The following is a 57671-nucleotide window of genomic DNA, read 5'->3' as shown; positions in this document are numbered from 1 at the left end:
ATGCTTTATAAAACAAAAGAGACGACTTTTCATTCCATGAACGAGAAAGTCGTCTCTTTTCCGTGGTTGACCTTTAATTGGAATGGCGAAGGATGAAACGGATTAACCAAGAAAGGAGATGATGTCACCTGAGCAAGGGTTATATTTTCACCTTACAATTCGCTTGAAAATAAACACGAACAAGATAACTACTAAAGAACAACCAAATATTCCTGCAGCTAACATTCCTATCCCAATTCCGTACCATGCATTAATCGTCATAGCTACTAAAATACTTGCAAACTAGGCCAATAATAATAAAAAGAGCTTGTTCCGTTTCAAAAATGTTATGCTCCCTTCGTATTTAGAGGGCAATCCCATGCTAAGATTATGGAACTGTGAAAATATTCTATGTTCACCAATAGCTAGTTTATATATGCTTCCACTAATTCATAACATCTTTCTTTTGTTTCGTTTGCAAGAACTGTTACATACTCTAATTGTTCCATTGTACCACCTTCATATTCTAGTGATGCTTCTTTCGCCGTTTCATCTCTATGTGTGATCCAATTCCGTTGTTCTTCTCTCAATTTGCTCATCTCTTCAGCAGATAATTGCGCTTCTAAAACACCATAGATCTCGTTTAATAAATCATCCCATGCCTCATATTGTTTATGTGCTACATCTTTTAAAGCATATGTAGAACTGTCTACAGCTTCCATACTTTCCGTTTTTTCATTTGTCTCGTTTAATTTGTTCAAGTACGTTTCTTTTTGGTTGGTAGTTGTATCATTAGCAGTTGTTTCTTCCTTTTCTTCTGGTAGTTGATCTGAAGTCTTTTCTGTTTCCTCTTTAGTATCCATCTCCTTATTCGACACAGTTTCTGTTACATTTTCCTCACTAGAGTCATGGATTTCCTCATCTGAAGTATGATCGGGTGATTGGTTGTTCCCATCATGATCCGATTTGGCAGATGAATTTTCGCATGCTGCTAGCAGTATGATTAATACGAAAATAAATATAGTTAATAGTGCTTTATTATTGTCTTTTCTCATAAAAATGATTTCCCCCTACATAAAGTTTATATTTATCTTATGTTAACATAATTTCCCTGTTAGGTTGCATAAATAATATCGTTTGTTATAGCTGCTCAGTCCTAACATCCTTCCAACCAAGTAAGATGAGTTTATCCCTTTATTTATAAATAAATTCAATTTATATATTAAAAAAATTAATATTTAGATTGAATATGTTAATTTAATAATTGATTTTTTATAAGTGTAATCGTATACTTAATGTAAAGGAGGTGAAAAAGTGGGATTACCAGTCATTACAGCTTGCCCAGTTTGTGGGGAGGGGTTAAATGTAACGAAACTAACGTGTGGACATTGTCATACAACAATTGAAAACACCTTTGAGTTCCCAAAGTTACTTTCATTAAAGAAAGAACAACTAGAATTTATCGAGACATTTATTTTGTGCCGTGGAAGCATTAAAGAAGTTGAGAAAGTTCTCGATATTTCTTATCCGACTGTACGAAATAAGTTGGAAGAAATTATTTCTGAATTGGGTGATCCGTATAAGGTGAAGCAGGCCAAAGAAGATGAGAAGAAGGATGTTATTGATAGGTTAAGCAATGGTGAACTAAGTGCAGAAGAAGCCATTAAGCTGTTAAAGAAAAAATAAAAAAACCTTCACTCCAAAAAGTGAAGGCAAGAAAAATTATTCGTATTTGTATTTTAACAAAAAGAAAAATGATTTGTCGAGAGATAAAAAAGCATAATTGATTAGTAATGATGACGACGAAAGACGAGATCCTTCTTTTAGATGATGTTTTTGAATGGGCAAACCAAAACAAAAAATTAAATAAGGAGTGGACAAAATTGGAAAACGAAATTATGAAAGTGTTGGAACTTGTTCAAGAAGGTAAGCTGAGTAATAGTGAGGCCGCAGAAATTATATCAACGTTAAAAGAAGAAGCAGCCCCACCTGCAGTAGAGAACGACAGTTACATGTCTAAAAGCTTAAAAGTCATCATCGATTCTGATGGTGATAAAGTTAATGTTAATTTACCATTAAAATTAGTGAAATCGTTACATGGTGCGATTGAAAATATTCCCGCTGTCCAAGAGTATTTAGGTGGAGCCGATATCAACTTAATTCTGGATGCCATTTCAAATAATGTCGAGGGACCTATTGTGGATGTGGATAGTGCAAAGGGTGAAATAGTAAAAATAGTGATTGAGTAGAGCCATGAAAATAAAGGTTGTAACAAATGAGTTGAAGTTTCCAATCCGTATCCTGTTCCCTAATAGTTTTTTGAGGTTATTCGTCTCAAAGCGAGTTTTAAAAAAGTTACTAAAACGTGTAGATAATGTAGAAGAGATTATTGATCAGATAGACTACAAAGCGCTAAAACAAGTGTTTAAAACGTGTAAAGAATTGAAAGGAACAGAACTTGTCAATGTCAAAGCGAAAGATGGAACAGAAGTGAAAATTACGCTATAGATATTTGCACAATGAACACTCCTATCCACATGTAAGTCCTTATCACCCAAAAAGGTGATAAGGACTAATTAAACCCTAAAATGGCTGTTTGACTAGTTATGTCCCTGCCTCCGCATATAATATCGTTACATTATAGGTGTCAAAATGTGCTCTTCCAAATAGCTTGCCAAACCACTTTTGTATTGCCCTTTTATCTTCTTCGGTTATGCTGAAACTTTCTGGTTTCATCAGATGTTCCCACAAAAACCAGCACTTATACCTCTCCAATATTAATCCCTGTTTATTGAATTCTCAGACCGCTGCACCTTCCCTTCTTGTATATTTTCCTAAAAAAGGTATTGAAGGTGTTCTGTGTTCCCTCCTTTTTGTATTCCTAAGCTGTAGCGAGTGTTGAGTATTTCCTATATCCCTTTTCCATTAATCGTTAGCACAGTTCGTGCCAATCTTTCAGTGGTTGCATCAATAGGCCTTTTTCTATTGGACATTCTGTACCATAGTAGAGACAAATATATTAAGACATCTACCTTTTTTTTAGTAGATTAAGGAACAAGTCCAATCTGTTAGCGTGGTTATCGATATATTAATAGTGAAAGGTACTGAAAGGAGGGAGTAGAAGTTGGAAGAAATGAACCAAGAATTAAAAAAGTTATCGAAGAGCTTAGCAGGAGTGACTGTTACAAGTGTGCTAAAAAAACACAAAATAACCAATGAGGAAACTATCACAAACCAATTATCACAGGATCAAAAACAAGAATTAAAAAATATTGCTGAAAATCTAGAATCACTAGTTGGCGATTTTACTGCTAAAAACAAACCAGAGAATTTTAAAAAAGAATTAGACTCCGTGGAAAGTCCAATACGGGAGTTAATGAAAAAAGTGAATAAAAAGGAGAGTGGTAAGTAATGGGTAAAAAAAGAAGACGAAAAGTGATCGATGAGTTTTATGGCTGTCGTTCCAATTGTAATAGCAATAGTACCCGTAATGTCAGCAATAACAGTAATGCGGCTATTCAAAATAATGCTACTCAGGATGCTGACATTTTTCAAGGATCCTTTGAAGTAATCGAAGTAAGAGATTCTTGTGGTGTTGATGTTACAACTACTGATACGCAAGTAGCTGTTTCTCTTCAAGCAGCCCTACAGGTTGCAATTGCGCTCGTTGTTAACATCACGATAGCAGATAGTAATCGAGCAGAGCTAGTTACACAGGAGTTGCTCCAACGTGCAGAAATTGACCAAGTGAATAGACAAAAAATCTTAATAGAAGGTTCAGATAATGTTAGTGTAACCACTACTGACACGGATGTTGCTATTTCTTTACAAGTACTAGTGCAAATTCTGTTAGCATTACTGATACAGCTTGATATTTTTTAAGCCCCTATAGCTAAACTGACACTCCTCTTATCGCCAACTCTATGAAGAGTTGGCTCTTTCCATAGTTCATTTTCACAACATCTCGTAAGTATTTAATTGCATGTACCTTTGAGGGACACTCTCGATAATAGGAGAAGGTATTAATAATAGATTTCTTCAAATCAACCTCTTCTAACGCTGGTCATATTTCCCCTCCTCAATCAATATATTTTAAATAGGTGTTGTACCTACTTTAAGTATTGTTAAAAATGGGGAGGAATAAGTATGAAATATGAAGCACCAAACCAACCAGGTTCTGTAGTGAACTTCAAAGAAAAATACGACAACTATATTGGCGGTGAGTGGACTCCGCCTGTAAAAGGACAATATTTTGAAAACGTGACACCCGTAACAGGAGAAGTTTTTTGTGAAATAGCTCGTTCTACTGCGGAGGATGTAGAGCTGGCACTAGATGCTGCCCACGAGGCTGCACCAACGTGGGGGAAAACATCTCCAGCAGAGCGTGCGAATATGTTAAATAAAATAGCAGATCGCATAGAAGAAAACTTGGAAATGCTAGCTGTCGCAGAATCTTGGGATAATGGAAAAGCGGTACGAGAAACGTTAGCTGCAGATTTGCCATTAGCTGTTGACCATTTCCGATATTTCGCAGCAACGATTCGAGCACAAGAAGGATCGATTAGTCAACTCGATGAAGATACAGTCGCTTATCACTTCCATGAACCGCTTGGTGTCGTTGGACAAATCATTCCTTGGAACTTCCCAATATTAATGGCAACATGGAAACTTGCCCCAGCCCTAGCTGCAGGTAATGCGGTTGTTATCAAGCCTGCAGAGCAAACGCCAGCATCGATTCATGTCTTGCTAGAACTAATTCATGATTTACTTCCACCTGGGGTACTCAACGTTGTAAATGGATTTGGTTTAGAAGCGGGTAAACCGTTAGCTTCAAGCAGTCGTATTGCTAAAATTGCCTTTACTGGTGAAACAACAACAGGGCGTCTCATTATGCAATATGCCTCTGAAAATATTATTCCAGTCACATTAGAGCTCGGAGGAAAATCGCCAAATATTTTCTTTAAAGATGTCATGGCTGAGGATGATGCCTTTTTAGATAAAGCAATTGAAGGTATGGTAATGTTTGCTTTAAACCAAGGAGAAGTTTGTACCTGTCCGTCTCGTGCGTTAATACATGAAGATATTTATGATGCGTTTATCGAGCGAGCTGTAGAACGTGTGAAAGCAATCAAAATTGGTCATCCATTAGACACGGAAACGATGATGGGTGCTCAAGCGTCAACAGAACAAATGGAAAAGATTTCGTCTTACTTAGATATCGGCAAGCAAGAGGGAGCAGAGGTACTAGTTGGTGGTGAACGAAATCAATTAGCAGGAGAGCTTTCCAAAGGCTTCTACGTTAAGCCAACTATTTTCAAGGGTCATAATAAGATGAGAATTTTCCAAGAAGAAATATTTGGTCCGGTACTTGCTGTTTCCACTTTTAAAGATGATGAAGAAGTGCTAGATATTGCGAATGACACGTTATATGGATTAGGTGCAGGTGTTTGGACACGGGATTTCCATAAGGCATACAGTTTCGGTCGAGGTATTCAAGCAGGACGTGTATGGACCAACACGTATCATGATTACCCTGCTCACGCTGCTTTTGGTGGTTATAAAAAATCAGGAATTGGAAGAGAAAATCATCTGATGATGTTATCTCATTATCAACAAACGAAGAACTTGCTCGTAAGTTATAGTAAGACGCCAAAAGGATTTTTCTAATTCTTAAAAAAGGAGGCGGGTGCATGGCACAACAAGAAAAAGTCTTAGCAACGGATGAGGCAGTGGCGTTAATGGATCTGTTACAAGAGAAGCATGGTCCTTTAATGTTCCATCAGTCTGGTGGTTGCTGTGACGGAAGCTCGCCGATGTGCTATCCAAGAGGGGAATTTCGAGTTGGAGACTCCGATATTTTATTAGGTTATGTACATGATAACCCTTTCTATATGTCGAAAGATCAATACGAATACTGGAAGCACACCCAATTGATTATTGATGTAGTGGAAGGTAGAGGGGGTATGTTCTCTCTGGAAAATCCAGAAGGGAAGCGGTTTTTGATTCGGTCTAGGGTATTTGAGTAATTTAATGAGATGACAAAGGCGAAGTTCGAGTAGGACTTCGCTTTTGATGTTAATAAAGATTTCAGGGTTGACTAATAGGGAATATTACTTTGCGTTAGTCATTATGTTAATCAATAATCAAACAATCAACACTCGAATGTGCTCTCCCAATTCAGTTTTTCCACTTTATGGAGCAAACTAAGCCTCAAGTCTTATTCTTTTTCATTCCCAAAGGGTTATAATATGAAATATACCCCATGGCAGAATAAGTATAGACATAATTTTAAAGCATCCTAGTTCTTATAAGGGGGATGAGTTTATACGAGGAGTGTTCGATATGGGAAAAAGATTGAGTATGGTGTTTTTAACAATGATACTAGCTATCATTTCATTATTATTAGCTGCAAAAAATCCTACAGGACCTAATACTGTTTCATTTGATGAGCCGATGGGTTTGTTGATGTCTGTTGGTATGTTAGTGGTCTTATTTTTGCCGCCGCTTTTTTTAGCATTTTTTAATCAGTTACCTCTAAAAATCATTTCAGCTATTTATCAAGGCTTTATCGTTTTAAGTTTTTTAGTTATGATTCCAATAGGCTTTTTTATTCCTAGTGTTTCGGTGATATTAGTCGCTGTTTTAGGTACCATCATTAGTATTTGTAGCGTGATTGTTACCATTTCAGCAGGAAGAGATAAAGTAGAAGCAGTAACTAACTAAAAAATTACTAGGTAGCAAGAAGGGATCAAAGGGAACAATTCTTGGGAGCTGATTATCGTTATTGCTATTTTCTAACACAATCATAAGTGACTGGTGTGAGTCCGGGATTCAATGCCATCTTCACACCAGTTTAAGAGAGAAGTCTCATTACATTTTTAAGATGGGTTTTATCGTAAGCCCATTTCCAGAATCAGCAAATGCTTGGTTAATTTCTTCTAAGTCATAGAATTTTACTAATTTATCAAAAGGAAACAGCCCTTTTTTATAATATTCGATAAGTTGTGGAATGAATAATTGAGGGATAGAATCTCCTTCAACTACTGCTATGATAGATCTTCCGTCATTTAATAAGTCTTCTTGAACGTTTAATGTCACTTCTCCGGTTGCTCCAACTACTGCAACAGTACCTAAACTTCGTAGTGATTGTATGGATTGAACAACTACTGATGAAACACCTGTAGTTTCAACTGCGTAATTTGTTCCTCCGTTGGTTATCTTTCTGATCTCTTCTACTGTATCCACTTCAGATCCATTGATAACATGTGTTGCGCCTAATTCTTTGGCTAATTCTAATCTACTGTCGTGTAAATCGATTGCAATGATTTTGGCACATCCTATTATTTTAGCGGCCATAATTGCGCTTAGTCCTACAGCACCACACCCAAATATTGCAAGTGTTGATCCAAATGCAGGTTGTAATTTATTAATGACGGTTCCAGCTCCAGTTTGGATCCCGCATCCTAACGGGCCAAGTAGATGAAGGTCGACATCTTTATCCACTTTCACTACGTTTCTTTCGTTCGAAACAGCATATGTGCCAAATGAAGACTGACCAAAGAAGGTTGACATTTCTTGATCGCCCTGGTGAATGCGGTGTGTACCATCTGGCATTCTGCCTCCGAAATTGAATTCATTTAAAAAAATACAAGAAGCTGGGTGACCTGTTAGACAGTTCTCACATTGTCCACAAGATGAAAAAGATAAAACAACATGATCACCTGGTTCCACTGTTTCAACACCCGAGCCGACCTTTTCTATAATACCTGCCCCTTCATGGCCGAGTACAGCAGGGAGTGGCACTGGAATCATCTGGTCGCGTGCAACTGCATCAGTGTGACAGACCCCCGCTGCAACTACTTTCACTAGCACTTCATTTTCTTTTGGTTCCGAAAGCTCTAAATTTTCAATTTTAAATTCCTGTCCTTTTTCATGGATAACTGCGCCTTTCATTTGCATCGTTCACTTACCTCCTATGATATGTAATCTATACATCATTATCTCCAATTTATAACAGGGCATACAGAAATGAACGATAACAAAATCCATACAATACGATGTGTGAACTAGAACGTCGAACAGTTAATGGTCAAGTCTATGTACAGACAATGGAAATTATATTTTAGATTGTAAATTTGAAAAAATATTAGATCCAGAGAAATTAAATAGGGATTTACAGTCTTTAGTAGGCGTAGTTGAAAACGGATTATTTATTAACATGACGCAGAAAGTTTTAATAAGTAATGTAGAGCAGGTCAAGCTAATGGAGAAGGGAGACAAAGAGCAAGGCAACCTCGATTCTTTTAGAATAACGTTCACTTCCTTCCGATCAAGGAAAGAAATGGTCCGTTTACTAGAGCATGTTGATCTCGTTCATCTCCCCCGAAAATGCCATATCAATGTCCATCTTCCAATTCGAAGATTTTATTGGTGATTAGATCTTGTTCTTTTTCCGCAACCTCATTGGAAATAATTTCTTCCCTTAACAAATGGCTAATTGCCTCGTATTGTGCATATAGTGAATGTTTCAATAGGGCCGTTTTCTGCTTTTCCTTCAGTTCAGGGTAGTTACGGAAGAGCTCTTCAATTTCGTTATGCAATGCCGTACGCTCTTTCTCATATTCATCAATAATTTCTTTGGAAACTAATTCTGATACAAATAAATTCTTTCTAACCTTGATGACTTTGTGAATACCTGTTTCTAATCGATGGGAGCGTGTAATAAGTGCTTCATACTCTTGATAGCTTTTTTCCTTCTTGTTCACACCTAGCCATGAAATAAGCGGTTTGATCGAAAGGCCTTGGGCAACAAGGGAAAACAATACGATACTAAAAGCCATGAGTAAAATTTCCTCCCGGCCTTCAAAGTCCCTTGGAAGACTAAGCACAAGCGCGATCGATAATGATCCCTTTAGACCACCCCAGTTTAGAATGTGTTTCCATGAGAGTGGGATGTTTTTGATAAGGAAAAGGCTACTATATACCGCAATACTTCTGGCAATTAGAACGATCAGAATGGCGATAAAAATGTATCCCCAGTTTTCTGCGACATTGATTCTTGTAATTTCTAGTCCGACCATTAAAAAGACGAGAGAATTGGCAAGTAATGTTACGACATCCCAAAAATTACTTATATTTAATTTAGTTGCAGGGCTCATGCCAATTCTTGAACCATAGTTTCCAAATGTAAGAGCAGCAACAACAACGGCTATTACCCCAGAAGCATGAATACTTTCAGCTATTAAGAACGCGCTGTAAAAGAGAATAATACTAAAGATGATCTCCAATGGGTAATCATCGAAGTATCTGGTTAGACGTGAGAATACATAGCCTAGTAAAGCCCCAGTTATCAAACCTAATGATACTACTTTTATAAATTCCCATAATCCATAACCTGCACCTAATAATCCTAAGTCAAGATAAGAGATTAAAGAAAAAGCTGATATATTAAATAAGACAACCGCTAACCCATCGTTAAATAAACTTTCTCCTTCAATAACAGTCGCAAGCCTTTTTTTAACACCTACACTTTTAAAAATAGACAAAACACTAACAGGGTCAGTGGCACTCATTAATGCTGCAAATACAAATGCTGCAGGAATAGAAAAGTGTAAAAGCCACATAGAAGAAAAACCGATAATAATAAAAGATACGAAGGTGCCACCAAATGCTAAAGCAAGAATTGGCTTTTTATTATCATTTAAATGTGAGAAGGGCAGTTTTAATGCTGCTTCCCCTAATAAAGCTGGTAAGAACAATGTAATAATGACAAAATTAAACACTTCCCCCTCCGTAATAAAGTCTTTCAATGGTTCCAATACGGGAATGTTGATAAGGCCGATAATTGCCCCAACAATGACTAATGCAATGGGGTAAGGCTGTTTAAATTTCTTGGCAATTGCGGTAATACCAGCTGCGATCATTACTAAAATAAGGCCGAGTTGAAAGATATGGTGTAAATCTAAGTCATGCATGATTCGTTCCTCCTTACTTGCCTTACGCTACTATTCATCTTACCCAATTGGAAAAAAATCATTACCTAGCCTAGTTCGCAAATGAAAATAGAAAGCATTTTTCATAGAATCTTCATTAAGAAGACAATTTTGATCATAATCAATACTTTCCATACATTTTTAATGGCAAGATCAATTTCCTTCATAACATTGTTTTTAATCATTAAATTATTGATCATTTCATCTCCTTAATAAATCCAATCTCTATAATTGAAAAGTCCCGCTTCCCCCCTTGACATCTTTTCAAAAGTAGTTATAATTAATTATATAAACGCTTACAAAAATAATATCTGTTTTTAGGATTGTTACTGATCAAGCAGGCAAAACCTAAGTTATTGAATAGTACATCGCCCGTAATTAGACGTGGGTAGTATGTTTTATTCAATAGCTTGGGTTTTTTTAATTACAAATGATTAAAAGCATTTTTCCTTTTGTCATAGTGCGGTAAAATAAGTTTAAACGTCCAAAAATATTGAATAAAAGGATGTCTGATATGAAGATAAATAAAGTGCTAAATAATAATGTCGTCGTCACTACTAACCAACATGGTCAAGAAATGGTTGTTATGGGGAAAGGTTTAGCATTTCAGAAAAAAGTGGGACAAAACATTGATGAGGAAAAAATCGAGAAGCATTTTGTCTTACAGGATACCGGTACAAGTGAAAAACTAAATCAGCTATTACAAAATACGTCGGATAAATATTTGGATATTGCTTCTGAAATTTATGAATATGCGCGGTCTATTTTACCTTATAAGTTAAATGATTATTTATATGTCGCATTAACAGATCATATTAGTTTTGCGATTACGAGAATGAAGGAAGGCATTCAGCTAAAAAACACATTGTTATTCGAGATCCGCAAATATTATAAAAAAGAATTCGAAATTGGTTTACACTCATTGGATATTATTGAAGATTATACTGGTATTAGAATGAATGAGGATGAAGCAGCCTCTATTGCTCTTCATTTGGTAAATAGTCAGTTATCTGGGGAAAACATGGAAATGGCTGTTCAAGTAACAGATGTTGTTAACAAGGTTTTAAATATCGTGAAATATCATTATAAAACAGAATTAGATGAAAACTCGATTAATTACGAACGATTTTTAACTCATTTACGTTTCTTTACAGTGCGATTTTTACGGAAAGAGAATATGGAAGAAACAATTGATGATTTCTTTTATGAGCAAGTACAAAATAAATATCATCAAGCATACAAATGCACGGAAAAAATAGCAACATTTTTAGAAAAGAATTATAGTTGGTTCCTAACCAAGGATGAAATGGTCTATTTAACGGTTCATATTCACCGTGTTACCTATCGACAAAAAGAGGACTAATTAAAAAAGGGAAAACGCTTTAGAATTTTTATTGACATCTGCATAAGAAGATGATAGATTAAATATAACAAAACCTATAGGAAAAGTAAGGAATGTTACCTTAATAGGGCATAACCTGAATGAGTTGGAAGCGCACAGCTATCACTATGCGTGTAGGGTCCAATTCGTTCAGGTTTTTTATTTGCCTTAAGTAAAACCCTTACATGCAAAAAATGAAAGCTTTCATAAAACATCAAACAGAGAGGTGAAAGAGCTATGAAATATCAACAGTTAGCAAAAGATATTATTCAACATGTCGGTGGCAAAGAAAACGTCAACAGTGTCGTTCATTGTATTACTCGACTACGTTTTAAATTAAAAGATGAAAGTAAAGCGAATACAGAAGCATTAAATAAAATGGATGGTGTGGTAACCGTTCGTAAAAGTGGCGGTCAATATCAAGTCGTTATTGGCAATCATGTAGCAGATGTTTATAAAGCGGTCGTTGCTGAAGGTGGATTTGAAGCAAAAGGTGAAGTAGATCAAGACGAGGAAAAAGGCAATTTGTTGAATCGTTTTATCGATATGATCTCTGGTATTTTCACACCTATTCTTGCGGTATTAGTAGCATCTGGTGTGTTAAAAGGTTTTAATGCACTGTTTGTAGCAGTTGGCTTATTAGATGAACAAGATGGAACCTATCAAATTTTAAATGCAATTGGCGATGGACTATTCTACTTCTTACCAATCATTTTAGGTTATACCGCAATGAAAAAATTTGGTGGAACCCCGTTCTTAGGTATGGTTATCGCGATGGCATTAGTCTATCCGGATTTAGAAGGGATACCAGAATCAGGTGATCCGTTGTATACGTTATTTGCAGGAACGATGTTTGAATCACCAGTATATATTGAATTCCTTGGTATTCCGGTGATTTTAATGACGTACTCGATGTCGGTCATTCCGATTATTGTTGCAACATTCTTTGCAGCTAAATTAGAAACATTTTTTGCGAAAGTAGTTCCAAATGTCTTAAAGATGTTCCTAGTACCGTTGTTAACGATGCTCATTATTATACCATTAACTTTTATTATTATTGGTCCGATTGCAACTTGGGCGAGTCAATTATTAGGGGCAGCAAGTGTTGGTATCTATGAATTAAGCCCAATAGTTGCCGGTATATTTATTGGTGGTTTCTGGTTAGTGTTTGTGATGTTTGGTCTACATTGGGGGCTTGTACCAATCGCAATTAATAACTTTGCAACAATTGGCCAAGATCCGATTTTAGCATTGATTTTTGCACACTCATTTGCATTAGTAGGTGCCTTAACTGCTGTAATCATTAGAACGAGAAACCAAAAAACAAAAGCATTAACGCCACCAGCGATTGTTTCAGCGATATTTGGTGTAACAGAGCCAGGTATGTATGGGGTTGCTTTACCACTTAAATGGCCATTTGTTTTTACCGTAGTAGCTTCAGCTGTTGGTGGTGCCATATTGGGTGCGTTTGGCACACTTGGTTACAATATGGCAGGACTAGGTGTCTTCCAGATGCCAAGTTTCATTCATCCTGAAGAAGGATTGAATTTATCCTTTGTAGCTTCCATTATTGCGATGATTGTCGCAGCGATATTGGCTTTTGTTCTAACGTACTTCTTTGGAGGTATTGGAAAACAAGAAACAGAACCTGAAGTAACAGAAGAACCAACAGATTCTACTGAAAACGAAACAGAAGTGAAAAGTGAGGTCATTACCAGTCCTTTAACAGGAGAAATGAGAAAGTTAGAAGAAATTGATGATACTGCATTCGCATCTGGAGCTCTTGGAAAAGGGGTTGCCATTGAACCAACAGAAGGTAAATTAGTGTCGCCTGTTTCAGGTGCGATTTCTGCTTTATTCCCGACAAAACACGCGATTGGAATTACTTCTGATAATGGTGCAGAGATCTTAATCCATGTTGGTTTAGATACAGTTCAACTGGAAGGAAAATATTTCGAAACATCCTTACAACAAGGAGAACGAATAGAAAAAGGTCAAGAACTGCTAACTTTTGATATAGATAAAATTCAAAAGGCTGGTTTTCAGATTACAACACCAGTAGTTGTAACGAACCATGACCAATATCAACTAAAAATAATCGAACAAGCAAATGTAACTTCAGAAAGTACTGTGCTTGAATTAACAACTAAATAAAGGGAAAGGGGCTGTCAAAGGCTCCTTTTTCACATAGTAATGGGGGGACTGAATGATGATAAATAAATTTCCAAAAGATTTTCTTTGGGGTGGAGCTGTAGCAGCTAATCAAGTAGAAGGTGCTTATTTAGAAGGCGGAAAAGGATTAACAACGGTTGATCTTTTACCAACAGGAGAAAATCGTTTTCCGATGATGTTAGGGAAAGTGGAAAGCTATAGACCAAAAGAAAATGAATTCTATCCGTCTCATGAGGCGATTGATTTCTATCATCGCTATAAAGAAGACATTGCCCTTTTTGCAGAAATGGGCTTTAAATCCTTTCGTCTATCTATTTCATGGGCACGTATTTTTCCAAATGGAAATGACGCAGAACCTAATGAAGCTGGATTACAATTTTACGATGATGTGTTTGATGAATTAAACAAATATGGTATTGAACCAGTGGTGACATTGGCCCATTTTGATGTGCCTGTTCACTTGGTAAAAGAATATGGCAGTTGGAAAAATAGAAAAGTAGTAGACTTTTTTGAGAAGTATGCCAGAACCGTTTTTACTAGGTACAAAGATAAAGTGAAGTATTGGTTAACCTTTAATGAAATTAATATGTTGTTGCACTTACCATATGTTGGGGCAGGTCTTATCTTTAAAGAAGGCGAGGACAAACAGCAAGTCATGTATCAAGCAGCTCATCATCAATTAGTTGCAAGTGCTTTAGCTGTTAAAGCAGGTCATGAGATCATTCCTGAAGCACAAATAGGTTGTATGTTGGCAGCTGGTATGACGTATCCGTATTCTTGTAACCCTGATGATATCCAAAAAGCGATGGATCAAGATCGAGAATCGTTCTTCTTTATTGATGTACAGTCTCGTGGTAAGTATCCAGGTTATGCGAAGCGCTTCTTTGCAGAAAATAATATTGAGCTTAAGATGGAAGCGGATGATGAGGAATTGTTAAGCAAATATACCGTCGATTATATTGGCTTTAGCTATTACAGTTCTCGTGCTACGAGTACAGATCCAGAAGTATTAAAAGATAAGACAGGTGGAAACGTATTTGATTCGATTACCAATCCATACTTGGAAGCTTCTGAATGGGGCTGGACAATTGACCCGAAAGGTTTCCGTATTACCGCTAACCAACTATATGATCGTTATCAAAAGCCGTTATTTGTTGTAGAAAATGGTTTAGGTGCGATTGATCAATTGGATGAAGATAATCAAATAAAAGATGATTACCGGATTGCTTATTTACGTGAGCATATCAAACAAATGGGGGAAGCATTGAAGGATGGTGTCGAAATCATTGGCTATACAAGTTGGGGACCGATTGATATTGTTAGTGCTTCAACAGGTGAAATGAAAAAACGTTATGGCTATATTTATGTAGACCGTGATAATGAAGGAAAAGGAACGTTGAACAGAACTAAGAAGCAAAGTTTTGATTGGTATAAGCAAGTGATTGAATCTAATGGAGAAAATCTAGATTAAGGAGGCAACATAATGACTAATAAAACCTATCCATTCCCTGAAAATTTCTTGTGGGGTGGAGCAACCGCCGCTAATCAAATCGAAGGTGGCTTTTATGAAGGTAATAAAGGATTAAATATTGCAGATGTCCTACCAGGTGGGAAAGGACGTTTAAATATTTTGAAAGAACCAGGCTTTAATTTTGAAATCGATAAGGAAAAATATACGTATCCTAACCATGAAGCAATCGACTTTTACCATCGCTACAAAGAAGATATTGCGTTATTTGCTGAAATGGGTTTTAAAGTATTCCGTATGTCGATTGCTTGGACTCGTATTTTTCCAAAAGGCGATGAAAAAGAACCAAATGAAGAAGGTCTTGCTTTCTATGATCGCGTATTTGATGAGTTGCACAAGCATGGGATTGAACCGGTTGTAACGATTTCGCACTATGAGATGCCAGTAAATTTAGTGAAGAATTATGGTGGTTGGAGAAGTCGTGAGGTGGTAACTTTCTTCGAGCGTTATGTACAAGCAATTTTTAATCGATATAAAGATAAAGTGAAATATTGGATGACCTTTAATGAGATCAATAGTGGGTTAGTGATGCCAATTATGGGCTTAGGTTTTTCTATTGAAAAGGAAGAAGATAAATATACACCAACATTCCAAGCCTTTCACCATCAATTTGTCGCAAGTAGTTTAGCGGTGAAAGCTTGTCATGAGATCATTCCAGATGCACAAATTGGCTGTATGATTATTTATGCACCGGTTTACTCTTATGACTCCAACCCTGAAAATGTGATGTACGCCTTAGAAGAAGAACGCTTGTTTAATTATTATTGTGCAGATGTTCAAGTTCGCGGTGAATACCCAGCATTTATCAATCGCTACTTTAAAGAAAATAATATTAAATTAGATATGAAAGAAGGCGATTTAGAATTAATCAAAGAACATACCGTCGATTATATTGGCTTTAGTTATTACATGTCTCGTACCGAAAAATTAGATAAATCGGATCAAGCGGGTGCGGACGGTAATATAATGTCAGGTGTTCGTAATCCTTTCTTGAAAGCTAGTGACTGGGGCTGGGAAATCGATCCGATCGGTTTACGAATTTCCTTAAACCAGTTATATGATCGTTATCGCGTACCACTGTTTGTTGTCGAAAATGGCTTAGGCGCCTATGACAAAGTAGAAGAAGATGGTTCGATTCAAGATGATTATCGCATTGAATACTTGCGTGACCATATCGCTGCGATGGCTGAAGCTATCGAAGACGGTGTCGATCTAATGGGCTACACTGCTTGGGGTTGTATTGATTTAGTAAGTGCCTCAACCGGTGAAATGTCTAAGCGTTATGGGTTTATCTATGTCGATAAAGATGATGAAGGGAATGGAACATTAGATAGAAGTCGGAAAAAATCGTTCTATTGGTATCAAGACGTGATTAAGAATAATGGGGCAAAATTATAAAGAGCGAAAGGCACCCTTGAAGAATAAGGGTGTCTTTTTCTTAAGGATAGAATGTATATAACCCTTGGTATTACAACTTTTTATAAATAAGTAACTAGGAAAAGATTGATTTGAAAAAACAGAGATAGCTACTGCAAGTCAACGGCTATAACTGACCATTTCGCTTTCTGAAACTTTAGGGGATGAATATAGTTTTAATTTAAGTACCAAAAATTAAACGTACAAAGTCAAAATGGTACTAAATAGTCAAATAAGTACCAAAAATAGAAATCATTTAACTAAAATGGTACTTAAAACAGGTTTTAGTACCAAAATGAAGCTTCCTGAACACTAAATTGGTACTAAATCATAAAACTCTCATCAAATTCCTATTTGATACTTCGAGTGCATGTGTATCTGTAAGAAGTTTCAGTTTGTGTTCGCTATTCATTAATGGAGCTGTGACATAAGTATTGATTTCTCTGGGGAAAATGGTTATATCCAAGGAATAGAAACAAGAATCCCAGGAAGCGAAGCACTTATTAAAGCAAGAGTTCAACATGCTTGTTCATCTTGTTGGGCTTCGATTAAATCATAGCCGTCTTGCATCATTTCATTTAGATCGCTAACCAAAATGTGATCAGGAGCAATTCATTTGGCTAATACTGCAATAGCAGGATAAATAAAATCTATATCGGAATTTGATTCATCTACATTACTCTTGCTCCCCATTTGCTAGATAATTCATCCCCTGATTTTTGAGCTTTAAACTAGTCAAGTTATCTTCTTAGGTTATCGGTGGGACAAGTTATTATGCCATGTCCTTTTTGGTGAAAAAACGATAAGTAGAGATTATCTCATAATATCCTCAAGTATATTCGGATTAGGTAAAAAGATTATAAACCCCTTTTGATAAATGCATAGGGTAATTAATCTGATAATATTATCCTAATTCATTAATAAATTTATTTTTTTAATAGATATTTATTGAGTAAGTAATATATTTATAGTAATCTTATTGGTGAATGGTTTTGTAAGCGATTTATAAATGTGTGACAAATAAAGGAGGGATGGCTGATTTAACATAGGTTAACCAAAAAGTGAAGAATAGCTACTAACAGAAATCATAAATTATCTTCATGCATTTAACTGAATGTTAGTAGTTCGCCAAAATTGCCCAGACTTTAATTAAATTCGAAAAAATGACTACGCTTACAAACGAGTTGACGAAAGGGGAAAACAATAATGATAAGTTTTGTGAAAAAAATATCAATGGTTGGTCTCTTATTGATGATCATCATACCGACAACCGTTCTTGGTGATGAGCAAGATGATTCTGAATCAATAAATTTTGACCGTGCTTCTGTACATGATCCATCTATTATTAAAGCGGACGATGGTACTTATTATGTGTTTGGTTCACATATTGCGGTTGCTAAATCAAATGATTTAAGTAACTGGAATTCTATAGTGGACCGAGAATATCAAACCCCGGAGAATAACCCTATCTATGGTGACTTATCTTCTAATCTAGCAGAGTCATTTGAATGGGCTGGGGAAGATGATGCTGATAGTTCTGGAGGCTATGCTGTATGGGCACCAGATATTTTCTGGAACAAAGACTATGTTTGGGAAGATGGTTCAACAGGTGCTTATATGCTATATTATAGTGTTTCTTCTACTTATATCCGCTCAGCTATTGGTATAGCGGTATCAAAAGATATTGAAGGTCCATATGAATATACGGACACTATTATGTATTCTGGTTTTACGAATTACGAGAGCTATGACAACAATAGTGATGTGAATAAACATTGGGAAAATACTAATCTCTCGGAGCTTATTGACGAGGGAATTATTGATGGAGTCAATCCAGATTATTTCACTGAAGAAGGTGACTTCAACAATGCGCTCTATACCAATGCGATCGATGCGAATATTCTCTATGATGAGAATGGTGACTTGTATATGACCTATGGTTCATGGTCTGGTGGAACGTTTATTTTAGAATTGGATAAAGAAACAGGTACGCCGATTTATCCTGGTGAAGATGGAGTAACTGAAGATGGTAGAATGATTGATAGATACTATGGTACAAAGATTGCTGGTGGTTATGGAAGATCAGGTGAGGGAACATATGCGGTTTATGATGAGGAAACTGGCTATTATTACCTCTATATTACTTATGGTGGACTAGCTTCTGATGGTGGCTATCAAATGCGACAGTTCAGATCAGAAAGTATTGACGGTCCTTATGTAGATGCAGCTGCTAACGAAGCCGTTTTTCCTGAAAGCTTTGATATCGGGGTAGGTAATTTCCCTGGTAATGATGACCATAAAGAAATTGGTAATAAAATGATGGGGAACTTCCTATTTAAGCGAGATTTTGGTGAAGAAGGTTCGGGAATCGGTACAGGATATATGGCGCCGGGTCACAATTCTTATTTAATTGATGATGAACTTGGAAAAGAGTTTATTGTGACACATACACGTTTTCCTCAAGAAGGAGAAACGCACCAAGTTCGAGTACACCAAACGTTTAAAAATAGTAATGACTGGCCAGTACCAACACCATATCACTATGCTGGCGAAGAAATCGAAGCGGTTTCAGAATCAGATGTGGTTGGTGACTATAAATATTTGAACCATGGTAAGGAAATTACGGGTGAGTTAACTGAATCAACTTGGGTCAAGTTAAATGAAGACCATACTGTCACTGGTGCTGTTACAGGTACATGGGAGCTCTATGATGATTACAGAGTGGAATTGACAGTTGATGACGAAACATACGATGGCGTGTTCATTCGTCAATATGATCCAACATCTGAGGAATGGGTTATGACGTTTAGTGCGATGTCAGGTGAGGGTGTTGTGATCTGGGGAAGTCATGTAGAAAGTAAAGACGATCAAGAAGTTGTAGATGGCGTAAAGCAAGAATTAAGTGATAGCCTCCCAGAACGCGCAGTATCAGATATTACTTTACCAACATTGGCAACACAAGGAACAGAAATCACATGGGAATCTTCTAATCCTGAAGTTATATCAACGGAAGGAGCGGTGAATAGACCAGCATTTGGTTCTGGTGATGCCGAGGTAGATTTGACCGCGACGATCACTTTAGGAGAGGTCGCGGAAACACTAACTGTAACGGTAACTGTTCCGGAAAAAGAGGAAGGCGGCTTATCAGCCTTTTATGATTTCAATGATGGATTATCAGATAGCTCTGGTAAAAAAGAAGATGCTACGGTTACTGGTGATCGTATTCATAATACAGGTGGAGAGATTACCTTTACGGACGGTATCGTTGGTCAGGCAGCACAATTCGATGGTGAATCAGGGTTGAAGTTGGCTGATGGTTTAATTGCTAGTGATCAATATTCTATTTCTCTATGGATGAAGCCAGAGGAAATAACAGAATTCACCACAACTTTTTTTGGCGCTAGAACAGAAAATAATTGGATCAGCCTTGTACCAAATGCACAGGGCGTTACCAAAGTATGGTCCCATAATGGCGATGATTGGTATGATGCAGTATCCGATTCGATTATCCCTGCAGGTGAGTGGACACACTTTGCTTTTACTGTAAATGAAGGAGAAGCAAAAGTATATATTAATGGGGAAGAGAAGTTCTCGGATGGCAATTTCCCTGATGTCTTTACTACTGTAGATGCACAATTTAGTTTAGGCGTGAACTTTTGGGATACACCGTTTAAAGGGTTAATGGATGAAGTTCGTGTTTATGATGGAATCGCACTCTCAGTAGGAGAAGTGCAGGATCTTTATGAAAACCCTGAAGGTGATGGATCATCTGACAATGAAGATGAGAATGGAGAAGATGGCTCATCGGACGAGGACACGGAAGACAATGTTATTAGTCAAGTAGACGATTTAGAGAAAGAAAATAACGTCTATCAAACGAATGTAGACACGAAGAAAACGATTATCAAAAAAGAAGTGGTGGATCAGCTAGAAGAAACAGCTTATATTGTATTACAAATGGATAATGTCCAAGTGAAAATTCCGGTATCGATTCTGAAGGATAAAGAGGATATAGAATTTGAATTGGAAGAAGTATCAGAAACGATTAAGTCGAAAAGTCTAAATGCGGTAAGTGACTTGTATGATTTCTCCTTAACATCTAATGGTGAAGCTATTAGCTTTGATTCACCAGTAACTTTAATATTTAGCGTCGACGCAGAAAAAGTTACAAATTGGGATAACTTAAGAGTTGTCTATATTGATGAGAATGGTGAACCACAAGAGGAAATCATTCCAGAAAGTGTTGACAGTTCTACTGCAGAAGTAATAGCAGAAGTATCTCATTTCAGTATCTATGGAGTTTTTGAAGTAGCAGATGATGGAACAAGCGGCGATGGTTCTTCTGGAGACGAAGATGGAACAAGTAGTGAGGATCCATCAGGTAATGAAACAGGTGATGATAGCAATGGTGACCAAGCAGAAGATGACGGAGAAACGCTACCAGAGACTGCGACGAATCAATATAATTGGTTGGCATTAGGTTTGTTATTAATTGCTGTAGGTTTAGGTGTATTTTTAACGGTAAGAGGAAGAAAAAATACTGCTAATTAATGAATGATGTGAACCCCTTGACTCGGTAGTCAAGGGGTTCTTTTAAATGGCAGAGGAGTGAGTAAGAAATTGGAGAAGAGGTCGACTTAACATGGTATAATTGATAAAAAATCCTTGAAGTGAGGATGATTTAAGTGACATTACTAAGAAAAGATCGAACATATACTTATGCTGATTACTTGTCCTGGTCTGAAGAAGAAAGAATGGAAATTATAGACGGAGTTCCTTATTTGCAAATAACACCATCAAGACTTCATCAGGAAATCTTATCGGAATTACATCGCCAAATTGCGAATTATTTAGTTGGCAAAAAGTGCAAAGTATATCCAGCCCCTTTTCATGTGGTACTAAATCTAGAACAAGAGAATCAGAAGGAAGAGGATAGTCAAAACGTGTTTGAGCCTGATATTACGATTGTTTGTGATTCAACAAAATTGGATGACCGTGGCTGTATAGGAAGCCCAGATTTAGTAATGGAAATTATTTCCACTTCAACAGCTAGAAAAGATAAAATTGAAAAATTTAATAAATACGAACAAGGAGGTGTGAAAGAATTTTGGTTAGTTGAACCACAAGAGAAAATAGTCAGCGTATTTATGCTCCAAGATAATCATAGGTTTGGTAGACCTGAATTATTTACAGATGAAGATCAAGTAACCATTTCCATCTTCAAAGGATTAACGATTGACTTAAAAATGGTTTTTTCTGAGTGATATTCCTGTTTTACGGTGACTATAAAGTTAATGAAATGGAAGATTTACTACTGTGTGAAGAGGTTATAAGGGGTTAGTGATAATTTAGGTGTTACTTACCGACACTGCCGAGTTGTTACAGAATTAAAGTACAGCTATAAAGTACAGGCGCAAATCCAAAATAGGATATGCGCTCATTTTCATAGGTAGTAAACATCAACAAGGTTGCGTCTAACTATTCTTTCTTTTGCTTATTATCTAAAATAGCTCGCAGCTCTTTAATATCATCTTCAGATAAATCCTCATCTTGCATAAATTGAACGAGCATCGATTTTAAAGTACCATCATAGAATCGTTTGACAAAAGACTCTGTTTTGGCGCGCTGGCATTCGTTCTGAGAATAAAGCGGATAGAATGTATAGACACGCTGATCCTTGTTAACACCGATGACTTCTTTTTTGGACAGTCGATCTAACAGGGTGCGTACGGTTTTCGGCTTCCAGTTCGTTTCTGCCGGCAAGGACGAAATGATTTCATTTGCAGTTTGCGGTGCTTTTTGCCAAAGCACTTTCAATACTTCCCATTCAGACTCTGAAATAGTGGGTATTTTATTCGTCACTTGTAATCCCTGCCTTTGCTTTTTTAATAAATTCCTTTTTCTTTTAAGATGGATTTGGTAATATCAGCAGCTATACTGCCTTGAGCATGATGGTCGTTTTCGATATTGGTTGCAAAGAAATAGGTGTTGCTTTTCGTTTCCACATATCCTATGAACCAGCCGTTTACATTTTTATCATTGACTGTTCCTGTACCGGTTTTGCCATATAGTGTTACATTGTCTTTCATCTCTAGCTTGATGGCATCTTTTATTAATTCAACGTTCTTCTCATTAAATCCAAATTGGTTGGTATAAAAGTCTTTGAGTGTCTGAACCTGTTCTATAGGTGAGATTTTTAAAGAAGATTCTAGCCAATAGTCTTCTATTCCACCAGACACATTTTGATTTCCGTAATGTATTTTTTGAAAATTTGCTTGGATTCTTTCTTTTCCTATTCTTTTGTCTAGCTTTTGAAAGTACCAAGTCACGGAATTCTCCATTGCAGTAAATAAATTTTGATTTTGGTTCCAGCTTTCGTGTGGGTAAGTATTTTCGTTCCACTCCAGAGAGGTATGTTGTTGTGTAATCACACCAGATTCCAAAGCGAATAACGCGCTGTATACTTTATACGTGGAATTCGGTGAAACTCGTAACACACTTTTGTCTTTATTATAGATAAGGTATTGCGCTTTCTGCAAATCATAGAGTACAAAGCTACCATCATATCCACTGAAAAATGTGCTTAAATCCTCATACACGGTCTGCTTATTATCAAAATTGATCCGATCCTCACCATAAGGCATTGCAGAAACAACTGGTACTTGACACACGACAATGCCCGCCAACAGTATAAAAATTACGATGCTTTTTAGTTTTAAAAGCTTTGATTCTGTTGTGAAAGTTGCAATCCCTTCAATCCTTCTTTTTAATTGCTTTTTGGGGCTAGTGAGCTGGCTAGCGATCGCGAACTTACCTTGAAGAAAGGATTTGTCAGCGAACTTTATAATTGTGTTACCGTATGTTGCATAATGATCTTGACCGAGCATTTTTAAAACGGCACTGTCACAGGCGATTTCACGGTCTATCCGCATTTCCCTGAAGCCAATCCAGATCAATGGGTTATACCAGTACAAGATCTGGAACAGGACAACTAAGTAGTTCGTAATAATGTCTTTGTTTTTATAGTGATTTAATTCATGCAGCAAAATGTTTTTCAAATCATCCTTGGACAGCCATGCTTCAGCATCATGCGGCAGAATAATGTAGGTTTTGAAAATACCGAATGTCAGTGGCGACTTAATAAGCGGTGAAATCACTAACACAAGTTTCTGTGAAATATCGAGTCTTTGTTTGCACTGTTCGAATAATCTCTGAATCTCTGGATTTTCTATGATGTTTGTGGATTTTTTTATTCGTTGCAGTTTCATCCATGCCTGAATCGTTAAAACAATCATTACCAGCATACCCGTCATCCATATAATGGTGATGAGTTGGTTTAATAATGTCAGGTCAAACCGGTTGACAGAAATTGATAAATCTTTCATCCAATTTCCTCCACTGTCTGTTACGAGATTTGCTGTTGAGGTCTTGGACAAGGACAGAATGCTGTTTTGGTTCCCATTCCAAGTTAGCTTGGTTCCAACATCCAATAAATCTGTTGGAAGTAATGGCATGGTTAAGGCAATCAGTAAAATGAACCATAAATTGTATTGCCATTTGGATGATAATTGGTTCTTAAATATCTTTCGGATCAGCATGATAACAATGACCACGAAAGAAGATAAAAACATGCTTACAGCTAAGTGGAGGACCGACATCTTATTTCATCTCCTTAAACGCGAAGTTGTTTAACTAATTATCTTAATTATACCACTAGGTCAATAGCCTGATGGATTAATGAGTCGATGGATGAGACGGATTAACAATTGGTGTGTGAACTATTAGAGTGCACGTACCAATCTGATCATAAGAGAAGTAAAGTAAAAGTCGAGTCACACATGTCAGTTTAGCTAGACATGTGTGCCCTTATTTTTATTTTACAGCATCAAATATGACTCCAGCAGCCTTTGCAACTAACTCATCATCATATTCTGCATCCTTAGTATCATGACGGGACATCACTGCAATAATGATTGGTTCTCTGTCAGGTGGCCAAACAATGCCAATGTCATTTCTTGTGCCGTAACTTGCGGCCCCGCTTTTGTCTCCAACGATCCATTCTTCAGGTAGGCCAGCACGTATTAGTTTATCACCTGTCGCATTACCTTTCATCCAATCCATAAGCAACTCGCGTTTATCATTAGGAAGGAAATCATCAAGTGCGATTTTCTTCAGATTGGTAGCCAAAACTTTCGGTGTGCTGGTATCACTTTTATTCCCTGGCATGAATTCATTCAATTCGGTTTCGTATCGTTCGGGTTCTGTAACGTCATCACCGAGGTCTTGTATTAAGGCTTGCCCGAATTCATCAGGTCCACCTAATGCTTCAAGTAATAGATTACCAGCAGTGTTGTCACTTTTTCTAATAGCTGCCTCACTAATTTCTAACAGTGTCATTCCGGTATCCACATGGTTCTCGGTAACCGGAGAATAAGTAACCAAGTCATCCTTACTGTAGGTAACGACTTCTTCAAGATCTTTGATTTCATTTTGCTTAAGCAAAATTGCTGCTGCTAGTACTTTAAAAGTGGATGCATAGGCGAAACGCTCATCGGGATTGTATTCAACGATTTGATTCTCACCCGTATCGATTGCATAGACGCCGAGTTGGGTTTCAAATTCATCCTCGAGCTGGGCAAACTCTTCATCTTTATGGATGGTTTGCTCGGTGTCGCTTTTATTGTCAGCATTTGTGCATGCGGTGAGTATGGTTAGAGTTAACAATACTATGTAACATAAGTACTTGACCATATTGGATTGGTAATTGGTTTTTCTCATATGATACCTTCTTTCCTTTAGAATAAATTTCATATATTGATCTTCTCCATTATTAGTCTTTAATTGTAAGTATGTATTCCACCTTTCCATTACAAAGATTACAACTGTAGTACAATATTACATCTGTAATCCGAGAAAAGTCAACCTTAAAATAATGAAAAAAGAACAACAGCTCATTGATTAGCTGTTGTTAATCTGCTTAGTAATGTATTTTACTTTTTAACTTGATAATGTAATTCAATAAATTGATTAAGAAAGGTTAATTGAATTAGAATAATGATAACTTCCCAATCCGATCGCACGCTTCACGTAAACGGTCAGGTTCATCTAATAACCCAATGCGGACATATCCTTCACCTGAAGCTCCAAAGCCATTTCCAGGGGCAACGACGACGTGTGCCTTTTCTAATAGAAGGTTTGCAAAGGATTCTGAGTTATATCCTTTTGGAGTTGGCATCCATACAAAGAATGATCCGTTTGCTGTACCGCCATGCCAACCAATTTTCTCCGCTTGTTGTAAGAAGGCATCTCTTCTTTGCTGATAGGTATGGTTTAATTCCGCTATGGCACTTTTGCCTTCGTCTAGTGCGGTTTTCGCAGCGGATTGAATAGCACCGAAAATACTGACATAATAGTGGTCCTGTATCAATTCAATTGCTTCAATAACTGAAGGATTTCCGACAGCAAAGGCTACCCGCCATCCAGCCATATTAAATGTTTTCGATAAGGTATACATCTCGATGCCAACCTCTTTTGCTCCTTCTGATTGTAAGAAGCTTTGTGGTTTATCCTCTTCAAATCCAATCGCTCCATATGCAAAATCATGAACGACACAAATCTGATTTTGTTTAGCCACCTCGATCGTATCGTCAAAGAAATTCTTCGTTGCAGTAGCAGCTGTTGGATTGTTCGGGTAATTTAAGAACATTAACTTTGCATCTGCTAAGTCTTCATCTGAAATCTGTTGATAATTAGGTAAAAATTGATTCTCTTCTTTTAAAGGCATATGGATAGGAATCGCATCAGTTAGTGCAATACCTGACATATAATCCGGATAGCCAGGATCAGGTACTAATACCTTCTCTTTAGGATTTAATAGACACTGGCTAATTTCTACCAGTCCGGTTTTAGAGCCGAACATGATCGCAACCTCTTTATTCGGATCAATATCTACTTGATACTCTCTTTGGTAAAAGTCAGCTACTGCTTCTTTTAAAAAAGGGTACCCTTGAAATGGAGAGTATTTATGAAACTTAGGATTTGTACTAGCTTCTTGTAGTGCCTCAACAATAAAATCAGGTGTTGGTAAATCAGGGTTACCTTGGCCAAGGTTAATCACATCATGCCCTTCTTTTATTAGTGCTTGTGTTGTTTTTACTAACTTTGCAAAGAATTGTTCCGGTAATCTTTTTAATGCATGGGATGGTTCGAACTTTAACATTTCATCACACTCCGCTTGGATTACTTTCGTTGAAACAACGTTATCTTGTAAATGGGAAACACGTCAGTATAAAATAACTTTATAAAATAGTAACACTAACGAATGGGTACTTGTATAAAAGTAGTGTTTGTGTGTAATTGTAACAAAAAAAGTAATTGGTTAGCTATTTTAAGTACTGATTGAGAAATTACTTGCATTTTTTCATTCCATATATTGGTTGTTGAAACCTTTTAAAATTACTACATTTAGTATAGAGTCATAATATTAAGTTTTAAGCTATAAAAAAGCATGATGATTAATTTTATAAAATTAATCATCATGCCTATATGCCGTGCTCAAATTCATATTGAATTGATAATATTCGTTGCTTTTATTTAGTTAGTCCTTTGAAATGAATTAATTATAATAATGTGTTTTGTGAATCTGAGTTACTGTATCTATAAGTTTTGTTCTATCAGAATCTTTGTAAATGTAAGTTACACTCTTCTCAGCGGCAATCGGTTTAAAATAAGTACCAGTCTCCGCAAACTTTCTATAAGTCTTAGTAGTAGTATAAACATCATCTCCGCGGAATATCTGATAAATTCCGTGACCAAATTGCACAGCTGATCTAGATTTCGTATATGGCTCTGGTATTGTAATAGTACCTAATACTGAACCAGCCAGAACTACTACCCGTTCAACTCTAGTACTACTTTTGGTTGTATGATGATATTTCCAGTCTGTTAATTCATAATCAGCTGCTTCTACTGTATTAGTAGAAAAAACACCTGATAGATCAGAAAATAATCCTAATGCAAGAATCAAAGCTAGTACCATACTTATTTTTTTGAAAAAATTGATAGAATCACTCCTTTTTTGTGTTGATTTCCATTTTAAAGGAATAAAAGGGAAAGTCAACCAAATTCCGCACTTCTACAAAATGGAATTGATTGGTAACATTAATAGGGAATCTATCAACTAGATTTAATTGATAATTGTGATTCAATTGTATATTTGAAAAAAATAATGATAAATTAATTTTTTTGGGCTTGCTCCCTCCGTTACGTCATGTGCTAATCTAAAATTATAATAATGATGGAGGGATCGTTCATGGGAAATAATGAACCTGCTTTTACAATTGGTGAATTTAGTAAACGAGCAAGGATAACGGTAAGAACATTACGGTTTTATGAGGAACTAGGATTATTAATACCAAAACAACAAAACAGCTCTGGTCATAGGCTGTATGGATTAGCGGAATTGGTGAAGTTGCAGCAAATTCAGTCGTTAAAATTATTAGGCTATTCTTTGCAGGAGATTAAGAACTTAATTGAAAATGATACGAATACATTTATTCAATTAGAGAAGTCGTTACCATGGCAACATAAGCTTCTGACAGAAAAAAGAGACGAATTAAATCGAGCCATCGAAGCAGTAGAGCGTGTACAATTCTTAATAAGAGAAGGAGCACCAATTACATGGACGGTATTAAGCTCTCTCCTTTTCCAAATCGAACATGAACAAGATCAAAGAGAGTGGATGAAAGAATATTTTTCAGAGGATATCGCTGATCAATTTTATTCTCTTCCTAAAGATCAGCGGCAACAGATAGATATGGAAATGTTAGACTGGCTAGCTAGTTTGAAAGAATTGATGAAACAAGGTGTCTCTCCTCAATCCCCTGAAGCCTTTGATCTGCTCGTGAAATTGACTGAATTAGCAACGAAACATGTCGATAATAAAGAAGAGTTGCAGGAGCAGCTTGAAAAAGCTCAAGAATTGATGGAACCTGATGAAATGGATTTTAAGTTTCCAACCATCTTAACTCCGGAAGAAGAGGCTTATATCGAGGAAATAGGGAAGTCGATGGAAGCATTGTATAAGGATAATGCAGAATAATTTCAAGTTGATAAAGCAGGAGTTTACAAAAAGTCCGTAAAAGATATTGAAAATGAGTGGCAAACTGTAACATTATAAGAAGAATGGAAAAGTATGCATTGGTATTAAGTGGATAAATCATTAAATGAGTAATCATTTAGCAGGCCGTAGAAAAGCAATTTCCTTCCAACCCTCTGAAAGAAAATAAGAACAAAATTACTTCTTTTGCACCATAAAATTTCACAAGAACCTAACTATTATTTAACATTCATTTGCTAGAATTTCATTAAGAAATAATAGAGAGGGAGAGGTAGAATTATGAGAAGGCTTGTTTTCGTTCTGTTATTCATGGTTGTAATGATGAGCTCTTTTATGACCAATGAGTTAAATCTTGAGGCAAAGGATAACTCTAGAAAAGCAACAATACTCTATTTTAATGATGCTCATGAAGTGAGTCCGGTTGTAAACGATTTCAGGGACCGAGGTGGAGTGGCGAGGCTAAAAACTGCTATTGACAAAGTACGAGAAGAGAATAAGCATACAGTTGTAGCCTTTGGTGGTGACTTAGGAGGAGGAACACTATTCGGTGGAGTATATCAAGGATTTCCTATTGTAGAAGCTTTCAATCGAATTAATATTGATATTGCCAATTTTGGTCAGCACGATTTTGATTTCGGTACTCAAGTAACAAAAGAATTAATGAAGGAATCAGAGTTTCCGTGGATTTCTTCTAACTTAACAGATCCAGAAGGTAAACCTTTTGGCGATGTGGCAACTTATCAAATTTTTAATAAGCGTGGAATTAAAATTGGAGTAATCGGACTAACTGATGATATGGATACGACAACAGTTGATGATCAAGTTGAACAGCAGGATATGATTCAGTCAGCCCAAACCGCTGTTGCAAAAATGCAGCGAGCGAAAAAAGTGGACGTTATTATTGCTTTAACACAGGAAAGCTTAGAAAAGGACAAGCAGTTATTGTCAGCTGTTCCTGAAATTGATGCTGTCTTTACAGAGGAAAAAGCGGAAAATCAATCTTTTATATATGAATTCGATAATCGTTATATCTTTGCTCCAGAAGGTAATATCGGTTCAATCATCCGATTGGATATTCATAAGAAGGGAAAGGATATAAGATTAAATCCAGAAGTTATAAAAGTTAATCACACCGTGCCTGAAGATCCAGAATTAAAGGCTTTTGCAGATTACTACGAAGAAAAGCTGGAGGAGGATTTAGGACAATCCATTGCACAGTTAGAAACACCACTCATCAACCAAGAGTCAAGATATCAAGAAACCAATATAGGTAATTTCGTTGCGGATAGTTATCGTTCTTATTTTAAAACGGATATCGGGTTGATGAATGGTGGCGGTATTCGAGCGAGTGTGCCAGCAGGTGAATTCACATTACGAGATGCCTATTCGATTCTGCCGTTTCGCAATAAAGTGATTATGGCTACTGTTACAGGAGATACTATTCGAGCGGCTTTAGAACACGGCGTATCCAATGTAGAAAATTTGAGCGGTGGTTTTTTACAAGTATCAGGTATAAAATATTCCTATCATCGAAATAAACCAGAAGGATTAAGAGTAGATCATATTTTGGTAAATAATGAACCGCTTGACTTACAAAAAAACTATACAGTAGCAATGCCAAATTATATTTTTAATGGTGGAGACGGATTTACAATGTTTAGTCGAAGTGAGCTAGTGGTTGATGAAACAAATGCTCGTACAGATGCAGAAGTGTTAATAGAGTATGCTAAAGATTTAGATGTCATTCATGAGACAATAGAAGGAAGGATTACGGTATTGCAAAACTAATTTGTTAACGGATGGTACTTTTCCTTTTATTCTAGACATACACGCCTCTCCCCTTTACTTAGTAAGTTCTGAAAGGGGAGAGGCTGTTCAATAGTATAGAATAGAACCATTAGTCAATCACTCGTGCAACTTCTCCATTACATTTTTTGCAATAACCCTTTAAGATAATAGTATGGTTAACAGAATCGACCTCATAATCAACAATTGTCGTTTCTCCACAATTGGAACAAAACACATTACTTTCTAGCTTTTTGCGAACGTCACCTGGTATAGCAAGCCATCTTTTTTTTGCTAATTCATCGTTTGGCATATTGATTCACTCCTTATTCGTTTTATAACCGTCAGTAGGATTTTCAATCATAGTCTCACTTTATCAAAATCATGCCTCATTTAACACTAAAGATACCACCCATGTGCAATCATCCTCTTTGACAAATTCCTTATTTCCAACGAATGATCCCCTATTTTCGCATATTTCCTTTATAGTACGTTAGCAAAACGAGTAGATTTCTTTCCAAAACATGAAGATTCCTATTCTAAGAATAAAATAGTTGCTGAAAATTACAAGATTTTAACGATGAAAAAACGAATCTACTAGCCTAATTATGACAAAATATTTGGGAATCTATTGATACTATATGAACTATTCATATTTTTAAAAAATAGGAGGATGAAAATGAAAACACCAAAAAAAGTTGTATCCATTTTATCTATTCCCATTCTAGTAGGTAGTCTGTTTTTCCCTTCAACAGTAAGTGCGCAAGTTAAAGGGTATAACCCAGATCCCGATGTGCAGGAAGTAGATCCAGATTTTCGATCGGAAACGGTAGAAGAGGTCTTAAGGGAGGGAAAGGTAGATTTTAGTGAGGCTGATGTAAGTGAAGAGGAATCGGCAGAAAGTGGACAAGCTAAGACATCTTCAACCGTTACGCCGGATGATATAGGCATTAGTAAACCATGGGTTACGGTTAATAATACATCCGGACAATATGTATTAACAGAATTTACTCTTAAAGGTGTCGGGGAATATGGAGAAGTATGGGTAGCGAACGACCTTGATTATCCTGAAGGAGATCCAAGGAATGCTGATGGAGTCACTACTATCACCGACGAACAAGTTACCTATCTTTTAAATGAGTTTGATGAGAATATATATGAACAAGAAGTTGAATTTTTCGATGCCCCTGATGAAAGAACAGGAGAACAGGCAATGTTTCCTGAATATCATCAAGACGAATCCGGGCGTGTTGTAATTTTAATAGATAATATTAAAGATGATAATTATTATGACCCGAATTATCCGAGTTATATTGCCGGATATTTTTCCCCTACGATTAGTGATTTTACCGATCGAAATGTAATGACAATTGATAGTTTCGATTGGGCAAACCGCACAGGTCCTGATGCTGAGAAACCTTTCTTGTATGAAGGAACATTTGCACATGAATTTCAACATTTACTTCATCATGACAGTGATCCAGCAGAAGAAAATTTCATCAACGAAGGGTTATCAGACTTTGCGCAATATCTTGTGGGATATGGTCATTCCACGTCACATGTTGATTTCTTTATGAATAACCTTAAAAACTCCTTAACACAGTGGGGGGATCAGTCTGACCTTCAAATTTTAGGTGACTATGGAGTCTCCTATCTATTCCAACTGTATTTATATGAACAATACGGACAAGAATTTCTCCAGAAAGAGTTTAAAAGTCAATTACAAGGTATTGATAGTATTAATGCGATTCTAGAAGAAATGGGAAGCGATAGAGATTTTGAAGCAGTTTATCAAGATTTTATGGTAGCTTTATTGTTAAATGGGAAATATCAAGGTGATAGTGAAACCTATCAGTTTGACTCGATAGACTTAAACCCAAATCTAGAAGCTGCTTCAGAGTTAGAAGCTATTGCGCCAGCATGGGGAACGGATATGAAATTTATTACACCTGACAAGAAGCTAGACAATCTATATTTCAAAGGTATCGATTTCCTTGGCACCAACTGGACAACAGTAAGTGACCCGGATAAGGGTGAGGTTCTCTGGGGGAATGAAGGAGACCAGGCAGATAACTTCTTAATAAAAGAGCTTGATTTAACAGGTGAAACAAATCCAGTTCTATCGTTTGAAACCAAATATGATATAGAAGAAGATTGGGATTTTGGTGTTGTCCAAGTATCTACAGATAATGGACAGACATGGACTTCCTTAGTAAACGAAAACACAAGTAGTGATATAGTAGAGGATGGCTATCCATCGATCAAAGAAAATTTACCAGGATTCACAGGAAGCTCAAATGGCTGGACCACTGAGAGTTTCGACCTTTCTCCATATGCTGGTCAAAAGGTTCATCTGGCATTTCGTTACATGACAGACTGGGGTTATAATGAAGAAGGTTGGTACGTATCAAACCTTCAAATAAATAACGAGCTAATTGATGCTGCGGAAACTACTGATGGTTTTATGAGTTTAGAACAAGTAACAGAGGATTATGTTGATTATCAGGTTCAGTTTATTGGATTTAAGAAAGGGAAAGCTAAAGGGAAAGACAATCATGTCAAAGTCATTCAATTCCCAGATCTAATCAATATGAGTGAAAGTGATAAGGTAGATCTTCGTGATATGCTACGAAGCTCTCAATACGCTCAAGTATTAATGATGGTTACTTATGCACCTGATCCTGGTAAGGGTGGAAGTGCGGCGTATGATTATGAAGTTGTTACGAAGGGTAAGAAAAAGTAACGGAAGATTCTATAAATCAAGCTGCCTCCATGATTTGGGGCAGCTTGTCTTTTGGATATGAGAAAGTGCTAAATCGAAATGTCCTTTCTATTTTCCAATCTTCGGTACATAAGCGCAAGCAACATCGCAGGAATCGTACATAAAATCATTCCAATAAAGGACAATCTCGGCTCTATCTCGTATAAATAGCCACCTAAAATAGTGAATATAGCGGTACTCCAGCTAAGTGCTAACGCAGAGTAGATACCTTGTGCTTTTGCTATCTGTAGATGTGGAATGTTTTGGATTAAGTATTTCATAAAAGCGTAATGTGCCATCGCAAACGATAATGCGTGTAACGTTTGCGCGATACAGAAAACAATTACATTCGGAAAAGCAAAAACTAATATCCAACGCGCAGATGAACCAATTGCCGCAATAGTAAGTAAAGCTCCGATAGAGAATTTATCGAATTTCTTATCTGCAAGGGAAAAGAAGATGATTTCTGCAATCACAGCAATATTAATAATAAAACCAATCAGGTATGTTGGTGCTTGAATTTCTTGTAAGAATATATAGCCATAGTTGTAATAGGTTGCATGTGCCGCTTGCAATAAAATAACGATAATAAGTACCAAAGGGAAGTGTTTGATACGGAATAATTGTAGGATGCCTTCTTTTTTTGTTTGGTTTTTTGGTGGCTTTTCCGCTAAGATATCTGGTGTTTGCATAAATTGAAGAGACATGAATCCGATTATGCCAAGTAATAGTGCCCACAAGATGATTTCATCGCCAAACCATCCGGTAAAAATGGTCAAAACCATCCCAACGGAAACAAAACCAATAGAGCCCCATTGACGACTTCTTCCATAATGCTGTAATTGTTTGCTTTGAACCAAGACACCTGCCACACTGTCTAACGCAGGCATCAAAATAGGATAAAATAGATGCAAAATAATGGTTGCTATTAACAAACTGACAAACGAGTTCGACGGTATATAATAGACAATAGCAACTAGTGTACCAATTGCCATGATGTTTAATAACCTCTTACTGCTTACCTTCGCTGATAAATAAGGAAAGGCAAATAGAGTTGAAAGCCCTCTTGCAACCAAGCCTAAGCTCATGATCAAACTAGCTTCAGAAACAGATATCCCTTTTGTTTGAATCATCCAACCTGACCAATAAGGTAGAAAAATCCCCCATGTTAAAAAGAAACTAAAAAAATGCAAGCTCATCCAGCGTTGTGTATTCATTATATATCCTCCTCATGAAATGCATGATATCATGGAGGTATAAAGAAATAATAGGAGATATCTCTTATTTTGAGGTGAATAGATGAAAAAATATAAAGGGAAGAAAAAGCAGGTTTATTTAGAAGAGCACTCTATTGCGCATTTATTTTCCTTTTCAGTGGAGGACTTTATCGAAGTACATGAATATCAACGTAATGATTGGATTATTCAAGAAAGCATGAGACCAGATTTTCTTTTCTATGTAATCGAGGGGAAAGCAAAGATTTACATAACCCATCAAAATGGAAAGGTATCATTAATAAATTTTATCAATGCCAATGAATACATTGGGGAAATGGAGTTATTACATGATGTCTATTATACAAAAGGGATTCAAGCTTCAACGAAGACGATTTGTTTTGCACTTCCGATCTATTACTATCGCAAACAATTGCTCGAAGATGCGAAATTTCTACGTGAATTAACCAAGTTTTTAAGTGTAAAGGCAACAGAGATGGCGGCTAAGTATACACAAAGCTTAGCATTCCCATTGGAAAACAGGCTGGCTGATTTTATTTTGCAAACCGCCGATCAAGGGGTTTATAAGGAAAGACATGTTACAGTTTGTGATTATTTAGGAGTATCCTACAGACACCTGCAGCATGTGCTGAGACAATTTTGTGATAAAGGATACTTAAATAAAGAAGGAAGGAACTATCAAATTAGACAGTACCATTCTTTAAAAGAACTTGCCCAAGTTTTGCACAATTAGAGAAGAGGAAATACGCAAACCTTAGTAAGAATGATACATAGTGGAGATACAAGTATATATCTCCACTAAATGCAAAACGATAAATGAATTAATGCTCGATCTTCTCTGTTAATCGCATAAATTCTTCAGCATCCTTCGCCATTAATTGAATACCAGCTGCCCAAAAATCTTCTTTCGTAATATCCGCACCAAGATGTTTCTTTGCAAGGTCTTCCACCTTCCTTGACCCAGTATCACGTAATAAGGCAATATATCTATCTTCGAAGCCTTCAGGGGATTCTAAGTATTTCGCATAGATGCCTAAGCTGAATAAGAATCCGAATGTATAGGGGAAGTTGTAGAATGGTATATCATCAATAAAGAAGTGCAACTTACTACTCCAGAAGTGTGGATGGTAGTTAGCTAAGCTATCCCCATATGCTTCCTTCTGTGCTTCTACCATTAATTCATTTAATCGTTTTTCCGACACAACACCGTTGGCGCGTTCTTGATAAAAGGCGTTTTCAAATAAGAAACGAGCATGAATGTTCATGAACATGGCTGTAGCATTTTCTAGTTTCGTGTTTAATAATGCGATCTTTTCTTCCTCAGTCTTTGCGTTTTTAATCGTTGCGTTATTAATAATTGTTTCTGCAAACGTACTAGCTGTTTCTGCGACGTTCATGGCATAGTTTCGATTCAATGCTGGCAGATCTTTCATCACATAGCTATGGAATGCATGACCTAATTCATGTGCTAAAGTACTTGTATCAGAGGATGAACCAGTAAATGTCATAAAAATACGTGATTCATTGAACTCTGGCAGACTCGTACAATATCCACCCGGTCGCTTATTTGGTCTATTCTCGGCCTCGACCCAACGATTTTCTAATGCATGCTTGGCGAAATCAGCAAGTTTTGGACCAAAGGAGGCAAAGTTATCAATGACAAAGTCACAAGCTTGATCATATGTAAAATCGGTTGGCTTCACATCACCTAAAGCAATTGGAGCATCAACATCCTGCCAACCTAGTTTCTCCATACCTAATAGCTTTGCCTTTTGACTGATAAAATCAAGGAATGGCTGCTTATTATTGGCAACAGCTGACCACATCGCATTTAGAGAATCTTCGGTCATCCGATTATATTCTAAAGGCTCTTCTAAGTGGTGTTGATATTGATGTTTGTTTTGTAATGTAATCCGATAGCCATCTAAATGATTTAAAATATCAGCAAAAATGGGACCATTCTTCGACCAGGCCGTTTCCCAATTTTCAAATATTTGCTTCCTCACTTTAGGATCTGGATCAGCATACATTCTATTCATTGCTTGGCCTACAGATAGTTCGGTAGTGTTCCCTTTATAATCCGTAAATGGAATCGTCATAATCGAAACGACTGTATCATATAAATCGCTCCATGCTGCCAAACCATCTTTATTCAGCTCTGCAATTAGCTCTTCTTCGTCTTCAGATAGTAGACGTTTTCCTTTATTCCGTATTTCATTTAAGGCAAAAGCAACTTCACTTAAATCTTTATCTTCTAATAGTTGCTGCCAATCATCCTCTGCAATTTCAACTATTTGTTTCGTAAAGGTGTTGGTAGCCTTTTGTACCTCACTATACAGCTCCATAATTTGTCCTTTTACAACATTGGCATGTTCATCATTCATATAAGCATCATGCCACATTTGTACAAAGGTCGCAGCTTGGGATAATCCATTTTCAATAGTCTCTTGTTTATCTAAGATTGTTTTAAATGTATCTACTGTTTTTGGGCGATGATTCCATTTAGTTAATAGTGATTGGTATTCATTTATATGTTTATGTATATCGGTTAATTTCGTTTGTAGTTCCTGGGATTTCGTACCGCCAGTGAAAATTGTTTCTAGGTTCCAGGTATTCATATATTTCATTTACTATCACTCTCCCTCTCCCTTTTGCAATTATTGTATCCATTTTGTTAATAATAGTAAACTTAGAGCATTTAGTGAATCTAACCGTGTTATTCACTATCACCACTTTCTTTAATAGTATTTCTTTATAAAGTAAAATATGAGAAAACGTTATACCTACTCCTACTTCAATATTAGAGGATATGCCAGTATATCTAACTCTCTCTGAGGATATCTGCAAAATCTACCATATAAATCATCATAACTGACTAAACATGAACATATCATGATAAACAAATATTATTGTAATTTGGATCTATCTAAATATATCGATAAAATAGATAGAGTCGTTTGATAACAAATAATTTTTGTGGGAGGCTTATTCTTGATGAATAAACAAAAGAAGGACACATTTGCTAATAAAATCGTCATGATTGCTTTAGTTGGTATTATTGCATTTGCATTAGCAGGGTGTGGAACAGGTGACGAAGATAATAGTAACGCTTCGGATGAAGCAAAAGAAGAGATTACCGTTGCTGTGGTGCAAGACTATCCACCATTTGAATATAAAGTAGATGATGAATTAACTGGTTTTGACGTAGAGCTAGTGGAGGCGATTGCTGAGAAGGCAGATTTGGCTGTTAACTGGGAGATCATGAAATTTGATGGTATTATCCCAGCACTTCAAGCGAATCAAGTCGACGCAGCCGTATCAGCTATCGGAATTAGAGAGGATCGTTTAGAAGTTGTCCATTTCTCCGATCCATATTTTGAATCTGGTTTATCTTTAATTACGTTAGAAGATAGTGATATTGAAGAAGAAGCAGATTTAGAAGGCAAAACCATTGTAGCAAAACAAGGGACATCCAGTTTAGAATTAGCCAACGAACTGGCTGAAGAATATAACGGTGAGGTAACGAAACTGCAAGACGATGCGACCATGTATATGGAATTAGAAAACGGTAATGCCGATGCGGTCATTAATGATTATCCTAGTGTTGCCTATAAAATCAACCAGGATGGCGAAGATTCAGAACTTCGCTTAGTTGGTGATAAGTATCCAAGTGAGGACTATGGAGTAGCCATTTCTAAAGGAAGTGAAGAACTAGTAGAAAAAATCAACACAGGTCTTCAAGAGCTCAAAGATAGTGGTGAGTTTGACGAGCTTTATAGCGAATATTTTTCTGAATAATCATTAACGTAAAAATTATGATTCAATAAAAAGGTGTGGCGCTTCTTGTCACACCTTTTCTAAAAGAAAGTATAAAATTAGCGTAGATGTCTAGCTCCGAGCGCCCAGAAACTAGGCGACTTCACGAATCGCCCTACGATAAAGAAGACTTGCCGATTGGTGAAACCAGAGGCTTAGTCGCACTTATACCTTTAGGTGAAAGTCATCATCGCGTCACTTGCTCACCGTGATTCCTTTATCTCAGTTGATTCACTCCAGTCACTACGTTTCTAAATGGACGCTCTGCGCTTTTCTAAAAGAAAGAGGGATACCAGTTATTATGGAAACTATAGAGGTTATTCTTGAGGGATTACCCACTCTATTAAGAGGGATGGGTGTAACAATAGAAATTACAGTTATATCACTTATTCTTGCCATGTTTATTGGATTGATATTAGGTGTATGTAGTATAACAAAGAGTAGAATCTTAAGGGGATTTTCCACTGCTTTTGTAGATATCATTCGTGGAACACCATTACTCGTCCAAATATTATTTATTTATTTTGGTTTACCAAGTGTAATCGATATTGATTTAACAGCGTTTTCCGCAGGTGTGATTGCGATAACGGTCAATGCTGCAGCCTATTTAGTCGAAATTTTCCGTGCTGGAATAAATTCTATCGATAAAGGACAAATGGAAGCCGGAAGAACAATTGGCTTTTCTTATGCACAAACGATGCGTTTAATCATCTTACCTCAAGCAATAAAGCGCATGATCCCCGCAATTGTCAACCAATTTATTGTAAGTATTAAAGATACTTCACTCCTTTCTGCCATTGGGTTAGCCGAGCTTACTTTATCTGGCCAATCGATTTATGCAGCTAATTACCGTGCTTTCGAAATATTATTCGCAGTTGGAGTACTATATTTTGTCATTATTTATTCATTAAGCCTATTCGCTCGTTGGCTTGAAAGGAGATTAGATGTCGCATGAGAATGATTGAAGTACAAAATCTTAAGAAATCATTTGGTAAGTTAGAGGTTCTGAAAGATATAAATATCGATGTTCAATCACAAGAAGTAGTGTGTGTTATCGGTCCTTCAGGTTCAGGGAAAAGTACACTTTTACGTTGCATGAACCTGTTAGAGGAACCAACAGGTGGCGATATTTTGATCGAAGGGGACAACCTTACTGCTCCCAAAACTAATATTAATGAGTTGCGCCAAAGAATGGGAATGGTGTTCCAACAATTCAATTTGTTCCCACATATGACGGTAATGGAAAACATTACGTTGGGACCAAAAAAATTAAAAGGCAAAACAGAATCAGAAGCAAATGAATTAGGAACACAGTTACTTGATAAAGTTGGATTGGTAGACAAAGCCGAGGTATATCCTGATAACTTGTCTGGCGGGCAAAAACAACGGGTAGCTATTGCTCGTGCTTTAGCTATGGAACCGCACATTATGTTGTTTGACGAGCCTACTTCGGCTCTAGACCCTGAAATGGTCGGAGAAGTCCTTCAGGTTATGAAAGATTTGGCTGAAGAAGGTATGACGATGATTATTGTGACACATGAAATGGGATTCGCCAAGGAAGTTGCCGATCGTGTCATCTTTATGGACGAAGGTTTTATCGTCGAACAAGGAACACCAGATGAATTATTTAATCATCCGCAAAACGAAAGAACTCAAGCGTTTTTGTCGAAAGTGTTGTAAAATTAAATAGGACAGTTAACAAATCGCATAGAGGGCATACCTCTATGCATTTTTAAACGTAAAATACACTCAAGCAATTTATATCAAAAACAAATTACTACGTTTGAAGTTGCATAGATGAAGTAGTTAGTGAAACGCATATGGAGAATAAGATAAAATAAACAATTCAAAATTTAATATTGAAATCCCTTTCTTTCCATGCTATTATAATTTACGTAAACGTTTACGGGGTTTAGAAGGAGTATCGAACATGACAATTACAATTAAGGATGTAGCCAAAAAAGCAAATGTATCTATTGCAACCGTTTCAAGGATTGTAAATAATAAACCAGGCTATTCGAAAGAGACAGAACAAAAAGTTCTACAAGTTATACAAGAACTTGGTTATCATCCGAACGGGTTAGCTCGAGGATTAATTAGTAAACGTACTCATACAATAGGAGTATTAGTTCCAGAGATTTCTAGTATGCTAATGTCCGAGTTCATTAGTGGGATTGAACATGTTACCCATGATTATGGTTCTAGTGTCATCGTTTGTCACACGGAATCCCAAGGGCAAAAAACGAGGCAATACTTACAAGTATTAAAAGAAAAGCAGATCGATGGTATCGTCTTTACGAGTGAAGTGCTTAAGAAAGACTATTATCAAATCATTAAGGATATGGATATACCGATGGTACTGCTATCTACTGAATCCTTTGATTTCCCTGTACCATATGTCAAAGTAAGTGACCGTCGTGCTGCATACAGCGCAACAGAATATCTAATTAAAAAAGGTCATCGAAAAATTGGCATGATTAGTGGGAGAAGAGGGGACATCATAGCTGGTCAACCAAGGATTGATGGGTTTATGGCAGCAATGAAAGCGTATGAATTATCAGTAAAAGATGAATGGATTGTAACAGAAGGCTTTAATTTTGAGGATGGCGTAAATGGTTTTCATAAACTGATTGACCAGTTTCCGGAAATGACGGCTGTTTTTGCAGCCAGTGATGAAGTGGCATTAGGTATCCTTTCAGCTGCTTATAAAATGAACATCCATGTACCTGATCAGTTGTCGGTAATTGGCTATGATAATCTCAGAATAGCAGAAATGAGTACACCACCTTTAACAACTGTCGCACAGCCTTTAGTAGAAATGGGAAAGAAATCAGCTGAACTCGTATTTGAAATGATGGAATCAAATAGATCTGTAGAAAGTCGTATATTTCCTCATGAAATAGTAGAAAGACAAAGTGTGAAGGAACTATCGTGATAACGTGTTCCTTTACACATAACGTAAACGTTTACTCACGCATTTAACGTAAACGTTTACGTTAAAGATCATAATATATGGAGGGTTAAGAATGAGAAAAATAACAAAAGGATTAGTTGCACTTGGATTAGGTACGTTTTTATTATTAACTGGTTGTGGCTCTGATGGAGGAAGTGGAGATGGAGAAGTAACATTAGAGCTTTTTTCCAATAAATCTGAAAGTATTGATACTTATAACGGGTTAATTGAAGAATTTGAGGAACAGAATCCAAATATCAATATCGAGTTAGAAGCACCGCCAGAAGCGGAAACCGTCATAAAAACGAGATTAACGAAGAATGATTTGCCAGATATTATGTCTTTAGGCGGAAATGCCACTTATGGTGAATTAGCTCGTGCTGGTGTATTCCATGACTTTACTGATTCAGAGGTTCTTGGAGAAGTGCAATCTTCTTATGTAGATATGCTTGGCCAGTTAGTAGGATCTGAGGAAGAAGGAGCATATGGAATCCCTTATGCAACAAACGCCAATACGGTTATCTATAACAAAGAAAAAGCAGAAGAATTAGGGATAGATATTCCAAAAACTTGGGATGAGTTTATTGCAGCATTAGAGACAGCAAAAGAAGCTGGTGAAACGCCAATTTACTTTACACTACAAGAAGCATGGACAGCGATGCCAATATGGAATGGTGTTGCAGGTAACCTAGTTGCTGACGACTTTGCAGAGCGAAAAAATGCAGGACAAGTAACAATGGTAGAAGAATATAATGTTGTTGCTGATAGAATGTTAGAGTTACTAGATTATGGACATGCGGATAACTTTGGAATTGGCTATAGTGACGGTAACACGGCATTCGCTAATGGTGAAGGGGTCTTTTATATTCAAGGGAACTGGGCAATTCCTGAGATTGTAAAAGCAAATCCTGATGTGGAGTTAGGAACATTTGCACTACCTTCCAATAATGAAGCAGAAGAAAACGACTTAGTGTCTGGTGTCGATGTAGTGTTAACTGTTAATGAGGATACAGATCATAAAGAAGAAGCATTGCAGTTTATTGAGTTTATGGCTAGTCAAGAAACAGCACAGCGCTATATTGAAGAACAAAAAGCATTCTCAGCCATTCAGGGAGTATTCCAAGAAGATCCAGTGTTTGATGGAATTAAAGTGAATTTTGAAGAAGACCGTTTAACTAGCTTTCCTGATCATTACTATCCAGCTGGCATGGGAGCGGAAAACCTGGTACAAGACTTTCTTATTAAAAAGGATAAGGAAGCAGCACTAGAAACTTTAGATGCTGAGTGGGATAAAGTAATAAATCGCTAAAGGTTTGGGGGCCTTTTCTAAAAAAGCCCCTACCTTATTTTTAAAAGGAGAGATCATTTCATGGTGAAAAAAAATTATACCTATCTAATAATGGTTATTCCTGCATTTGTCATCTTTTTCACCTTTCACACATATCCAGCACTACAAGGGATATTTTATAGTTTTACTGACTATAAAGGATATGGTAATTGGGATTTCGTAGGATTAAAAAACTATTTCAATGTGTTTCAGGATGGTCGTGCTTTAAGTGCATATGGTTTTACTTTTCAGTTTGCTATAACCGCAACAATTCTTGTAAATATTGTTAGTTTACTGATTGCCATGGGACTTAATGCAAATATTAAGTTTCGAAAAACATTACGCGCGACCTATTTCTTACCCTTTATTCTAAGTGTTTTAATTGTCGGTTATATTTTCAAGTTTATGTTTACACATTTATTACCTGACATGGGTAAAGCACTAGGGATTGAAATGCTATCATCGAATATATTAGGGAATCCGGACTTAGCATGGATAGGCGTTGTAATTCTTGCGGTATGGCAGTCTGCGGCATTTAACACACTGCTTTACTTAGCAGGACTATCTACGATTGAAAATGAGTTATACGAAGCAGCAGATATTGATGGGGCTGGATCGTGGAAGAAGTTTTGGAAAATAACGTTCCCGCTTATTGCACCGTTTTTCACTATTAATATGGTTGTTGCCATGAAAAACTTTTTAATGGCATTTGATCAAATTGTTGCTTTAACTGGTGGTGGGCCAGGTCAAGCGACTGAATCTATCTCGTTACTAATCTATCGCGGTGGTTTCGAGGGTGGAGAATTCGCCTACCAATCAGCCAATGCAGTTGTTTACTTTATTGTAATTGTCGTAATTTCTCTTATCCAATTACGTGTTCTTGAACGAAGAGAGGTGAAGTAACATGACAGGGAAAAAGAATTGGAAAGTAACAGCGTTATTAATTCTTGGTTCACTATTTATTTTCTTTCCATTGTATTTAACGATAACAATCGCGTTTAAAACACCTCAAGAAATGTCACGGAACTTATTAGCGTTACCAGAATCTTGGTCGATTTCAAACTTTATTACCGCTATTGAGATGACCAATTTCTTTAGAGCATTAGGTAACAGTGTTTTCGTAACCGTGATCACAGTAGTGTTGGTGTTGCTAACACATTCGCTTGTGGCATATGCCATTGCTAGAAATATGCATAAAAAGTTTTATAAGTTTCTATATTTCTATTTTATTAGCGCTATGTTTATCCCATTTCCCATTATCATGTTACCAATTGTAAAACAAACAAGTATGTGGGGGATGGATAACTTAATCGGACTTGCCTTTTTAAATGTTGTCATGCAATTAGCCTTTAATGTATTCGTGTATGTTGGTTTTCTAAAATCAATTCCCGTGCAATTAGAGGAAGCAGCCATTATTGATGGGGCAACTACCTGGCAGTTATTCTGGAAGATTATTTTCCCGATTATGAAGCCAATGCACGCAACAGTTGCAATCTTAACCGCATTGTTTGCTTGGAATGACTTCATGTTACCACTCGTTATTTTAAGTGATTCAAGCCAATATACATTACCGTTAGTGCAATATGCATTTCAAGGACAGTTTAGTACGGATTATAACTTAGCCTTTGCATCTTATTTAATGGCGATGTTGCCAATGATTATTATCTATATCTTTGCACAAAAATGGATTATTGGCGGTGTGATGAGAGGATCACTGAAATAATAGATAGTTAATAGAGAAAAATAGAATTATTAAAGTACGGTAGCAAGACAATATAGACGAATGCTGCCAAATAGGGGGAATCTGTATGAAAAAAGCATGGTGGAAAGAAAGTGTGGTCTATCAAATTTATCCGCGAAGTTTCAATGACAGTAATGGAGACGGAGTTGGCGATATTCAAGGCATTATCGAAAAGTTAGATTACTTAAAAAATCTTGGTGTGGATGTTATCTGGTTATCTCCAGTTTACAAGTCACCAAATGATGACAATGGCTATGATATTTCCGATTATCAAGCAATTATGGATGAATTTGGAACAATGCAAGACTGGGAAAACTTATTAGATGAAATGCACAAACGTGAAATGAAATTAATCATGGACCTTGTGGTTAATCATTCATCAGATGAACATCGATGGTTCCAAGAATCAAAGAAATCGAAAGATAACCCATATCGTGATTACTATATTTGGCGCCCTGGTAAAGATGGGAAAGAACCGAATAACTGGGAATCTGCTTTCAGTGGGTCTGCCTGGAATTATGATGAGGCGACGGATGAGTATTACTTGCACCTTTTTAGTAAGAAACAGCCTGATTTAAACTGGGAAAATCCAAAACTTCGTCAGGAAATATATGACATGATGAAGTGGTGGTTAGATAAAGGGATTGATGGTTTCCGTATGGATGTAATCAACTTCATCTCGAAAGTACCTGAGCTTCCTGATGCAGCAAATCCTGAAGAAAAAAAATACGTTGGTGGTGGCGAATACTACATGAACGGGCCACGTATTCATGAATTCTTACACGAGATGAATCACGAGGTTCTTTCGAATTATGATGTAATGACAGTAGGGGAAATGCCTGGTGTAGATGTAGAGGAAGCAAAAAAATACACCGACCCTGAGCGTAAAGAATTACAAATGGTATTTCAGTTTGAACATATGGATTTAGACTCTGGTCCTAATGGCAAATGGGATCTTAAACCATTAAAATTAACCGATTTAAAGGATAATATTACAAAGTGGCAAACTGGACTACAAGGAGTGGGTTGGAATAGTCTATACCTAAACAATCATGACCAACCACGAATTGTCTCACGTTTTGGAAATGATAAAGAATTCCGTGTGGAGTCAGCGAAAATGTTAGGAACATTCCTGCATATGCTGCAAGGTACGCCATATATTTATCAAGGTGAAGAAATCGGCATGACGAATGTTCGTTTCGATTCGATCGACGATTATAAAGATATTGAAATATTAAACATGTACAAAGAAAAAGTCATAGAAGGTGATGAGGATCCTGACAAAGTAATGGAATCTATCTATGTCAAAGGAAGGGATAATGCAAGAACACCTTTTCAATGGAATAATTCTAAGCATGGAGGATTTACTGATGGTGAGCCATGGATTAAGCTAAATAGTAATTATACAACTGTAAATGCAGAGCAAGCTGTTCACGATGAGGACTCTATCTATCACTATTATCGTCAGTTGATTCAGCTTAGAAAGACTCATCCGATTATTGTCTATGGAGATTATCAATTGATTTTGCCGGATCATGATAAGATTTATGCATATCTTCGCAACTATGAAAATGAAAAATTATTAGTCGTAACTAACTTTAGTGATAAGAACGTGAAATTTGAGTTACCAGAGGATGTTTCCTTTGAAGCTGAAGAAAAATTAATTGGTAATTATGATGCGTCTGAAGCAGACACTTTTACTTCCTTTACATTAAAACCATATGAAGCAAGAGTCTATAAAGGAAAATAACAGACTTGTAATAGCAGGGTTTTGAACAGAGTAGATGAGGTTAAGCTGTGTAGGAAGAGAGTCGTATTGACTCTCTCTTACACAGCTTTTTTATATCCCTGTACTTCCTTTACATAGAGAATTAGGGAGTAAATTTCTAATTGATTAAGCAACGCTTTGTAAGTCTGCTTCAATTCGTTCTGCTTTATTTAGGTTTGCCTTCCTGAAGAACCAAGCTGCAAAAATCGTGGTTAGGATGATGCCACCGATATGAGCTATTGGAAGGGGCAGATTAAAGCCGATCGATGCATTTAGAATATAGACTAACACCATGTCGGTAATGAACAGTGCAGGAATGAGTGAAATCCAATAGTTTTTACCTTTCAAAAGCAGGTACATGGTAGCAATCCATAAGGCAAGTGCAGCAGTAGACTGGTTTGCCCATGAGAAATACCGCCATAAAATGTTAAAGTCAATTTGCGTCAAAATGATAGACACGGCAAATAAAGGTACTGCAATCACTAAACGATTTATTACTTTCTTTTGATTTAACTTCATATAATCCGCAATAACGGATCTTGCAGCACGGAAAGCGGTGTCACCAGACGTGATCGGAAGTACAATAACACCTAACACGGCAATAGTCCCTCCAATTGCGCCAAGTAGAGTTGTCGATGCTTCATTTACGACAGCAGAGGCGGTACCGGCATTAATCAGGTCATTTAATTCTTGCCCGTGGAACAGACTCATGGACGCCGCTGCCCAAATCATCGCGATAATCCCTTCAGCAACCATCATTCCATAGAAAATATAACGACCTTGTGATTCTTTTTGCACGGTACGGGAAATAAGTGGAGACTGTGTCGCATGAAATCCTGACAAGGCACCACACGTAATCGTTAAAAATAGCATTGGGAATATGGCTAGATTTTCTGGATGCATGTTTTTAAATGACAATTCCGGAATAGCTGAACCATTTCCTGACGTAAACATCGCAATACCAACACCAACTGTCCCGATTAACAAGATAGCACCAAGGACAGGATAAATGTTACCAATAATCTTATCGATAGGTAGCATCGTTGATAACACGAAATAGAGAAAGATAACACCTAAAATAATCCATAATGCTACATGACCATTTAGTAAAATATGAAGTAGTGATCCAGATGTGGTAGCAAATACCGTTCCGACTAGAAGAAGGAGCAACAATGCAAAGGCATTGACCAAATGCCGAGGGATTTTCCCTAAAAACTTTCCGGCAAGTTCAGGAATATGCGCCCCTTTGTTGCGAATCGATATCATGCCAGTCAAATAATCATGAACGGCCCCAGCAAAAATCGAACCAAGTACAATCCAAATAAATGCTACTGGACCAAAAAGGGCACCCATAATTGGACCATATATCGGACCTGTTCCAGCAATATTAAGTAATTGAATCATCGCATTCTTTTGTTTTTTCATCGGAACAAAATCAACACCATCTTGGTTTGCAATAGCAGGTGTTTTACGTGAATGTTCTACTCCGAAGGTCTTTTCAACAAATTTACCGTATGTAAAATAGGCAACAATTAACAATCCAATGGAAATGAAAAACGTTATCATCTTTCTCTCCCCCTATGCAAATGTTCTTTTGTAAACGCTGACAAAACGAATTATATATTACTCATTGGAAAAGCACAATCACTTTCCAAAAAATGATAGATTTAGACCAAATAAAGGTAGTAGATTCGTGATACTTTTTAATTAAATTATGCAAGGGCTGTCTCAAGTGTTGCAACATAGGCATTTTCGCTAAGTGACCGATAAATGTATGAAAGTGACTGATAAATAGCTAAAAGTGACCAATAACTAGCTAAAAATGGCCGATAAATGGAAAAATTATATATTGCTGCGGTTCAGTGACAAAAAAGTACGTTACCTCAAAAGGTAACGCACTCTCATATTGCTTACAATTCTTCCTTGTTGATACCAATACAATGTTCCATTACCATCATCATCTTGGTCATCGATAACATTTGAACATTTCAGATGCAGACATACTGATTATGCATAAGAACGTACTGTGAAAAAGTATATTTTCTAAACTGAATCATGTATCTTATTTCTGGGAAATATTCATTTTGTCTCAGCTTTATCTTGTATGAGATTCTTACGAGTGAATCAAACTGTCTTTCATGTAATCTTTCAATTTATCAGAGGTTGCTTTTAATTCGTTTACTTGATTAATAAATTCATGGACAAGTTCTGCTTCTTTTTGAGATGTATTAGAAATTTCTTGGTAATCGCTTTGCAATTCGGTTAAGGAATTGGTGATATTCTGTAGTGTTTCTTCAATTTGCCCAGTAGCAGACTTAGAATTATTCGAAAGTTTTCGAATTTCTTCCGCTACTACACCAAATCCTGCCCCAGCATTGCCGACCCGAGCTGCCTCAATGGATGCATTTAGTCCAAGTAAGTTTGTTTGTTCACTAATATTGTTTATAGTGCCAGCAATATCTTTAATGTTGCTAGAATATTCTACTGTATTGCTCGTTTGCTCTTGCATAGTTGCTGTTTTATCCGTTAAACTTTCTGCGTTGTGAGCAATGTCATTTACTCTTTCTGTTAAAGAATCGGCAATTTTTTCGACGGATTCAATAATACTATGTAAAACCTCTTTCTTTTTGGTACTCACGGCGGCATTAATTGCACCTATCATGTCACCATCATTATTTTTGACCGGAATGGAAATGCTATCAAAAGGTGTTCCGAATTCTTCTGCAGGGACAGGTACAACCGTGGTACCTTCTTTGTTGACCATTGCATAATTTAAGTAACCTTCTGGTAATGGGTCGCCTGGCTTGTGTCCGAAATCCAATTCTGAGCTAGGTGAGTAGTACAAATATTTCTCATGATCAAAAACGGTGATCATGACTTCTTCTCGCATGATTGATTTAATATAAGGTATCGATGTTATAAAAGCTTCTATCTGATTCATGTAGTACTCCTTTTAAATATATTATCATGGTGCTAACGTCTATAAGATCTCAATGGCGAATAAAGTAGGGTTAACAGACGCTAACACCCTATCATCATCTCAATTTACTTTGTATTGGTAAATCCGCCATCAATGCGAATTACTTCACCATTAATATACTGTGCTTTGGACGTTAGTAAGAACGTAACTAGTTCCGCTACTTCCTCAGGTGTACCAAGACGCTTTTGAGGAATACCGCCCGTTGCATTTTCTTTCATTTTAGGGTTTGCTTCATAAAATTCTTTGACCATCGGTGTTTCTGTTGGACCTGGAGCAATTGCGTTTACGCGTAATCCATCTTTTGCATATTCGGCAACCATACTTTTGGTTAGACCGACAATACCGTGCTTCGTTGCAGAATAGGTAACAACAGAATCTTGACCAGTCACACCTGCACTTGAAGAAGTGTTAACAATCGAACCTCCACCATTTTTAAGCATGATCTCAGCTACATATCGTACACCATATAGAGCTCCTAGTAGATTGATCCCGACAATCTGTTCGATTTCTGAAACCTCTGTATTTAGGAAGTATTCACCACTTCCAGAGATGCCAGCATTGTTGAAGAAATAATCAATTGTACCGAAATGTTCAACCGTTTGATCTACATATCGCTTTACATCTTCTGCTTTAGAAACATCTGCTTTAACAAAGATCGCATCTACGCCGATTTCTTTTAATTTTTCAACGGTTTCGTTACCACCTTGTTCATCTACATCAGCTATTGTAATATTTACACTTTCTTGTGCTAATCGATATGCGGTAGATTGTCCTAATCCACTACCGCCACCGGTTATAATCGCAACTTTACTCATGGATATCCACTCCTTTTTTAGTCCTTAATAACTATACTCGCTATAAATGATAATATCTCACTTGTTAGATTGACAATAAATTTAGCTTGGTATGCAAAAGTTTGCATCCATAGAACTAGGATATGAGCTAATAATTGACATCTGCTACTCAAGATGGTTTCCATTCCAGTTTAGAATTGCCACAATATTGTGAATTATACAGCTTAGGTGCATAGTGTTTTCCCTTTAATAAGAATAGGAGTATCATATTATTTAGAGAGACGAAATAAATAGAAGAAGGGATTATTATTTTAAATCAAGAGCAACTAGCAAAGCGTAATCTGTCCATTATGTGGTTTGCAAACTTTTTTATTGCAGCAAGTATGACGATGGTGATCCCATTTCTTTCTTTATATATTGGAACATTAGGCAATTATTCCGATGACTATGTGCAAAAATGGTCTGGTTGGGTATTTGCTATCACTTTTTTGATAGCATTTATTGTATCACCAATATGGGGAAGATTTGGTGATAAACATGGTCGTAAAACATTTTTAGTGATAGCAGGTTTTGGTTTAGGAATCTGTGTGTTACTTATGGGATTTGTAACAAATGTCCCACAGTTATTTATCTTACGCATGTTTATGGGGTTTTTTACTGGTTTTATTTCGATGTCACAAGCATTTATTTCTACTCAAACACCGAAGCATATTGCTGGTAAGGTGTTAGGAACATTGCAAACAGGTAATGTAACAGGAAGCTTATTAGGACCGTTGTTTGGAGGGGTGTTAGCAGATACGATCGGCTATGCCGCAACTTTCCAACTAACATCTGTTACATTATTTATTGCTGCTTTCTTTGTCGTGTTTGGTGTGAAAGAGGTCAAATTGGAAACAACGAAGGCAGAAAGCATAAATTATTCAGCTTTGGAAGTCCTTAAACATATTATGAGTAATCCTGTGCTTGTGATGGTTATGGTTGTATCGATGTTTGTGCAAGTTGCAAACTTTAGTATTCAGCCAATTTTATCGTTATATGTTGATGAAATACATGGAGCGAACAGTATTGCTTTCTTTTCAGGGCTTGCATTTTCCGCAGCAGGACTTGGAAATCTTTTTATGTCTCGGAATTGGGGCAAATTAGGAGACCGAATTGGTTATGAAAAGGTCTTAATCATTTTATTAATGTTGTCTGCGTTATTCTTCATACCAGGAGCTTTAGTTGATAATATCTGGCAATTAGTGATTGTTCGATTCTTATTAGGTATAGCAATTGGTGGTGTGATTCCGATTAGAACGGCATATATCCGCCAAGTAACACCATTGAATATTCAAGGTGAAGTGTTAGGGTACAATACTAGTGTTCGTTTCTTAGGAAACATTATTGGGCCGATTATTGGTGGCTGGATCGCTGGCTTGTATACTATTTCTACTGTCTTTTATTTCAGTAGTTCACTGTTATTAGTTGGTGGATTAGCCTTATTATATACCGTTAAACATGAAACAAAAGCAAGTGTGGAGCACTATCCTGCACATTCATAGAATCAGAATATTTTCCTTGGTCATACTAAAAATGGTACTATATCCATCTCAGACTGAATGACTCTGAATATAAAAAAAGAGGTGAATTATCATGGAAACAAGAGCCGTGATTATTAATAAATATGGCAGTAAAGATGTATTAGAAGAAGGCCAAGTCACTTTACCGGAACTAGGGGAACATCAGGTATTAGTACGTGTGAAAGCAACGTCGATTAATCCGATTGATTGGAAACTTCGTGAAGGATATTTAAAACAAATGTTTGATTGGGAGTTTCCAATTATTCTAGGTTGGGATGTTGCAGGTGTTATTGAAGCTGTTGGATCAGCAGTAACTGATTGGCAGGAAGGCGATGAAGTATTTGCCCGTCCAGAAACAACACGCTTTGGTACTTATGCAGAGTATACCGTTGTTGACGATCATTTATTAGCGAAGAAACCAGCTAATATATCTTTTGAAGAGGCAGCAGCAGTACCACTGGCCGGAATGACAGCCTATCAAGGCTTATTTGATCATGGCCACCTAAAAGAAGGAGAGAAAGTGTTAGTTCATGCTGGTGCAGGTGGAGTTGGAACATATGCAATCCAACTAGCTAAAGAAGCAGGAGCGTATGTATATACGACAGCAAGTGAAAAGAATCATGAACTACTTCAATCACTTGGTGCAGATGAGGTCATTGATTATCGCACTACTGATTTTAGAGATGTCGTACAAGAAATAGATCTTGTGTTAGATACAATGGGTGGTGAGGTGCAGCTTAACAGTTTTGATGTCCTGAAAGAAAATAGTGGACGACTCATAACCGTGGTAGGCGCACCAGATCAAGAAAAAGCAAAAGAGAAAAATGTGGAGACCATCGGAATTTGGTTGCAACCCGAAGGTAAACAACTTAGTAAGTTAGCTGATCTACTACAAGCGAAAAAAATGAAAAGCATTGTGGGTAGTACTTTCCCATTAACACAGCAAGGCGTTTATGATGCTCATGCATTAAGCGAAACGCATCACGCTGTAGGAAAGATTGTTATTACGGTTGATTAATAGGATGAAGTGAGAAGAGGCTGGGACATAACTAAATAGATGGAACGAGAATCCGAACAATCTGAACTAAGCGTAGGCAAAATACGCAGACTCCTGTGGGAACAGCACGAGCCGAAGTTTTTTGCCGAAAGCGGTATGTGTACTCAGACTTTATTGTTCGGATTTTTCCTATCTAAATATTCTTTTGTCCCAGCCTCTTTTTACATATGTTCGAAATCATATTCTTTATCGTACCCATTGCGTGAGGATCTTCTATCCTATAAAAACGCATCAAAGCCTAAAGAAAGAAAAAGAAATAAAGTCATCACACATCCAGCTACAATTCCTTTCACTCTGTGTTTAGGTCCTGAAGATTTAAGTGCATATTTGAAATACAGAAAGGAACCAATAGCAATAAGGAGGAATTCCACTAGAATACTTGCAGGCATAGACTGCCATAGTCCTAAACCAAGAAGCGGAAAATTACCTGCATTTCCTGGGAAAATAGGTATATCCGGCCGATGAACAAGCAAATCTAAAATCCAGTGACTAAATATAACAGCACCTATAATCACTCCAGATTTTTTACCCCAAAATTTTGAACCAAGTAATCCGAAGAGAAGTGAAAGCAACAGTGCTCCCACTAAAGAGTGAGTGTAGAATGCATAAATCATCATATTAGCATAGCCACCCTCACCGATAGGCTCCATATATTCTAATCCTGCTAAATTAAACGGAATAAATGCGATATCAAGTAATTGTGTACTAACTAATAGTGACCAAAGCGGTAATTCTGGCGCTTTACTTTTTACTGCAGCGGCAACTCCGAAATGACCTGCGAACATATTAAACACCACCTCAAGCATGGAGAATAGTTCATATCATCCAATTTTACTTACAATTGTAACGTGTTTTCGTGCTGTTAAATGTAAAATTTTGATTAAATCGTACTTATGTTAATTGTTTATGTGGAATAATAAATAAACCATCGTTTTCAAGCCATTCAGCGAAAAGCACGTCTTCCACTCTGCTTATGTTATGGGCTAATAACTGGTTCTGTAACCATGGTACGTCTTTGTTTATTTCTGTTAAATGTTCTTTCAAAATTTCGCCATCCTTAATTACTGTTATAGGCAGATAAATAGGTTGTGGAGGCATATTGAAGTCTTGCTGAGTAGTTTTTTTATATTGTGCTTTTTTTAATACACTTATGGAGCCATTAGGTTCGATAAGTGCAAATGCTACCTCACGAATAGAAAAAATTTCACTTTGCCGAAGTAGACTTTGTAATTGGTTAAGATTCATCCGACTTTTCTTTAACTCGTCAAAGTCGATTTGACCATCTCGGATAACGGTGGCAGGCTTCCCTTCGAACTTTCCTCTATAAAAAAGAGATTTCTGAGCAATGTATTCTACTAAAAACAATAAAGATCCCCATATAAGTAAGGTAAAGAAGATATAGCTAATGGGAACCTTCTCTTCATAAATGGCATTTCCCAACAATTCACTTAACACAACAGCTGATATAAAATGAAAAGGAGTAAACTGGTCTATTAATTTTGATCCTATAATTCTAACTAACAGAAATAGTAAAAAGAAACCTATCACTAATTTTGTCAATATTTGGATTAATTCCACTACTTATTCCTCCTGCAAACTCTGATAATCTATAAAATTAATACACTATTATTCTTTCCAAAGTTTATTGGATAAATTCATATGGGGAGGATTAAAAAATCGGTGAAAATAACACCAAATTCGTTTTCATAAATGGGGTTAGTACTCAAATGAGTCGGAAATTGATAAAGGCCTAAAATCAGGTTAAACAAACCCTCCAATACATCTGCAAAAAAACGCCGATTACGTATGTGGTAACAATAGAATGCGATGATAACTGTCTCTTGCAAAGCACAATGATCATCCAAAGGGTAATCACTCCCAAATTAATCAGCGACCGAGAGTGGGACATGGCATCATCTGAAAAAAGAATACCCATATAAGCAAGTGGAAAGTTACTTATATGAGTATTCTTACTGCACTAAGAGCGCACTAGCCTTAAATTATTCTATTATTTGTAGTTCTTTGGGGAATTTGGTCAATGTTTCATAACCATCTGCTGTAACTAGTACATCGTCTTCTATTCTTACACCACCGATTCCTGGAATGTATATCCCTGGTTCAATCGTATAAATCATTCCTTTTGTAAGAATGCCATCATTTAGATGACTTATCGAAGGAAACTCATGAACATTGATGCCCATACCATGTCCAATCCGATGTGGGAAGTAGTCTCCGTATCCAGCATCGGTGATAATATTTCGAGCAGCGTTGTCTAAATCTCCGATACGATTACCTGGTTTGCTTTTTTCTAAGGAAGCTTGTTGTGCTTTTAATACGGTTTGGTAAATTTCTTTTTGTTTGTCTGAGACTGTTTTAAATGCTACGGTTCGTGTAATGTCTGAGCAATAGCCATCCAGTACAACTCCTAAATCAAAGAGAACCATATCACCGGCTTTTAATGTTCGATCACCGGGATTTCCGTGAGGGTCTCCAGTTTTTTCACCAAATAGTACCATGGTTGAAAAGGACATTTCTCTTATTCCTTTTCTTTTCAATTCATATTCGATTTTTGCTAATACTTCCATTTCGCTAATACCTTCTTCGAGTGCATCAATACCTACTTGAACTCCATAATCAGCCATGTTTGCAGCGCGCCGAATGATCGTGATTTCTGCCTCATCCTTCACAACACGCATGTCATTTAATTTTTCTTCTATAGATATGACTTTTGCCTCTGGGAAGAAGGATAGAAACTCTTCACTCCGTTTGTAAGTGAGAACTTCTTTTTCAATAGCAACTGCTTCCACTTTTTCTAATTGCTTTTTTTCTAATGTAGTTTGCATAAGTTGCCATGGATCTTCGTGATCAGAATATCCAATAATGTCGTATTTCCATCCTGTATTCTTTAATTGACCTGCTTCCATTTCAGGTAGGACAAATACTGGTTGTGCTTGTTTAAATACAAGGATTCCCATCAAACGTTCATGTGGGTCTGTATAAAAATTGGATAAATAAAAGACATTTTCAGTTGAGTTCAGGAAAGATACTTCAATATTCTTCTCGTTCATCCATTCCGTTACTTTTGTTAATCGTTCTTGCATGTTGGACACTCCTATCAGGAATTATTCGTTGTTTTCTTCTGCGTAGTTAATGATACAACTATTAATACAATAACCGCAGCAGGAACTGAAATAACAACACTATTTAAGTCAAATGGTTTACCGAGGATAATTTCCCATACTAATGTTGTTACAACACCTACGATCATGGAAGAAATACCACCGATTGCATTGACGCGTTTCCAGAAGAATACCGCTAAAATTGCTGGTGTGATACCTGCACCATAAACGGTATAAGCATACATTTGGACTTCTAACACCGTTGGGAAAAAGCTAATCAATAAATAGGCAAATACACCAAGAATGACGATAAAAACTTTGGTCATCCTTAATTGTTTTTGATCTGATGCATCTTTATTAATATATTTTCCGTAAATATCATACGTCATATTGGTAGCTGCAGAAAGCAAATAGGAGTTACCTGTTGTAATGATAAAAGCAGCGGCTGCCGCAAGTAAAACTCCTCCAATTGCTATCGGCATTGCGAGCGTTGTCGCCATTAAGGCCATTCCTGGATCTATATCAGGGAATAACGAACGAGATGCAAAGGCAATTAGGGAAATGGCTGGAGAAATAATTAACATAATAAGAAGCCAGCCGATTTGAGCCTTTCTTGATGAGGCATCTCCTTTTGATGATGCTAAACGTTGATACATGTTTTGGTCACCAAGTAAAAGGAATAAGGACGGTAATAGGTAGCCAATCAATTGGATGTTTGTTAGTCCGCCCGTTGCAGTCAGGTGTGAATCGGGGACATTTTCAACGATCGAATCCCAACCACCGGCAACAGCGAAAATCGTTGGTACGGTAATCACTAGACCACCAACCATTAAGAAACCACTGATTGCATCTGTTTGAGATACGGATTTAAGACCTCCAATCATCGCAAGAAAAATGATTAAAACAGCTGCTATAATCGTACCGGTCTCTACACTCATTCCTGTTGTAAGATTAAGAATAAATCCGAATCCTTTCATTTGATAGGAAACGATCCCTACATAAGCTAAAAGAACAATAATACTGGCAAGATTGCGAGCAGAGACTCCATATTTTTCTTCAAGAATACCGGAAATCGTATATTTTCCAAATGCTCTGATTTTAGGCGCCGCTATGTAAAGAGTAAAAATCCCGGTTAAAGTGGGTATCATTAACATCAGGGAAGGGAGAATACCAAAACTATAAGCAACAGATGTTTCTCCACCTGATATACTACCACTTCCTGTCCAGGTAGCTAGCAAAGTACCCATTAATACGAGAGGTCCTAAACTTTTTCCAGCTAGGATAAAGTCTGTGCTATTGGACACTTTCTTGGACATATAAATGCCTAGTCCGATCATTATGACAGCATAGATCCCAATGAACCATAATAATTGGGGATTTGCTTCAAGTTCCATTACATCATTCACTCCTGTTTTTTATATATAGTCTTTATCTAAAGGTGCTTACTCATTATATATGGTGCATAAATCCCTATCAAATTATTTACTGTTGATCATATTAAAAATGAATGATAAAAAACGTCGCCATAACTGTTGTGGTGAACGGAATCACTGAATCGGATAGAATATAAATAATATGATTTTTCCTGCTATATTTAATTTAAAATTGTGTCAAAAATATCCAGTTATGGAAGTCTCGTTATCTTACAATGATTTGGAAGATTTTCTAACATAACGATAGAAATACTCCCTTTTAAATTATATACTGTCAGTATTTTCGCTGATTGGTCATATTGTAATAGGAAATAATGATCAAATAGTAACTATAGAGGGGGAGTTCAAGATGAAGATAGCATCAATTTTAAAATGGATAAGTGTGATCTATCTTATTTTCGCAGTGGCCATTGGTTATACACTGTTTAAAATGAATGAAAGTCAACAGGAACAAAGGCTTGCCTATGACAGACAATCAGAATTCAAGCAATTAGGCATTGATTTAGCGGACGCATCCGATTACTTAACTGATCAAGCACGTCGTTATGTGCAATTTGGAGAAACGGAGTATTATGAAAATTACTGGAGAGAAGTGAATGAAATACAAACACGGGATAAAGTTGTGCAACGTTTGAAAGAGATGGATGCTCCAGAAGAAGAACTTGCACTGATTGAAGAAGCGAAAAGTAATTCTGATGCTTTAGTCGAAACAGAAGAAGCTGCAATGACTGCTGTGGAGGAAGGGGATTTTGAAAGA

49 protein-coding genes and 2 pseudogenes (2 of these 51 only partly in view) are annotated in these 57671 nt (G+C 36.8%); 32 read left to right on the top strand and 19 right to left on the bottom strand.

The window, feature by feature from the left end; genetic code table 11:
• On the top strand, positions 1-96 hold the 3' portion of the coding sequence (locus D569_RS24335) for a hypothetical protein (RefSeq protein WP_018931974.1). Its footprint begins 66 nt before the window's first position; only the last 96 of its 162 coding nucleotides appear in the window; the start codon falls outside the window, past its left edge; its stop codon occupies positions 94-96.
• A gap of 308 nt (positions 97-404) precedes the next feature.
• Here the strand turns inward: D569_RS24335 and D569_RS0108380 are convergent, their stop codons facing one another.
• Positions 405-1034: a lysozyme inhibitor LprI family protein gene (locus D569_RS0108380; RefSeq protein WP_018931972.1), complete on the bottom strand. Its 630-nt coding sequence runs from the start codon at positions 1032-1034 to the stop codon at positions 405-407.
• A gap of 259 nt (positions 1035-1293) precedes the next feature.
• Here D569_RS0108380 and D569_RS0108375 point away from each other — a divergent pair, with 259 nt between their 5' ends.
• From D569_RS0108375 to D569_RS22705, 3 genes are all read left to right on the top strand, one after another.
• Entirely contained in the window at positions 1294-1665 is a 372-nt protein-coding gene (locus tag D569_RS0108375) for a DUF2089 domain-containing protein (RefSeq protein WP_018931971.1), read from the top strand.
• A gap of 197 nt (positions 1666-1862) precedes the next feature.
• Positions 1863-2228, top strand: coding sequence for an SHOCT-like domain-containing protein (locus tag D569_RS0108370; protein ID WP_026287267.1), 366 nt, complete (start codon positions 1863-1865; stop codon positions 2226-2228).
• 4 nt (positions 2229-2232) lie between these two features.
• On the top strand, positions 2233-2487 hold the full coding sequence (locus tag D569_RS22705; RefSeq protein WP_018931969.1) for a hypothetical protein: 255 nt from the start codon (positions 2233-2235) through the stop codon (positions 2485-2487).
• A 96-nt stretch (positions 2488-2583) separates the two neighbouring features.
• Here D569_RS22705 and D569_RS25005 read toward each other — a convergent pair whose 3' ends face one another.
• Entirely contained in the window at positions 2584-2715 is a 132-nt protein-coding gene (locus D569_RS25005) for a hypothetical protein (protein WP_281169066.1), read from the bottom strand.
• A gap of 388 nt (positions 2716-3103) precedes the next feature.
• Between D569_RS25005 and D569_RS0108355 the strand changes: the two genes are divergently transcribed.
• The 5 genes from D569_RS0108355 (at position 3104) to D569_RS0108335 (ending at position 6702) form a co-directional block, all read left to right on the top strand.
• Positions 3104-3391 (top strand): hypothetical protein, encoded by a 288-nt coding sequence (locus D569_RS0108355; RefSeq protein WP_018931967.1) that lies wholly within the window; start codon positions 3104-3106, stop codon positions 3389-3391.
• On the top strand, positions 3391-3861 hold the full coding sequence (locus D569_RS0108350; RefSeq protein ID WP_018931966.1) for a spore coat protein: 471 nt from the start codon (positions 3391-3393) through the stop codon (positions 3859-3861). The genes D569_RS0108355 and D569_RS0108350 overlap by 1 nt, the downstream gene beginning before the upstream one ends.
• Before the next feature lie 264 nt (positions 3862-4125).
• Positions 4126-5646: an aldehyde dehydrogenase gene (gene adh / locus D569_RS0108345; RefSeq protein WP_018931965.1), complete on the top strand. Its 1521-nt coding sequence runs from the start codon at positions 4126-4128 to the stop codon at positions 5644-5646.
• Positions 5647-5669: 23 nt separating this feature from the next.
• Positions 5670-6005 (top strand): DUF779 domain-containing protein, encoded by a 336-nt coding sequence (locus D569_RS0108340; RefSeq protein WP_018931964.1) that lies wholly within the window; start codon positions 5670-5672, stop codon positions 6003-6005.
• 316 nt (positions 6006-6321) lie between these two features.
• Positions 6322-6702 carry a hypothetical protein gene (locus D569_RS0108335; RefSeq protein WP_018931963.1) on the top strand — a complete coding sequence of 127 codons (381 nt, stop codon included), beginning with the start codon at positions 6322-6324 and terminating at the stop codon, positions 6700-6702.
• A 147-nt stretch (positions 6703-6849) separates the two neighbouring features.
• On the opposite strand, the gene D569_RS0108330 is transcribed toward D569_RS0108335, so the two are convergent.
• Entirely contained in the window at positions 6850-7938 is a 1089-nt protein-coding gene (locus D569_RS0108330) for an NAD(P)-dependent alcohol dehydrogenase (RefSeq protein ID WP_018931962.1), read from the bottom strand.
• Positions 7939-8086: 148 nt separating this feature from the next.
• Between D569_RS0108330 and D569_RS23965 the strand changes: the two are divergent.
• A pseudogene (locus D569_RS23965) lies at positions 8087-8413 on the top strand (ribose-5-phosphate isomerase A); the annotation flags it as partial.
• Here the strand turns inward: D569_RS23965 and D569_RS0108325 are convergent.
• Positions 8376-9953: a Na+/H+ antiporter gene (locus D569_RS0108325; RefSeq protein WP_018931961.1), complete on the bottom strand. Its 1578-nt coding sequence runs from the start codon at positions 9951-9953 to the stop codon at positions 8376-8378. The pseudogene D569_RS23965 and the gene D569_RS0108325 sit on opposite strands and share 38 nt — an antisense overlap.
• Positions 9954-10485: 532 nt before the next feature.
• Between D569_RS0108325 and licT the strand changes: the two genes are divergently transcribed.
• From licT to D569_RS0108290, 6 genes are all read left to right on the top strand, one after another.
• Positions 10486-11334, top strand: a complete 849-nt coding sequence (gene licT / locus D569_RS0108315; protein WP_018931959.1) for a BglG family transcription antiterminator LicT — start codon at positions 10486-10488, stop codon at positions 11332-11334.
• A 255-nt stretch (positions 11335-11589) separates the two neighbouring features.
• Entirely contained in the window at positions 11590-13506 is a 1917-nt protein-coding gene (locus D569_RS0108310; protein WP_018931958.1) for a beta-glucoside-specific PTS transporter subunit IIABC, read from the top strand.
• 52 nt (positions 13507-13558) lie between these two features.
• Complete coding sequence (locus D569_RS0108305) at positions 13559-14995, top strand: 6-phospho-beta-glucosidase (RefSeq protein ID WP_018931957.1); 1437 nt, start codon at positions 13559-13561, stop codon at positions 14993-14995.
• A gap of 12 nt (positions 14996-15007) precedes the next feature.
• The gene (locus D569_RS0108300) at positions 15008-16450 is read left to right on the top strand and encodes a glycoside hydrolase family 1 protein (RefSeq protein ID WP_018931956.1); all 1443 of its coding nucleotides are present in this window, start codon (positions 15008-15010) and stop codon (positions 16448-16450) included.
• Between the two features lie 1224 nt (positions 16451-17674).
• On the top strand, positions 17675-21019 hold the full coding sequence (locus D569_RS22700) for a LamG-like jellyroll fold domain-containing protein (RefSeq protein WP_018931955.1): 3345 nt from the start codon (positions 17675-17677) through the stop codon (positions 21017-21019).
• Between the two features lie 134 nt (positions 21020-21153).
• Positions 21154-21732 carry a Uma2 family endonuclease gene (locus D569_RS0108290; RefSeq protein WP_018931954.1) on the top strand — a complete coding sequence of 193 codons (579 nt, stop codon included), beginning with the start codon at positions 21154-21156 and terminating at the stop codon, positions 21730-21732.
• 214 nt (positions 21733-21946) lie between these two features.
• Here D569_RS0108290 and blaI read toward each other — a convergent pair whose 3' ends face one another.
• The 4 genes from blaI to D569_RS0108270 all read right to left on the bottom strand — a co-directional run bounded on the left by blaI (position 21947) and on the right by D569_RS0108270 (position 26687).
• Positions 21947-22330 (bottom strand): penicillinase repressor BlaI, encoded by a 384-nt coding sequence (blaI, locus tag D569_RS0108285; RefSeq protein ID WP_026287266.1) that lies wholly within the window; start codon positions 22328-22330, stop codon positions 21947-21949.
• 23 nt (positions 22331-22353) lie between these two features.
• Positions 22354-24126 carry a BlaR1 family beta-lactam sensor/signal transducer gene (locus tag D569_RS0108280; RefSeq protein WP_018931952.1) on the bottom strand — a complete coding sequence of 591 codons (1773 nt, stop codon included), beginning with the start codon at positions 24124-24126 and terminating at the stop codon, positions 22354-22356.
• A gap of 214 nt (positions 24127-24340) precedes the next feature.
• Positions 24341-25246, bottom strand: coding sequence for a class A beta-lactamase (bla, locus tag D569_RS0108275; RefSeq protein WP_026287265.1), 906 nt, complete (start codon positions 25244-25246; stop codon positions 24341-24343).
• Between the two features lie 268 nt (positions 25247-25514).
• A complete protein-coding gene (locus D569_RS0108270) occupies positions 25515-26687 on the bottom strand; it encodes a pyridoxal phosphate-dependent aminotransferase (protein WP_018931950.1) in 1173 nt (390 codons plus the stop codon).
• 29 nt (positions 26688-26716) lie between these two features.
• On the opposite strand from D569_RS0108270, the pseudogene D569_RS25120 reads away from it, so the two are divergent.
• A pseudogene (locus tag D569_RS25120) lies at positions 26717-26867 on the top strand (IS4 family transposase); the annotation flags it as partial.
• Positions 26868-27083: 216 nt separating this feature from the next.
• On the opposite strand, the gene D569_RS0108265 reads toward D569_RS25120, so the two are convergent.
• Positions 27084-27506 carry a hypothetical protein gene (locus D569_RS0108265; RefSeq protein WP_018931949.1) on the bottom strand — a complete coding sequence of 141 codons (423 nt, stop codon included), beginning with the start codon at positions 27504-27506 and terminating at the stop codon, positions 27084-27086.
• A gap of 273 nt (positions 27507-27779) precedes the next feature.
• Here D569_RS0108265 and D569_RS0108260 point away from each other — a divergent pair, with 273 nt between their 5' ends.
• Both D569_RS0108260 and D569_RS0108255 read left to right on the top strand, forming a co-directional pair.
• Positions 27780-28568: a MerR family transcriptional regulator gene (locus tag D569_RS0108260; RefSeq protein ID WP_018931948.1), complete on the top strand. Its 789-nt coding sequence runs from the start codon at positions 27780-27782 to the stop codon at positions 28566-28568.
• 297 nt (positions 28569-28865) lie between these two features.
• Positions 28866-30374 (top strand): bifunctional metallophosphatase/5'-nucleotidase, encoded by a 1509-nt coding sequence (locus D569_RS0108255; protein WP_018931947.1) that lies wholly within the window; start codon positions 28866-28868, stop codon positions 30372-30374.
• Positions 30375-30483: 109 nt separating this feature from the next.
• Here D569_RS0108255 and D569_RS0108250 read toward each other — a convergent pair whose 3' ends face one another.
• Positions 30484-30684: an ADP-ribosylation factor GTPase-activating family protein gene (locus D569_RS0108250; protein WP_018931946.1), complete on the bottom strand. Its 201-nt coding sequence runs from the start codon at positions 30682-30684 to the stop codon at positions 30484-30486.
• A gap of 366 nt (positions 30685-31050) precedes the next feature.
• On the opposite strand from D569_RS0108250, the gene D569_RS22695 reads away from it, so the two are divergent.
• Positions 31051-33114 carry a choice-of-anchor J domain-containing protein gene (locus tag D569_RS22695; protein ID WP_018931945.1) on the top strand — a complete coding sequence of 688 codons (2064 nt, stop codon included), beginning with the start codon at positions 31051-31053 and terminating at the stop codon, positions 33112-33114.
• Positions 33115-33182: 68 nt separating this feature from the next.
• Here D569_RS22695 and D569_RS0108240 read toward each other — a convergent pair whose 3' ends face one another.
• Positions 33183-34349: an MFS transporter gene (locus tag D569_RS0108240; protein WP_018931944.1), complete on the bottom strand. Its 1167-nt coding sequence runs from the start codon at positions 34347-34349 to the stop codon at positions 33183-33185.
• Between the two features lie 82 nt (positions 34350-34431).
• Here D569_RS0108240 and yeiL point away from each other — a divergent pair, with 82 nt between their 5' ends.
• On the top strand, positions 34432-35100 hold the full coding sequence (yeiL, locus tag D569_RS0108235; RefSeq protein WP_018931943.1) for a transcriptional regulator YeiL: 669 nt from the start codon (positions 34432-34434) through the stop codon (positions 35098-35100).
• Between the two features lie 88 nt (positions 35101-35188).
• Here the strand turns inward: yeiL and D569_RS0108230 are convergent, their stop codons facing one another.
• Positions 35189-36994 carry a M3 family oligoendopeptidase gene (locus tag D569_RS0108230; RefSeq protein WP_018931942.1) on the bottom strand — a complete coding sequence of 602 codons (1806 nt, stop codon included), beginning with the start codon at positions 36992-36994 and terminating at the stop codon, positions 35189-35191.
• A 367-nt stretch (positions 36995-37361) separates the two neighbouring features.
• On the opposite strand from D569_RS0108230, the gene D569_RS0108225 reads away from it, so the two are divergent.
• The 8 genes from D569_RS0108225 to D569_RS0108190 all read left to right on the top strand — a co-directional run bounded on the left by D569_RS0108225 (position 37362) and on the right by D569_RS0108190 (position 45954).
• Positions 37362-38165 carry a transporter substrate-binding domain-containing protein gene (locus D569_RS0108225; protein ID WP_018931941.1) on the top strand — a complete coding sequence of 268 codons (804 nt, stop codon included), beginning with the start codon at positions 37362-37364 and terminating at the stop codon, positions 38163-38165.
• Positions 38166-38484: 319 nt separating this feature from the next.
• Positions 38485-39138 (top strand): amino acid ABC transporter permease, encoded by a 654-nt coding sequence (locus D569_RS0108220; RefSeq protein ID WP_018931940.1) that lies wholly within the window; start codon positions 38485-38487, stop codon positions 39136-39138.
• Positions 39139-39140: 2 nt separating this feature from the next.
• Positions 39141-39863 carry an amino acid ABC transporter ATP-binding protein gene (locus D569_RS0108215; protein ID WP_026287263.1) on the top strand — a complete coding sequence of 241 codons (723 nt, stop codon included), beginning with the start codon at positions 39141-39143 and terminating at the stop codon, positions 39861-39863.
• Between the two features lie 250 nt (positions 39864-40113).
• Positions 40114-41118, top strand: a complete 1005-nt coding sequence (locus D569_RS0108210) for a LacI family DNA-binding transcriptional regulator (RefSeq protein ID WP_018931938.1) — start codon at positions 40114-40116, stop codon at positions 41116-41118.
• Positions 41119-41209: 91 nt separating this feature from the next.
• Positions 41210-42445 (top strand): ABC transporter substrate-binding protein, encoded by a 1236-nt coding sequence (locus D569_RS0108205; protein ID WP_018931937.1) that lies wholly within the window; start codon positions 41210-41212, stop codon positions 42443-42445.
• 60 nt (positions 42446-42505) lie between these two features.
• The gene (locus tag D569_RS0108200; protein WP_018931936.1) at positions 42506-43366 is read left to right on the top strand and encodes a carbohydrate ABC transporter permease; all 861 of its coding nucleotides are present in this window, start codon (positions 42506-42508) and stop codon (positions 43364-43366) included.
• 1 nt (position 43367) lies between these two features.
• Entirely contained in the window at positions 43368-44186 is an 819-nt protein-coding gene (locus D569_RS0108195) for a carbohydrate ABC transporter permease (protein ID WP_018931935.1), read from the top strand.
• An 85-nt stretch (positions 44187-44271) separates the two neighbouring features.
• On the top strand, positions 44272-45954 hold the full coding sequence (locus D569_RS0108190) for a glycoside hydrolase family 13 protein (protein WP_018931934.1): 1683 nt from the start codon (positions 44272-44274) through the stop codon (positions 45952-45954).
• Positions 45955-46098: 144 nt separating this feature from the next.
• Here the strand turns inward: D569_RS0108190 and D569_RS0108185 are convergent, their stop codons facing one another.
• The 3 genes from D569_RS0108185 to D569_RS0108175 form a co-directional block, all read right to left on the bottom strand.
• Positions 46099-47538, bottom strand: coding sequence for a carbon starvation CstA family protein (locus D569_RS0108185; RefSeq protein ID WP_018931933.1), 1440 nt, complete (start codon positions 47536-47538; stop codon positions 46099-46101).
• Between the two features lie 547 nt (positions 47539-48085).
• A complete protein-coding gene (locus tag D569_RS0108180) occupies positions 48086-48913 on the bottom strand; it encodes a methyl-accepting chemotaxis protein (RefSeq protein ID WP_018931932.1) in 828 nt (275 codons plus the stop codon).
• Positions 48914-49017: 104 nt separating this feature from the next.
• Complete coding sequence (locus D569_RS0108175; RefSeq protein WP_018931931.1) at positions 49018-49767, bottom strand: SDR family NAD(P)-dependent oxidoreductase; 750 nt, start codon at positions 49765-49767, stop codon at positions 49018-49020.
• Between the two features lie 329 nt (positions 49768-50096).
• On the opposite strand from D569_RS0108175, the gene D569_RS0108170 reads away from it, so the two are divergent.
• On the top strand, positions 50097-51287 hold the full coding sequence (locus D569_RS0108170; RefSeq protein WP_018931930.1) for an MFS transporter: 1191 nt from the start codon (positions 50097-50099) through the stop codon (positions 51285-51287).
• 91 nt (positions 51288-51378) lie between these two features.
• Positions 51379-52323, top strand: coding sequence for an NADP-dependent oxidoreductase (locus D569_RS0108165; RefSeq protein ID WP_018931929.1), 945 nt, complete (start codon positions 51379-51381; stop codon positions 52321-52323).
• Between the two features lie 257 nt (positions 52324-52580).
• Here the strand turns inward: D569_RS0108165 and D569_RS0108160 are convergent, their stop codons facing one another.
• From D569_RS0108160 to D569_RS0108145, 4 genes are all read right to left on the bottom strand, one after another.
• A complete protein-coding gene (locus D569_RS0108160) occupies positions 52581-53147 on the bottom strand; it encodes a hypothetical protein (protein ID WP_018931928.1) in 567 nt (188 codons plus the stop codon).
• Between the two features lie 106 nt (positions 53148-53253).
• Positions 53254-53940, bottom strand: coding sequence for a YetF domain-containing protein (locus tag D569_RS0108155; protein WP_018931927.1), 687 nt, complete (start codon positions 53938-53940; stop codon positions 53254-53256).
• A 422-nt stretch (positions 53941-54362) separates the two neighbouring features.
• A complete protein-coding gene (locus D569_RS0108150) occupies positions 54363-55463 on the bottom strand; it encodes a M24 family metallopeptidase (protein ID WP_018931926.1) in 1101 nt (366 codons plus the stop codon).
• A gap of 14 nt (positions 55464-55477) precedes the next feature.
• Positions 55478-56875 (bottom strand): sodium:solute symporter family protein, encoded by a 1398-nt coding sequence (locus D569_RS0108145; RefSeq protein ID WP_018931925.1) that lies wholly within the window; start codon positions 56873-56875, stop codon positions 55478-55480.
• A gap of 388 nt (positions 56876-57263) precedes the next feature.
• Between D569_RS0108145 and D569_RS22690 the strand changes: the two genes are divergently transcribed.
• A protein-coding gene (locus D569_RS22690; RefSeq protein ID WP_018931924.1) for a methyl-accepting chemotaxis protein crosses the window boundary here: on the top strand, positions 57264-57671 show its 5' end (the start). It continues 1287 nt past the right edge of the window; only the first 408 of its 1695 coding nucleotides appear in the window; its start codon is at positions 57264-57266; the stop codon falls past the right edge of the window.

Source organism: Gracilibacillus lacisalsi DSM 19029 (genome assembly GCF_000377765.1).
Taxonomy (GTDB): Bacteria; Bacillota; Bacilli; order Bacillales; family Amphibacillaceae; genus Gracilibacillus; species Gracilibacillus lacisalsi.
The sequence above is the reverse complement of the archived record's forward strand: the minus strand, read 5'-3'. Positions and strand labels throughout refer to the sequence as shown.

Coding starts and splice junctions, on each gene's coding strand:
- bla (WP_026287265.1), bottom strand. CDS start 25,246: ATGAGAAAAACCAATTACCAATCCAATATGGTCAAGTACTTATGTTAC.
- D569_RS0108195 (WP_018931935.1), top strand. CDS start 43,368: ATGACAGGGAAAAAGAATTGGAAAGTAACAGCGTTATTAATTCTTGGT.
- D569_RS0108200 (WP_018931936.1), top strand. CDS start 42,506: ATGGTGAAAAAAAATTATACCTATCTAATAATGGTTATTCCTGCATTT.
- D569_RS0108300 (WP_018931956.1), top strand. CDS start 15,008: ATGACTAATAAAACCTATCCATTCCCTGAAAATTTCTTGTGGGGTGGA.
- D569_RS25005 (WP_281169066.1), bottom strand. CDS start 2,715: ATGAAACCAGAAAGTTTCAGCATAACCGAAGAAGATAAAAGGGCAATA.
- D569_RS0108185 (WP_018931933.1), bottom strand. CDS start 47,538: ATGATAACGTTTTTCATTTCCATTGGATTGTTAATTGTTGCCTATTTT.
- D569_RS0108170 (WP_018931930.1), top strand. CDS start 50,097: ATGTGGTTTGCAAACTTTTTTATTGCAGCAAGTATGACGATGGTGATC.
- D569_RS0108160 (WP_018931928.1), bottom strand. CDS start 53,147: ATGTTCGCAGGTCATTTCGGAGTTGCCGCTGCAGTAAAAAGTAAAGCG.
- D569_RS0108380 (WP_018931972.1), bottom strand. CDS start 1,034: ATGAGAAAAGACAATAATAAAGCACTATTAACTATATTTATTTTCGTA.
- yeiL (WP_018931943.1), top strand. CDS start 34,432: ATGAAAAAATATAAAGGGAAGAAAAAGCAGGTTTATTTAGAAGAGCAC.
- D569_RS0108330 (WP_018931962.1), bottom strand. CDS start 7,938: ATGCAAATGAAAGGCGCAGTTATCCATGAAAAAGGACAGGAATTTAAA.
- D569_RS0108250 (WP_018931946.1), bottom strand. CDS start 30,684: ATGCCAAACGATGAATTAGCAAAAAAAAGATGGCTTGCTATACCAGGT.
- licT (WP_018931959.1), top strand. CDS start 10,486: ATGAAGATAAATAAAGTGCTAAATAATAATGTCGTCGTCACTACTAAC.
- D569_RS0108260 (WP_018931948.1), top strand. CDS start 27,780: ATGGGAAATAATGAACCTGCTTTTACAATTGGTGAATTTAGTAAACGA.
- D569_RS0108175 (WP_018931931.1), bottom strand. CDS start 49,767: ATGAGTAAAGTTGCGATTATAACCGGTGGCGGTAGTGGATTAGGACAA.
- D569_RS22700 (WP_018931955.1), top strand. CDS start 17,675: ATGATAAGTTTTGTGAAAAAAATATCAATGGTTGGTCTCTTATTGATG.
- D569_RS0108190 (WP_018931934.1), top strand. CDS start 44,272: ATGAAAAAAGCATGGTGGAAAGAAAGTGTGGTCTATCAAATTTATCCG.
- D569_RS0108280 (WP_018931952.1), bottom strand. CDS start 24,126: ATGTCGGTCCTCCACTTAGCTGTAAGCATGTTTTTATCTTCTTTCGTG.
- D569_RS0108335 (WP_018931963.1), top strand. CDS start 6,322: ATGGGAAAAAGATTGAGTATGGTGTTTTTAACAATGATACTAGCTATC.
- D569_RS0108240 (WP_018931944.1), bottom strand. CDS start 34,349: ATGAATACACAACGCTGGATGAGCTTGCATTTTTTTAGTTTCTTTTTA.
- D569_RS0108255 (WP_018931947.1), top strand. CDS start 28,866: ATGAGAAGGCTTGTTTTCGTTCTGTTATTCATGGTTGTAATGATGAGC.
- D569_RS0108230 (WP_018931942.1), bottom strand. CDS start 36,994: ATGAAATATATGAATACCTGGAACCTAGAAACAATTTTCACTGGCGGT.
- D569_RS0108340 (WP_018931964.1), top strand. CDS start 5,670: ATGGCACAACAAGAAAAAGTCTTAGCAACGGATGAGGCAGTGGCGTTA.
- D569_RS0108265 (WP_018931949.1), bottom strand. CDS start 27,506: ATGGTACTAGCTTTGATTCTTGCATTAGGATTATTTTCTGATCTATCA.
- D569_RS0108220 (WP_018931940.1), top strand. CDS start 38,485: ATGGAAACTATAGAGGTTATTCTTGAGGGATTACCCACTCTATTAAGA.
- D569_RS22695 (WP_018931945.1), top strand. CDS start 31,051: ATGAAAACACCAAAAAAAGTTGTATCCATTTTATCTATTCCCATTCTA.
- D569_RS0108165 (WP_018931929.1), top strand. CDS start 51,379: ATGGAAACAAGAGCCGTGATTATTAATAAATATGGCAGTAAAGATGTA.
- D569_RS0108180 (WP_018931932.1), bottom strand. CDS start 48,913: ATGAATCAGATAGAAGCTTTTATAACATCGATACCTTATATTAAATCA.
- D569_RS0108210 (WP_018931938.1), top strand. CDS start 40,114: ATGACAATTACAATTAAGGATGTAGCCAAAAAAGCAAATGTATCTATT.
- D569_RS0108270 (WP_018931950.1), bottom strand. CDS start 26,687: ATGTTAAAGTTCGAACCATCCCATGCATTAAAAAGATTACCGGAACAA.
- D569_RS0108150 (WP_018931926.1), bottom strand. CDS start 55,463: ATGCAAGAACGATTAACAAAAGTAACGGAATGGATGAACGAGAAGAAT.
- D569_RS0108205 (WP_018931937.1), top strand. CDS start 41,210: ATGAGAAAAATAACAAAAGGATTAGTTGCACTTGGATTAGGTACGTTT.
- D569_RS0108215 (WP_026287263.1), top strand. CDS start 39,141: ATGATTGAAGTACAAAATCTTAAGAAATCATTTGGTAAGTTAGAGGTT.
- D569_RS0108145 (WP_018931925.1), bottom strand. CDS start 56,875: ATGGAACTTGAAGCAAATCCCCAATTATTATGGTTCATTGGGATCTAT.
- adh (WP_018931965.1), top strand. CDS start 4,126: ATGAAATATGAAGCACCAAACCAACCAGGTTCTGTAGTGAACTTCAAA.
- D569_RS0108310 (WP_018931958.1), top strand. CDS start 11,590: ATGAAATATCAACAGTTAGCAAAAGATATTATTCAACATGTCGGTGGC.
- D569_RS0108350 (WP_018931966.1), top strand. CDS start 3,391: ATGGGTAAAAAAAGAAGACGAAAAGTGATCGATGAGTTTTATGGCTGT.
- D569_RS22705 (WP_018931969.1), top strand. CDS start 2,233: ATGAAAATAAAGGTTGTAACAAATGAGTTGAAGTTTCCAATCCGTATC.
- D569_RS0108325 (WP_018931961.1), bottom strand. CDS start 9,953: ATGCATGACTTAGATTTACACCATATCTTTCAACTCGGCCTTATTTTA.
- D569_RS0108225 (WP_018931941.1), top strand. CDS start 37,362: ATGAATAAACAAAAGAAGGACACATTTGCTAATAAAATCGTCATGATT.
- D569_RS0108305 (WP_018931957.1), top strand. CDS start 13,559: ATGATGATAAATAAATTTCCAAAAGATTTTCTTTGGGGTGGAGCTGTA.